Source organism: Acetobacter sp. DsW_059 (assembly GCF_002153695.1).
GTDB lineage: Bacteria > Pseudomonadota > Alphaproteobacteria > Acetobacterales > Acetobacteraceae > Acetobacter > Acetobacter thailandicus.
This window is the reverse complement of sequence record NZ_JOPI01000002.1, coordinates 56,555-114,225: the sequence shown is the minus strand read 5'-3', so window position 1 is coordinate 114,225 and position 57,671 is coordinate 56,555. Positions and strand designations below refer to the sequence as shown.

Annotated in this window: 44 protein-coding genes (2 of these 44 running past the window's edge); 27 read left to right on the top strand and 17 right to left on the bottom strand. The window is 49.9% G+C overall.

Annotated features, from left to right (window positions below):
• The 4 genes from HK25_RS00790 to arcC all read right to left on the bottom strand — a co-directional run.
• Nucleotides 1-3,364, bottom strand: the 5' portion of a protein-coding gene (locus HK25_RS00790; RefSeq protein WP_233127546.1) for a DUF3320 domain-containing protein. Its footprint begins 2,570 nt before the window's first position; 3,364 of the gene's 5,934 nt are visible here — the first part of the coding sequence; its start codon is at nt 3,362-3,364; its stop codon lies beyond the left edge, outside the window.
• A 133-nt stretch (nt 3,365-3,497) separates the two neighbouring features.
• The gene (locus HK25_RS00785; protein WP_086634979.1) at nt 3,498-3,899 is read right to left on the bottom strand and encodes a heme-binding protein; all 402 of its coding nucleotides are present in this window, start codon (nt 3,897-3,899) and stop codon (nt 3,498-3,500) included.
• Nucleotides 3,900-3,917: 18 nt separating this feature from the next.
• Nucleotides 3,918-4,769 carry a DUF2877 domain-containing protein gene (locus HK25_RS00780; RefSeq protein ID WP_086634978.1) on the bottom strand — a complete coding sequence of 284 codons (852 nt, stop codon included), beginning with the start codon at nt 4,767-4,769 and terminating at the stop codon, nt 3,918-3,920.
• A complete protein-coding gene (gene arcC, locus HK25_RS00775) occupies nt 4,766-5,695 on the bottom strand; it encodes a carbamate kinase (protein WP_086634977.1) in 930 nt (309 codons plus the stop codon). The genes HK25_RS00780 and arcC overlap by 4 nt, the downstream gene beginning before the upstream one ends.
• Nucleotides 5,696-5,978: 283 nt before the next feature.
• Here arcC and HK25_RS00770 point away from each other — a divergent pair, with 283 nt between their 5' ends.
• The 6 genes from HK25_RS00770 (at nt 5,979) to HK25_RS00750 (ending at nt 12,826) form a co-directional block, all read left to right on the top strand.
• On the top strand, nt 5,979-6,761 hold the full coding sequence (locus tag HK25_RS00770; protein ID WP_233127544.1) for an IclR family transcriptional regulator C-terminal domain-containing protein: 783 nt from the start codon (nt 5,979-5,981) through the stop codon (nt 6,759-6,761).
• Nucleotides 6,762-7,028: 267 nt separating this feature from the next.
• Entirely contained in the window at nt 7,029-8,552 is a 1,524-nt protein-coding gene (locus HK25_RS00765; protein WP_233127541.1) for an ABC transporter substrate-binding protein, read from the top strand.
• A gap of 3 nt (nt 8,553-8,555) precedes the next feature.
• Entirely contained in the window at nt 8,556-10,097 is a 1,542-nt protein-coding gene (gene fdrA / locus HK25_RS00760) for an acyl-CoA synthetase FdrA (RefSeq protein WP_086634976.1), read from the top strand.
• On the top strand, nt 10,090-10,266 hold the full coding sequence (locus HK25_RS13225; RefSeq protein ID WP_198943238.1) for a hypothetical protein: 177 nt from the start codon (nt 10,090-10,092) through the stop codon (nt 10,264-10,266). The genes fdrA and HK25_RS13225 overlap by 8 nt, the downstream gene beginning before the upstream one ends.
• Before the next feature lie 32 nt (nt 10,267-10,298).
• A complete protein-coding gene (locus HK25_RS00755) occupies nt 10,299-11,564 on the top strand; it encodes a DUF1116 domain-containing protein (protein ID WP_086634975.1) in 1,266 nt (421 codons plus the stop codon).
• A complete protein-coding gene (locus HK25_RS00750; RefSeq protein WP_086634974.1) occupies nt 11,561-12,826 on the top strand; it encodes a DUF1116 domain-containing protein in 1,266 nt (421 codons plus the stop codon). Before HK25_RS00755 ends, HK25_RS00750 begins: the two co-directional genes overlap by 4 nt.
• Before the next feature lie 44 nt (nt 12,827-12,870).
• Here the strand turns inward: HK25_RS00750 and HK25_RS00745 are convergent, their stop codons facing one another.
• From HK25_RS00745 to HK25_RS00690, 12 genes are all read right to left on the bottom strand, one after another.
• A complete protein-coding gene (locus tag HK25_RS00745; protein WP_086634992.1) occupies nt 12,871-13,980 on the bottom strand; it encodes a metallophosphoesterase in 1,110 nt (369 codons plus the stop codon).
• Nucleotides 13,981-14,113: 133 nt separating this feature from the next.
• The gene (locus HK25_RS00740; RefSeq protein ID WP_086634973.1) at nt 14,114-15,604 is read right to left on the bottom strand and encodes a gamma-glutamyltransferase; all 1,491 of its coding nucleotides are present in this window, start codon (nt 15,602-15,604) and stop codon (nt 14,114-14,116) included.
• Nucleotides 15,605-15,606: 2 nt separating this feature from the next.
• A complete protein-coding gene (locus HK25_RS00735; protein WP_086554702.1) occupies nt 15,607-16,347 on the bottom strand; it encodes an SDR family NAD(P)-dependent oxidoreductase in 741 nt (246 codons plus the stop codon).
• A gap of 13 nt (nt 16,348-16,360) precedes the next feature.
• The gene (locus HK25_RS00730; RefSeq protein ID WP_086634972.1) at nt 16,361-17,563 is read right to left on the bottom strand and encodes a cytochrome P450; all 1,203 of its coding nucleotides are present in this window, start codon (nt 17,561-17,563) and stop codon (nt 16,361-16,363) included.
• On the bottom strand, nt 17,560-19,296 hold the full coding sequence (locus HK25_RS00725) for a hydantoinase B/oxoprolinase family protein (protein ID WP_233127539.1): 1,737 nt from the start codon (nt 19,294-19,296) through the stop codon (nt 17,560-17,562). The genes HK25_RS00730 and HK25_RS00725 overlap by 4 nt, the downstream gene beginning before the upstream one ends.
• Complete coding sequence (locus HK25_RS00720) at nt 19,293-21,398, bottom strand: hydantoinase/oxoprolinase family protein (protein ID WP_086634970.1); 2,106 nt, start codon at nt 21,396-21,398, stop codon at nt 19,293-19,295. The genes HK25_RS00725 and HK25_RS00720 overlap by 4 nt, the downstream gene beginning before the upstream one ends.
• Entirely contained in the window at nt 21,398-22,555 is a 1,158-nt protein-coding gene (locus HK25_RS00715) for a mandelate racemase/muconate lactonizing enzyme family protein (RefSeq protein WP_086634969.1), read from the bottom strand. The genes HK25_RS00720 and HK25_RS00715 overlap by 1 nt, the downstream gene beginning before the upstream one ends.
• 67 nt (nt 22,556-22,622) lie before the next feature.
• The gene (locus tag HK25_RS00710; RefSeq protein ID WP_086634968.1) at nt 22,623-23,816 is read right to left on the bottom strand and encodes an MFS transporter; all 1,194 of its coding nucleotides are present in this window, start codon (nt 23,814-23,816) and stop codon (nt 22,623-22,625) included.
• A gap of 1 nt (nt 23,817) precedes the next feature.
• The gene (locus HK25_RS00705; RefSeq protein WP_086634967.1) at nt 23,818-25,413 is read right to left on the bottom strand and encodes a carboxylesterase/lipase family protein; all 1,596 of its coding nucleotides are present in this window, start codon (nt 25,411-25,413) and stop codon (nt 23,818-23,820) included.
• A gap of 24 nt (nt 25,414-25,437) precedes the next feature.
• Complete coding sequence (locus tag HK25_RS00700) at nt 25,438-27,849, bottom strand: TonB-dependent receptor (protein ID WP_158092906.1); 2,412 nt, start codon at nt 27,847-27,849, stop codon at nt 25,438-25,440.
• A 195-nt stretch (nt 27,850-28,044) separates the two neighbouring features.
• Nucleotides 28,045-29,274, bottom strand: a complete 1,230-nt coding sequence (locus HK25_RS00695; RefSeq protein ID WP_086634966.1) for an NAD(P)/FAD-dependent oxidoreductase — start codon at nt 29,272-29,274, stop codon at nt 28,045-28,047.
• A complete protein-coding gene (locus HK25_RS00690; protein WP_086634965.1) occupies nt 29,274-29,597 on the bottom strand; it encodes a 2Fe-2S iron-sulfur cluster-binding protein in 324 nt (107 codons plus the stop codon). Before HK25_RS00690 ends, HK25_RS00695 begins: the two co-directional genes overlap by 1 nt.
• Nucleotides 29,598-29,782: 185 nt before the next feature.
• On the opposite strand from HK25_RS00690, the gene HK25_RS00685 reads away from it, so the two are divergent.
• The 6 genes from HK25_RS00685 (at nt 29,783) to HK25_RS00660 (ending at nt 36,563) form a co-directional block, all read left to right on the top strand.
• Nucleotides 29,783-31,105 (top strand): aromatic ring-hydroxylating dioxygenase subunit alpha, encoded by a 1,323-nt coding sequence (locus HK25_RS00685; protein WP_086634964.1) that lies wholly within the window; start codon nt 29,783-29,785, stop codon nt 31,103-31,105.
• A gap of 12 nt (nt 31,106-31,117) precedes the next feature.
• On the top strand, nt 31,118-32,551 hold the full coding sequence (locus HK25_RS00680) for a glutamine synthetase family protein (protein WP_086634963.1): 1,434 nt from the start codon (nt 31,118-31,120) through the stop codon (nt 32,549-32,551).
• Between the two features lie 53 nt (nt 32,552-32,604).
• A complete protein-coding gene (locus HK25_RS00675; RefSeq protein ID WP_086634962.1) occupies nt 32,605-33,855 on the top strand; it encodes a lipase family protein in 1,251 nt (416 codons plus the stop codon).
• 24 nt (nt 33,856-33,879) lie between these two features.
• Nucleotides 33,880-35,391 (top strand): amidohydrolase family protein, encoded by a 1,512-nt coding sequence (locus tag HK25_RS00670; RefSeq protein WP_086634961.1) that lies wholly within the window; start codon nt 33,880-33,882, stop codon nt 35,389-35,391.
• The gene (locus HK25_RS00665; RefSeq protein ID WP_086554688.1) at nt 35,388-36,161 is read left to right on the top strand and encodes an N-acyl homoserine lactonase family protein; all 774 of its coding nucleotides are present in this window, start codon (nt 35,388-35,390) and stop codon (nt 36,159-36,161) included. Before HK25_RS00670 ends, HK25_RS00665 begins: the two co-directional genes overlap by 4 nt.
• Before the next feature lie 105 nt (nt 36,162-36,266).
• Complete coding sequence (locus HK25_RS00660; protein WP_086554687.1) at nt 36,267-36,563, top strand: hypothetical protein; 297 nt, start codon at nt 36,267-36,269, stop codon at nt 36,561-36,563.
• Nucleotides 36,564-36,618: 55 nt separating this feature from the next.
• Here the strand turns inward: HK25_RS00660 and HK25_RS00655 are convergent, their stop codons facing one another.
• Nucleotides 36,619-37,596, bottom strand: coding sequence for a glycosyltransferase family 2 protein (locus HK25_RS00655; RefSeq protein ID WP_086554686.1), 978 nt, complete (start codon nt 37,594-37,596; stop codon nt 36,619-36,621).
• A 283-nt stretch (nt 37,597-37,879) separates the two neighbouring features.
• Here HK25_RS00655 and tssH point away from each other — a divergent pair, with 283 nt between their 5' ends.
• The 15 genes from tssH to tssK all read left to right on the top strand — a co-directional run.
• Entirely contained in the window at nt 37,880-40,537 is a 2,658-nt protein-coding gene (tssH, locus tag HK25_RS00650) for a type VI secretion system ATPase TssH (RefSeq protein ID WP_086634959.1), read from the top strand.
• Nucleotides 40,538-40,562: 25 nt separating this feature from the next.
• The gene (locus tag HK25_RS00645) at nt 40,563-41,045 is read left to right on the top strand and encodes a type VI secretion system tube protein Hcp (protein WP_086554684.1); all 483 of its coding nucleotides are present in this window, start codon (nt 40,563-40,565) and stop codon (nt 41,043-41,045) included.
• 190 nt (nt 41,046-41,235) lie between these two features.
• Nucleotides 41,236-41,742 (top strand): type VI secretion system contractile sheath small subunit, encoded by a 507-nt coding sequence (gene tssB, locus HK25_RS00640; protein ID WP_086634958.1) that lies wholly within the window; start codon nt 41,236-41,238, stop codon nt 41,740-41,742.
• A 3-nt stretch (nt 41,743-41,745) separates the two neighbouring features.
• A complete protein-coding gene (tssC, locus tag HK25_RS00635) occupies nt 41,746-43,242 on the top strand; it encodes a type VI secretion system contractile sheath large subunit (protein ID WP_086634957.1) in 1,497 nt (498 codons plus the stop codon).
• A 9-nt stretch (nt 43,243-43,251) separates the two neighbouring features.
• A complete protein-coding gene (gene tssC / locus HK25_RS00630; RefSeq protein WP_086634956.1) occupies nt 43,252-44,769 on the top strand; it encodes a type VI secretion system contractile sheath large subunit in 1,518 nt (505 codons plus the stop codon).
• Between the two features lie 32 nt (nt 44,770-44,801).
• Nucleotides 44,802-45,623, top strand: coding sequence for a type VI secretion system accessory protein TagJ (locus tag HK25_RS00625; protein WP_086634955.1), 822 nt, complete (start codon nt 44,802-44,804; stop codon nt 45,621-45,623).
• Nucleotides 45,620-46,159 (top strand): type VI secretion system baseplate subunit TssE, encoded by a 540-nt coding sequence (tssE, locus tag HK25_RS00620; protein ID WP_086634954.1) that lies wholly within the window; start codon nt 45,620-45,622, stop codon nt 46,157-46,159. Before HK25_RS00625 ends, tssE begins: the two co-directional genes overlap by 4 nt.
• 4 nt (nt 46,160-46,163) lie before the next feature.
• The gene (tssF, locus tag HK25_RS00615; RefSeq protein WP_086634953.1) at nt 46,164-47,996 is read left to right on the top strand and encodes a type VI secretion system baseplate subunit TssF; all 1,833 of its coding nucleotides are present in this window, start codon (nt 46,164-46,166) and stop codon (nt 47,994-47,996) included.
• A complete protein-coding gene (gene tssG / locus HK25_RS00610) occupies nt 47,993-49,186 on the top strand; it encodes a type VI secretion system baseplate subunit TssG (RefSeq protein ID WP_158092905.1) in 1,194 nt (397 codons plus the stop codon). Before tssF ends, tssG begins: the two co-directional genes overlap by 4 nt.
• Nucleotides 49,187-49,685: 499 nt before the next feature.
• A complete protein-coding gene (locus HK25_RS00605) occupies nt 49,686-50,804 on the top strand; it encodes a peptidoglycan-binding protein (RefSeq protein ID WP_158092904.1) in 1,119 nt (372 codons plus the stop codon).
• Between the two features lies 1 nt (nt 50,805).
• Nucleotides 50,806-51,681: a DUF3365 domain-containing protein gene (locus HK25_RS00600; protein WP_086555158.1), complete on the top strand. Its 876-nt coding sequence runs from the start codon at nt 50,806-50,808 to the stop codon at nt 51,679-51,681.
• Nucleotides 51,681-53,303, top strand: coding sequence for a serine/threonine-protein kinase (locus tag HK25_RS00595; RefSeq protein WP_086634950.1), 1,623 nt, complete (start codon nt 51,681-51,683; stop codon nt 53,301-53,303). Before HK25_RS00600 ends, HK25_RS00595 begins: the two co-directional genes overlap by 1 nt.
• A 15-nt stretch (nt 53,304-53,318) precedes the next feature.
• A complete protein-coding gene (locus HK25_RS00590; RefSeq protein WP_086634949.1) occupies nt 53,319-55,226 on the top strand; it encodes a type VI secretion system Vgr family protein in 1,908 nt (635 codons plus the stop codon).
• Complete coding sequence (tagH, locus tag HK25_RS00585) at nt 55,219-56,856, top strand: type VI secretion system-associated FHA domain protein TagH (RefSeq protein ID WP_086634948.1); 1,638 nt, start codon at nt 55,219-55,221, stop codon at nt 56,854-56,856. The genes HK25_RS00590 and tagH overlap by 8 nt, the downstream gene beginning before the upstream one ends.
• On the top strand, nt 56,853-57,671 hold the 5' portion of the coding sequence (tssK, locus tag HK25_RS00580; protein WP_086555162.1) for a type VI secretion system baseplate subunit TssK. 510 nt of this gene lie beyond the right edge of the window; only the first 819 of its 1,329 coding nucleotides appear in the window; its start codon is at nt 56,853-56,855; its stop codon lies off the right edge, out of view. The genes tagH and tssK overlap by 4 nt, the downstream gene beginning before the upstream one ends.

Here is a 57,671-nt window from a genome sequence, read left to right as displayed (position 1 = left end):
CCGTCAGCAGATTTTTTAGTGACGTGCGCGCCGAAAGAAGAGTGGCTGTATCGTCTGTACATCCACCCAGACAGGCCCTGACCATCTGCCCCCACCGGAAAGCAGCAGTAATCTGTTCAAAATCAGTCTCTGTACCACGCCATAAAGCCCCGATCTCCGCTTTATAGGAAGCCGCATCAAGACGAGTGAAAATCTCCTCCCGTTCAACCAGCTTTTTAAGGTCACTTTCACAGTCTTCAGGCAGGTCGAGCGCATGCTGTGTAAGGCGCTTACGCAGTGCTTTGTGCCCCATAGAGCGAGACAGCAGCCACTTCTCATTAAGAGCACGCCACTCATTCAGCAGCTCAGCCAGAGGCAGCGTTTTTATACTCTCTTTCCAGCGGGTTTTCAGATCATCAGAAAGAGCGTGATAACGGGCAACATTCTCTTTTTCAGCCTGCACCGTATCATGAATATCCTGAGCATTTTCACTCAGCCCCCACCCAGCAATATCAGACTGCAACAAATGGGCACACAGCACTTCAATGCGGCTGAGCCGTTGCAGCGATAAATTACCTGGCTCAAGGGACAGCTTTTCAAACACTCTCTCAGCCGCTGTGCAGGCAACTGTAAGTGCCCCCAGTGTTTTACTCACTGCATCAAGCAGCCCTGCCTCCCACAGAGGAGACCAGTTCGTCTGCTCCATCCCGACCAGACGAGGTGACGTGGCAATGTCACCAATACGCTCGTATAAGACAGCCAGATCTTCAACAGTCTGCACCAGTCTGTCATAATCCTGCTCTGAATGAATATCAGCATTCGGCCATGAGAAAAGAATATTCTGTACTGACGCCTGATCAGCACGCAGACTGACACCAATCCCTCTGTAAGGCGTCCAGCCATTACGACGCGGTGTATGCAGATCGCGTACATAAGCATTCAGCTCATTACGAAGAGTATCAACTTTTTGCTTTACCTGGGCATAGTCACCGTCCTGAAAATCCTCAAGGACAGCCTGCGCCGCCTGAAACTGCTGTAATACCTCCATTTTACTGGTTTTGGGCGAAAAGAGATCAAGGCAGAACTCCCCTATACCCAACTTCACCAATCGTGCTCTCACAACCTCCAAAGCGGTACGCTTTTCAGCCACAAACAGCACAGTACGCCCCTGTGCCAGGGTATTCGCAATGATATTACCTATCGTCTGACTTTTACCCGTACCTGGCGGGCCAATAAGCACAAAATTCTCACCCGCCGCAGCACGGGCAACGGCTTTAAGCTGCGACGAATCAGCCTCCATCGGGCAGACAAGATCAGCCTCCGCCAAAGCTGTATCCAAGTCATCATGACCATCAAACCCGACAGCCGGCCCGCTCTCACCTGTCTTACTCTCTTCCTTCACACCATTAAGCAGGCGGCTGGCCACATCATTAGCTGCCAGCTGGTCACGTCGCTCGAGCAGATCTTTCCACATCAGAAATTTCGAAAAACTCAGCGTTGTCAGACTTACATGATCGCGAATTTCCCACCCGGGAATATGCAGCAGATGCAGGCGAAAAATCTCGAGAATTTTCGTAACATTAAGCCCGGCATCATCTTCGGGCAGCATGTCAGGTTCAAGTTGCGGTATACGAATATCGTAGTCTGAACGGAGCATCTCAAGCAGCGTTGCGTTAATACGCGGCTCATCACTATGCGCACGTAATGTCAGCGGAGATTTAAGGCTGACACGCTCGAGACTGACAGGAACCAGAATAAGTGGCGCCAGATAAGGCTTTGTTTTATCCTGCGGCACCCAGGCTACGGCACCGATGGTAAGAAACAGCACATTAGAGCCGCCTTCCTGCTCGGCGGCTCTCGCCTGACGATACAGCTCAACAAGAGCATTCTGCAGGGCATCATTCTCACGCTGCACTATCAGCTCGTGTCTGTTCAGTGCTTCCAGAGCATAAGCGCGCAGGGTTTCTTCATGATGTCGCTGCTGATGGATATCCTGATTGCGCGGATCCTGAGCATCCATAAAGCCGGCAGAAGAAACAAAACGCAGAGGCTTTGTCGTGCCACCTACCCGCATATCAGCCAGAATATCTTCAAGTTTTTCAGGAGCGGGACAGTCAATTTTAATCAGCTGACGGTCAGACTCCGGCAGCCTGAGCAGGCGGTTACGTCCGGTCATGTCAAGCAGACGGTTACACCAGCGCTGCACCCGATCTGCCGGGCGGTCAGGCAGCCTTTCCAGCTCTTTCTCTTCGCGCAGCACAGGAGCGGCTTCGAAAACGGGCTGCTCTGCCATATCGGGAGTAACAGCATCCTCCCCGTCAGCCGCCTGAGAAGAAACCAGTGTTGAAAGCGGCCTGATACGACGCAAACGCGCACGATAGATATCAATAACAGCGCGAAATGCCTCATCATCATCGCTGATATTACGCAGTGTACTTTCACCACGCTCACAAGCCACAGAGAAGCCAGGTTTCTGCGCCGCTGTGACCAGAGTGGTTTCAAACACACGCAAATCATCAAGTTTCAGACGATTGCGTATACCAGGCAGGTCCTGCACGACAGAGGTCATAGCATCCTGCCCTGCCAGCCACAGACCAGCAAAAGCGTGCCCCTGGGTCAGAACAATCACTGGCCTCAGGCCAGCAGCTTCAAGGCAGGCCGCAAAAAGCACTGTGGTATCGAGGCAGGTGGCAAGTCGCTCGTCATATATCTGTGCAGGCAGGCGAATACGCTGACCACTTTCAACAAATGATGCCGGCGGGTTAACATATGTCAGATTAAGCCCGCATACTGCACACCATATAGCCTGCGCCTGAGCCCAGACCCGGGCTTTATCGCCCTGATATCCTTCAAGTGACGGTGACTGACCTGCTTCACGTAAAATATCAGAAGCACTGCGCAGAACACGGGCGACAGCAGGGTCATTAGGTAGCACAAAAGCTGCCAGAATATCAGGAAGCCCTGCCAGCCCCCCCCACTCATTACGTGCAAGAATACGAATATCATGCGTGGTTTCTGTCAGAATCTGACCATCAGCCCGGGCTGTCAGCGTAATTGTTGCCCGCGAGGCCTCAGTCTGTGCAGCGAGCAGCGCACCGTTCAGCGCCACGTCACGGTCAGGCAGCATATACAACTGCTGCGCCCTTACCTGCTGAAGATGCCAGGTGCGCGGCATAAGAAAAGCCGGATCGCAGCTAAGGGTTATGTCAACCTGCTGATAGTCATGGTACGTGGTATTATCAAAAATCAGCTCTTCGAGAACAGGCACGCTGTTCTCCCACAGGCTTGCATTCATTGCATCCTGCACTCTGACTGTAAGAGCCGGAGCCGGGACAGGTGGAGCTATATCAGCATTTTCAGAAATCTGCTTATGCTCAGTGTCCACCGCCAAGTCTCCTCTGCACGATATATGTTTATGGTGCTGTAACAAGGCATGTCGACAGCACCATAAAGAAAATAGTCAGCGCACATTATAGAGAATTGTCTCAGACTGACCATAGCCAGCGGCAGATAACACCTCAGAGACTATCACACCCCAGAGCCAGCGCCCCGGCCATAGCACATTCTTCATCAAGGTCAGCGCTGGCACCCCCAACCCCGACAGCCCCCAGCAGCTTGCCATGACGCAGCAAAGGCACCGCCCCTTTTGCGTAAATCATATTATCCCCTTCGAGCGATGAAATACGGTTCATCACAACTGAAGCGGGCGGAATGTCACCACTTTTGCACCGTGTTGCTGCTGCTGTCAGAGCTTTGCCCTGGCAGCCATATATGCTGGCCCAGTTTGACTGATCCATCCGGGCAAATGAAACCAGTCTGCCGCCTGCATCACACACCGCTACACACACATCTATCTTCAGCTCTTTTGCACGTAACAAAGTCGCTGTCAGGGCTGTTTGTGCCTCATCAAATGTTATCATCTTATTTTCCTTAACAGGTTATGAAAGCTGTACATTTAAACCCCACAGAAACCCGGCCAGAGTATCCTCACCCGAACTGTAACCATGCTGTGTTATAGGCCGCACCAGACGCAGTCTCTGCTCAGGAACAGAGTGAATGAGAGGGTAAAATTGCAGGAACTTTTGCCAGTCTTCTGATGCATGCCGATAACTGGCTGATTTCAGAAAAAAATATGACACTGTTGTTGTTTTTTCTTGAGCGTCATAAAAAATATCTGAAAAAAAATCAGAAGGAAATTCTGTGCTGACATAAGTAGCCAGCATCATACCACATAAAAAATCATCACCGGCTGGTGTCAGACCCCGACCAAGCCCAAGCCCCTGTGCAACACCTGCGGCAATAAGATTTTTATCGCCCAGCCTTAACCCCTGCCGTAAATCTGTGAGGGACCACCCTGCGACTTCCAGGCAAAAGGGATCATTCAGAACAGCAGCCAGATACTCTGAATGTCTCTGAACACAGGCACCGTCATATAAAGCGGCCTCATAGCAAACCCGCTGCTGCCAGTATTGTTCTGTTACAGGGCAATCGGATGCTATTTCAATAGCATCAGAAAGGTTTATGATAAGTTCGTCATTACATATTTTCTGACTGTTACAAAAAATTTCACAGTTATCATCAAAATATACAGGCCATGTTTCAAGGCGCACAGTATAAGGTGTCATACGCTCTGAAACAGGAGAAAAGATAAGCATAGACCGGGCGTCTCCCTCACCCGCAAGCGCATAGACATGCCTGTCAAACCGCGCCAGAACTCTGAGCCGCTGCTTATCATGCCTCAGAGCAGTCATAGCGAAAGACGCAACCGATGAGGCCTGAATAACGCTCATACAGTTTTCAGAGCTTTTTCATCCGGATAAATCCAGGTACCAGCCTCTCCTGCAGCAATCTCTTTAATCTGAGAGAGAGAACCTATTGCGGCACATTTACCCGTTTTGCGCACAAAGTTCACAGCAGCCTCTATTTTAGGTCCCATTGACCCGCGGGAAAAAGCTCCGGTCATAAGCTGTTCGGCAGTTACTTTGTGCAGTAATTTCTGTTGTGGTGTATCATAGTTTTCATAAACACCAGGGACATCGGTTGCGATAACAAACAGGTCAGCGGGAATATGTGCTGCCAGCAGGCTCGAAGCCCGGTCTTTATCAATAACAGCCTCTACCCCCTCCATCCGGTTTTCGCCTGTATCAACAACAGGTATGCCACCACCACCGGCACAAATAACGAGTGTGCCGTTATCAAGCAGCCACCTTATAGGACGATGCCACAAAATGCGTTTTGGCTGTGGGGACGGCATAACACGGCGCCATTTGCGGCCATCCTGACGAAAAACCCAGCCATGGGCTGCGGCCATCTGCTCTGCCTGCGCCTCATCAAACACCGGTCCAACAAATTTGCTGGGGTCAGAAAATTCGGGGTCATCTCTGTCAACCTCCACACGGGTGAGCAATGTGGCAACCGGCACATCATACCCCAGAATATTGCCCAGAGCCTGCTCAAGCATGTAGCCAATCATACCCTCAGTAGCAGCGCCCATCACATCAAAAGGGTAAGGTTCTGCTCCTTTAAAAGCATCGGCCTGCATTGCCAGAAGCCCAACCTGCGGACCATTGCCGTGCGTCAGAATAACCTGATGGGTCCGCGCGACCGGGGCAAGAGACTGCGCAGCCACCCGGGCATTGTTCCATTGTGTTGCCATGCTTAGCGGTTCACCGCGTTGCATCAGGGCGTTACCGCCCAGTGCTATCACCAGTTTCATGATGACCCTTACGTTAAGGAGGTTCTGTCAGAACCGGGAAAGTTCACATAATGCACAATAGTTCGTATATAACAACTCATTTCGATACGTTATCGTTAAGAGTGTAAAAAAAATCATAGCCGGCTATCACAGCTGAGGCCGGGAAACTGCACATTATGCAAACATTTGTTTTTTTCTGAGTGAAACGCGCTATAACGCCTTAGAAATCACCATACCTGAGCTCAGACGTCAGGCCCATCAACCTGCGCCGCCTTTTAGTCGCGCTAAAAAACGGAATGTGTTTGTGAGTAATTCCAGTGCAGCACCAGCTGACAAACCAAAAGGTGTTGTTGGCTCTCTGGCCCACGGCCTGAACATCATTATGGCGTTTAGCAAAGCGCATCCGCGCATGACGCTCTCTCAGGTGTCAGAGAAAACAGGCATGGACCGTGCCGGAGCACGTCGTTATTTGCTGACACTGGTGCATCTGGGCTTCGTTGTGCAGGACGGCAGATTATTTCAGCTCACACCAAAAGTACTTGAACTGGGATACTCTTATCTCTCATCCGTCCCTCTGACGGATAAAGCTCAGTATTACCTCGATCGAATCCGCGATCAGACCGGCTTTCCCGTCGCTCTGGGTGTGAGGGATGAACTCTATGTTGTGCATCTTGCCTCAGCCAACAGTGACGAATTTAACTCCCCCGGGCTCACTATTGGCCGACGCTTTCCCATTGCCTATGCATCAGCCGGTCGCTGTATTCTTGCAATGATGGAAAAAGCTGAGCGTGAAGCTTTACTCAAAGACATTAAGCTGGTGCCTATGTCAGACATGAGTGTTGCGACAATCAGTGCTCTGAACAAGCAGCTCCAGATCATTCGCAAGCAGGGCTATGCATTAGTCGATCAGGAAATGCAGACTGGCATACGCTCACTTGCTGTGCCTGTTTTTAATGCCAGAGGGCAGATTGCCGCAAGTTTTAACACTTTTACCTTCAGCAACCTTGTGCCTGCTGCGCAGCTCATTTCTGACGCTTTACCCGTTATGCAGGCTGCTGCTGAAGAACTTCAGGCGACTCTCATTTAATATCTTCCTTACCCTTGCTCCCCATGTGACGGCAAGGGACTCCTTTTTCCTCTGAAAATGCTAATATTTTCTCACCCGGCGGGGCAAACTTCTGCCGGGATATATGCGCTTACGGTAGTCATATTTTCTCTGTTGTTCAGCGCACCATTCAGAGATTCAATAAAAAAGTTTCGTATTCGACACATTTTCTCTCTTGCAATAAATGCGTAAAATGTTTCAAATTCGCACATATGTTCACATTAAGAACTTTAGCGGAGAGTATAACCTTTGAAACAGCTTCGCGTCGGGGTTCATTACGAACCATCTAATATCGACCCCCATCTGGGCGCTGCAGAGCTGGCCCTGCAAATGACCAATGGTGTTTTTGATACGCTGGTAAATAAAACCACTGATGGTGAGTATCTGCCTGGTCTGGCTGAAAGCTTTCAGATTTCAGAAGACCAGTGCAGCTATATTTTTACCCTGCGTCGCGATGTTCTGTTTCATGATGGCACCGCTTTTACTGCTCATGCCGTTCAGGCCTCGTTTGAGAGGGCTCGTGACCCTGCCAGCAAATCACAGCTGGCAGGCAGTCTGCTGGGCAGCTACAGGTCCTGTCATATTATCAATGATTACTGCCTCGAAATTCTGCTCGACAAACCTTATGCCCTCTTTCTTGATGCTTTAAGTCAGGCATGGCTTGCCCCTATGTCAGTCAAAGCCATGCAGGAAAATGGTCCTGGTTTCATGCGGCACCCCGTTGGGACAGGTCCTTTCATCTTTGACCGCTGGGAGGCCGGAAACTGCCTGGTCATCAGGCGCAACCCGGCTTACGCCTGGGCACCACCAGTGGTAAAAAACCAGGAAACGGCTCATCTTGATGAAATCGTCTTCAAATTTATCGCTGATGATAAAAAACGAAGTGAAGCTTTTGAGAAAAATGAAGTTGATCTGATTTTTGCTGCAAACCCAGGAGATGCAGCTCCTCTGCGCGCGCGCCAGGATACAGATGTAACAGTCTGGCCCATCCGTGGTGTGCCTGTCTGTCTTATGCTCAACATAAAGCGCACCCCCACAGACAGTCTGGCGGTCAGACAGGCTCTCAGCCACGCCATTAACAGAGACGCCCTGGTTACAGAAGTATTTAAAGGAGAATTTACCCGCGCATATGGCCCGGTCTCGCAGTTTACGCTGGGTTATGAACCAGGTGTGGAAACATTTTATCCTTATGATCCAGACAAAGCTGTCACCTTACTTGAACAGGATGGCTGGATTATGCAGGCAGATGGCAGACGTTATAAAAATTCTGTTCCGCTGGAAGTTATTTTTTACGCTTTACCGGTTAATTTCTACCCTGAATTTGGCGATATTATCACGCGCGAACTCGCCCCTCTGGGCATAACAGTCAAAGTAGAACTTTGCTCACCCCCTGCATGGATTCAGGCCGGCATGCAAGGGCTGCACAATATGATCCCACAGGGAAAATATGCCAGCTCATCGCAGCTTCTGGGGTTTGTCTATCATTCCCGCAACAGTGGTGCGGGCGGTTACGGCTGGAGCAAACGCGGCCCTGAAGATTATCCCGAAATTGATACTCTCATTGAGCAGTCTGACACCTGTATCGATAAAGCAGGATATGTCCCTTTATTTAACAAGGTACAGCTTGCGGTTATGCAGGCGGCTCTGGCTGTTCCCCTGCATTGCAATGCTAATATTGTTGCTGCCCGCACAACAGTCAGCGGCCTGACTTTTGATGCCATCGGGGCCTACCCCCTGTTTCATGACACAACCATTCAGAAAAGTGAGGGCTGACTGATGACCTCCCGTATTCTCATTCGCCCGCGTGAATATCATGACTCTGTACGCCTGATGCGTGCTTCAGAAGCTATTCGTCAGGAGAACGGCGTCACTGAAGCCATGACTATGATGGCGACAGTTAATAATAAAAAAATTCTTGATACATCAGGCCTGTTAACTGATGCCGTTAAAGCTGCAAACCCCGATGATCTGATTATCGCTGTTGTCGCAGATACGGAAGAGGCTGCTGAACGCGCCGTTGCCGCAGCTCAGTCTTTCCTGTCACAAAAAGTGCAGAGTGGACAGCAAACACTCCAGCCGCGTTCGGTTGACGCTGCCTGCGCTCTAAACCCGGCCATTAATATGGCCTGCATTTCTTTACCTGGTGTTTATGCGTATCGCGAAGCAAAACGCGCTCTTGAGCTGGGGCTGAACGTCTTTTTATTCAGTGACAATGTCAGTCGCGAAGATGAGCGTAAACTCAAAGAGCTGGCCCAGGAAAAAAACCGCCTGCTTATGGGCCCCGACTGCGGCACAGCCCTGATCAACGGTGTGGGTCTTGGCTTTGCCAATGCTGTGCGCAAGGGAAAAGTTGGTCTTGTTGCGGCATCCGGCACCGGCACCCAGGAGATTTCTTCTCTGCTTGACTGGCTGCACTGTGGTGTAAGCCAGGCCATTGGCACGGGCGGACGCGACCTGCAACACGACATTGGCGGCCTGACAATGTTGCAGGGGCTGGCCATGCTTGCCGCAGATCATGGTACAGATGTTATTGTCGTCACATCAAAGCCACCCAGCCCGGAAATTGCTGAGAAAATTATTGCATTTTGCTCACGTCAGACCAAACCTGTTGTAATTAACTTTATCGGGCAGAGTATAACCGGGCAGAAAGGCAATATTACTTTCACCTCAACCCTGGCCGAAACAGCCCTGACAGCTGCACGCCTGCTTAACCCCTCCTGCGAGCTGCCGCATCTGAGCAGTGCTGACACAAACAAGTTTATGCAAACCGCACGTGCTGCACGCAAACCATCGCAACGTTACCTGCGTGGCTTATATGCTGGTGGTACCCTTTGTTATGAAGCGCTGTTTCTGCTTCGTGAACAACTGGGCGGTATCTACTCCAACCTGGAGCACGGCGCATATGAACTGAAAGACCTCTTTAACAGCAAAGAGCATACCATTATCGATATGGGTGAGGATGCCTATACCGAAGGGCGCGCTCACCCGATGATCGATCCCTCGCTCAGAAATCAGCGTATCCTCAGAGAAGCTCAGGACCCGGATGTGGCACTCCTCCTCCTCGATCTTGTTATCGGCTACGGTGCGCATGAAAACCCGGCTGCACAACTGGCAGAAACCATTACACAAGCCCGCGCCATCACACAGGCAGACGGGCGCGATCTGCCAGTGATTGTTACAATCTGCGGTACAGAAAACGACATACAAAATTATGAAAAACAAGCCGAGCAGCTATGGGCTGCCGGTATTCTTGTCGCAGGCAACAATGCTGAGGCCGTCACACTGGCTGGCCATTATCTGGAGACACTCAATGACTGAGCAGCAACCCTCTCCTTTATTCGGACAAACTCTGAGTGTGGTGAATATCGGCATTGACCTCTTTGCCGAAACACTCAGGCAGCAATCGGTCGATGTTGTACAGGTGCAGTGGAGCCCTCCTGCCACTCAAAATGAAGACCTGATGAACCTGCTCGACTCTCTGCTCTGATTCACTCTCCTCTGTTTGCGGAAAAAAATACCATGTCTGCCCTGAAAACTCTGATTGAAGATGCCAATGCCAAAACGCTTGATATTATTCTGCGAGGCAAACCACGGCTGATTGACGTTGCCCCTGCACTAAACGTAGTGCCTGGTATGACGCCCAACCTGATTATGCACGCAGGGCCTGCTATTGAGTGGGATCGTATGTGCGGCCCCCACAAAAATGGTGTCACCGGGGCTGCCCTGTGGGAAGGACTGGCCAGCACCCCCGAAGAAGCCGACCAGAAAATTCGTAGTGGTGAAATTCTGATCGCCCCATGCCACCATCATGTTTCTGTTGGTGCAGGTGCAGGCATTATCTCAGCCTCCACTCCCATGCTGGTTGTCGAAAATGCAACATTTGGCAATCGCGCCTATAGCTGCATCTCTGAGGGAGGTGGTCTGCGCCTGCTGAAATGGGGAGCGTATGACGAAACTGTCTTTAAAAATCTGACATGGCAGGCGAAAGTTTTTGCTCCTGTGCTGAGTAAAGCACTTCAGGCCTCGGGTCCGATAGATATTCGTAATATTATCTCTCGTGCTGTGGAAATGGGCGATGAATGCCATAACCGCTCTGTCGCGGCGACGGCACAGTTTCTTAAAGAAATGTATGCCTATCTCGTCGCTCTTGATATGCCCGGAGAAGATGTCAAAGCATCAATAAAATTTCTTGTAGAATCAGAGCATTTTCTTCTTCATGCCATTATGGCTGCAGCAAAGGCGATGCTGGTTCCGGCCGAAGGCATTGACTACAGCACGATCGTCACAGCTATGTCGCGCAATGGTGTCGATTTTGGCATTAAGGTCAGTGGTCTGGGCGACCAGTGGTTTACCGCACCAGCCAACCCTGTCACGGGGCTTTTCTTCAGAGCAGAATGGAACGATTCAAACGCAGCTCCTGACCTGGGTGACAGCGCCATCACAGAAGTCATCGGTCTTGGTGGCTTTATTCAGCCAGCGGCTCCGACTGTTACGCAATATGTACAGGGAACGGTGCAGCAGGCCATTGCCAACACGCTCGAGATGCAGGAGATTTGTGCAGCCTCTAACCCTGACGTTCGTATTCCTGCCATGGATTTTGCACCAGGCCCCATTGGCATTGATATTCGTAAAGTGGTGCAGACAGGCATTCTCCCTCTGCTTGATACCGCCATTACTCACAAAGAAGGCGGGTTAATTGGTGCCGGTGAAGTACGTGCACCCATGGGCTGTTTTGAAGCTGCCCTTAAAGCATTTGGTCAAAAAATAGCAGGGGCACAGGCATGACCTCACTCATTGACAAAATTAACGCTGCAAACGAAGAAGCTTTTTCTCGCCTGGTTTCTGCTAAACCGGTGTGGGTCGATGTGCAGCCTGCCCTCAGTGTACTGCCTGGCATGACCCGTCATACAGTACTGCATGCAGGTCCACCCATTGCCTGGCAGAATATGTGCGGCCCGCAAAAAATGGGTGTCGTGCAGGCTGTTCTGCATGAAGGTCTGGCCGCAGATGAGGCTGATGCTGAAGCAATGATCTTGTCAGGGCAGGTTACTGTTGCCCCCTGTCACGAATATGGTGCTGTTGGTGGCATGGCTGGCATTACCTCTGCCTCCAGCCCTATGGCTGTTGTGTATGATAGTGTGCATGATCGCTATGGTTATTCACAGCTCTTTCAGGGGCCGGCCTCAGGCCTGCAAAACCGCGACGACTATAACCGCGAAGCCCGCAAACGCTGGACCTGGCTTGAAACCGTGCTTGGCCCGGTGGTGGGCAAAGCTGTTCGCAGCACACAGGGCATTCCGGTTAAACCTATGATTGCCCGCGCCCTTGAAATGGGCGATGAGTGCCACAACCGCAACAGCGGCGGCAGCCTGGTTATTCTTAACGCTCTCATTCTGCCACTTTATGAAACCTGCACAGACCCCGCTCTGCTGCATGAGGTGCTCGACTACCTGAAAGTAAACGAGCAGTTCTCACTCTGCCTTTCAATGGCGGCAGGTAAAGCCATGACAGATGCCACAAAAAATATCCCCTACAGCACAATGGTCTCTGCCATGTGTCGTAACGGTGTTGAGTTTGGCATTAAAGTCAGTGGTCTGGGTGAACAGTGGTTCACCGCCCCTGCCAGCCGGATTGAAGGATTATTCTTCTCCTCTGAATGGAGCGATGCCGATGCTGTGCCCGACATTGGCGACAGCAGCATTATGGAAACGATTGGTCTTGGCGGGCATGTTCAGGCTGCAGCACCGGTGCTGCAGCAATTTGTTAATGGCTCATTTGCCCGTGCAACATCGGTAGTGGAGAGCATGCAGCTGATTACACTGGGTCAGGTTACTGAGTTTAAAATTCCGAATATGAATTTTACCGGTGCACCTACAGGCATTGATATTCGCAAAGTAGTGCAGGCAAACCTGACACCTGTCATTGATACTGCCATTGCTCATAAAAAAGGTGGTGTCATCGGTGCCGGGCAAACCCGCGCACCCTTTGACTGTTTTGCTCATGCGCTGCGGGCTTTCAGCGCACGCTATATGCAACAAAGTCAGTAAAAAAGAATGTCCCGCTTCTTTCCTGCAAAGAAGCGGGCAGGAGATCAGGCGCAGCGCAGACGAAAACGCGTCATTTCTGATGGCACACCAAGACGCAGTGCAAAACCTGGCCATAACCCTGTACCGTTACTGACATAAAGCGTCATCCCGCCAATCTGATAACGACGGGAGACAAACCCGTTATTACCTCGCGCAACAAGCCAGGACAATAAAGGTAACATACCGCCATGAGTGTGCCCTGAAAGCTGAAGAGCCACACCCCGCTCTGCAGCATTGTGCGCTTCACCAGGCTGATGATCGAGCAAAATAACAGGGGCATCAGCAGGTTTTCCGGCCAGAGCTGCCTCAGGGTCGGGGCCAGCTAAATGATGCCCGGATGCAGAGCGGTCTGTCACACCGGCAATCACAAGCCGGGCGTCACCACGCTTTACGGTATCATGGCTGTTTAAAAGCATCTTAAACCCAAGGGATGATAAATGCTTCATCCACGCATCATAATCAAAAAAATACTCATGGTTGCCAGGTACAGCGAGCACACCATCAGGCGCACTGAGATTTGAAAGTGGTGCAATATCATCACGGCGCATGGCAACAGAGCCATCAATAAAATCACCTGTAATGACTATCATATCTGCCTGAGCTGCATTTGCACGCTCTGTAACTGCCTCTGTCCATGTGCGAGGAAAAAGCCGGCTGATATGCAGATCACTCAGCTGAAGGAGCGTATAACCGTCAAATGCCTTATCCAGCCCAGGGATAACAACTGTTACATCTTCAACCGGTGGCACACGCAAAGCATTTACCAGAGCAAACGCCGCCAGAAAACCAGCAAATCCTCCGGCAGCTATACGTACCACCGGAGGAATATGTAGCCACGGCCCTTTAACTACAGCAGCGACCACTACACCACCATCAAGCAACAGCTGAAACAGAAAGAGAAATACAAGTGTGCCAAAGCCCCAGTTAAACAATATAACAACCGGGCGCGGAAACTCAGGGGCAAACACGGAGCCTGAAGAACAGCGACACCAGAAATGATACAGCGCTGCCACGATAATCAGCACTGCGCACCCCGGTTTCACCAGCAAAGGCAATGGTAGCGGAAGCAGCCAGTCAGCAATGACAAACAACGGTAAAAACATAAAAATAAGCATGCGCACAGCTTCTGTTCCTTCGCTGAGATCACGCACGACACTCAGCGTCACACGTCGAAGATACTTCTCTGTTACACAATTTTGCTCATAAACCGAATGACATCTGCTGAGTGACCTTTACCCGGGATAAAACTCAGACAACACCTGCCCAGCTATTGCGCCGCCAGTCACTCACCGCAAAAGGTTCCCCTCCGGCCTCCACACCGGCACAGGCAACGGCTCCGAAACACAAAGCTCCCGATGGCCGCAGAGCAATATCATGCCCCAGAGCCCGCAACGCTGCTTCTGACGGATGTCCGTCCTCAACCAGAAGCTGTCCGCCTTCACTACGCCAGCGCGGGGCCGCCACAGCCGAAGCAATATCTTCTCCGCGCCGCATCATCCGGTCAATCACCTGCAGTAATGTCTGCACCTGCCCGTCAGCCCCTGGTGTTGCCAGTGCCATCACCCCATTTTGTGAACGCACCATAGCCGGGGCCAGTGTATGCACAGGCCTGCGTCCTGCTGCCCAGCTATTTGCGCCTGAGGTAAACCCGCCGGCTCTGTTGTTGAGCATAATCCCCAGCTCAGGCACCAGCAGACAGGAGCCAAAATCATCAAACACGCTCACAAGGGATGATACCACCATGCCATGACAATCCGCGACAGAAACACCGGCTGTATGCAGGTAAGCACGAGGGCCACCCCGCCGTGATGCACGGTCAGGATCTGCCTGCAACGCTACATCAAGAAGGGCTGCCCCCTCAGCTGCACGGTCACGATAAGCGAAGGAGGCCTCTGTCAGTTCAATCGCAATATGATCAGCCTGCATGTCTGTCTCAGGTGACCAGCGACTAAAATTCTTCAAAGCCATGCCGAGCAACACACCCTGTGCAGGGGGCGGCTGCACCAGCACCGTTGCTTCCCCCAGGCGGATAGCGAGTGGCTGCATGATGTCTGTCTGATGGGCAGAAAGGTCGTGCTCATCCAGGGCGCCACCATATGCAGCAACACGACGCGCCACGTCTGCTGCATAATCTGTGGCATAAAAACACTCAGGCCCCCGCTCAGCAAAACGCCGCAGTACAGATGCAAGTTCGGGCTGCACCCAAAGCTGCCCGGCTTTCAGGCTCATCAGTGGCCAGATGCTGCTCCCGTTACGTTCCAGCCTGGGCGTATGCGCCTTAACGACCTGAGCAAGAGACTCTGAGAGCACAATCCCATCTTCAGCCAGGCGAATAGCCTTCTCAAAAATAATAGCAAATGGCAGCCGGCCCCAGCGGGCATGCATGCGCGCCCAGGCACCAGCAATACCAGGCACGGTGATGCTGTTAGCCCCTTCATCAGTGCAGCGTGTCGCTTTAGCCGGAAAAGCCCCGGCCCCGCTAACGGCAAATGTCTGCTCGCCCTCTGCAACGAGTGCAAATAAATCACCGCCAATGCCGCAGGCATCAGGTGCGACAACGCACAAAACAGCCTGTGCCGCAATGGCGGCATCTGCCGCACTGCCGCCACGTGACAGGACATCCTGCGCAGCGGATACGGCAAGCGGATGCGCCGCAGACACAGCCCCTGCCGGACCGGAAATAACCGGTCTGACAGGCGATGAAAAACCATCAGCAATATGCCAGTGCCTGTATGTCATGTCTAAACCGCCGTATACCCGCCATCAACCACAAAGGAGGTGCCCGCCATATAGCGACCGCCCGCAGCAGCCAGAAGCAGAATAAGTGCTGCAACCTCATCTGGTGTGCCATGTCGCCCGAGCGGAATTTGCTTATCAATCACCTTACGTTTTTCATCAGGGTCATGCTGATAAGACCAGAATGGATCATTAAAAGGGGTCTCGATCCAGCCAGGCAGCACGCAGTTAATACGAATACCCTGAGGCGCAAGCTCTGCGGTCAGACTACGGGCAAGACCAGGTAAAGCCGCTTTGGTCGCCTGATAGGCAGACATACCGGCATGCCCTCTGATCGCCCCGGTTGAAGACGTAAACACCACGCTCGCATTGTCAGACATGGCCAGATAAGGCGCTGCCGCCTGAGTAAAGAAAAACGGCATTTTGAGATTAAGGGCCACGGTGCGGTCCCACATCTCCTCTGTCCAGTCTGCCAGAGAAGCAGAGACCATAAGCGCTGCGGTAATAATTACCGTATCAACTCCGCCAAACTGCTTGACAGCCAGAGCTACAGCCTCCTGCGGGACAGCAGGGTCAGACAGATCACGCTGAAGAAACAGACATTCCCCGTTGCTCTCTTCATCAACCACGCTCCGGGCCTCAGCCCGGTGGTCAATCAGGACAACATTATCGCCCTGTTCGCGAAATTTTCTGACACAGGCGCGACCTATACCTGTAGCACCACCTGCTACAATCACTGTTGCCATGGTGTGTGTCTCCTTATTGTTTGCCGCCAAGAACAAGAGGCAAAGATGTCAGCCCACGCAGACCAGGGTGCAGCCTCAGCTCTGAAGGGCCATCTGTTTCAAGGCGGTCAACTTTTTCTGCCAGAGTACGGAAGAAAACCTCGCCCTCAAGGCGGGCCATCATCTGCGCCACGCAGGCATGTGGGCCGGCGCCATAACCAATCTGGCGGGTTATTCTGCGGCGAATATCAAAACGATCAGGCTCTTCCCACGCAAGCGGATCTCGCCCGGCTGAACCTATCAGAACCAGTACTTTTTCATGCTTACCCAGTCGCTGCCCTTCGAACTCGAAATCTTCAGTCGTAGTGCGGAACAGACTTTGTGATGAACTGTCGTAACGCGTAGCTTCTTCAAAAGCAGCACGGGCAAGGGATGGATCTTCACGCAGCAATGCCCACTGCCCGGGGTGCTCAGCCAGCGCACGCAGGCACAAGCCTATTGAGTCAATCGTGGTATCAACCCCGGCAGAAAGAAAAGACCTCACAAGCAGCTTTGCCTCAGCGTGCGTGATCTCACCCCTGTCAGCAGCGGCATACATCGCAGCGCCCAGGCCATCATCCGTCAGAGCCGAGCGCTCACAATGAGCATCAACCCAGGCACTCACTTCTTCAGCCCGTGACAAAAGCTGATCATACCATGGTGTACGCGGCCCGAATGCACCAAACACCATACCGCCATAGACGAGCATCATGTCACGGTCGAGAGGAGGCATACCCACAGCGTCAGGAAACACCTTCATGGGAAAAGGCAGAACGAGCTCTGACACAGCTTCAATACGGCCACGCTCTGTTGCTCTGCTTATCAGGTCATCTGCCACACCGGTAAACTCGGTACGCATTTTTTGCAGAGCACCCGGGGTAAACAAACGCATCAGTACCTTGCGGGTGCGGTCATGGTCGGGCGGGTCAACCTCAAGAATAATGCTGGGCTGACGCCAGTTTTTATCTTTAAAATAATTCGTCAGCCCACCCCCACCGGCGTTGCTGAAACGCTGCCAGTCGGTCAGTACTGTGCGCACCTGGTCATAGTGGTGCACCACCCAGATATTATGCTTTTCAAGCCAGACAACAGGCCCAAGAGCACGCAGCTGTGCATAATAACGATAAGGATCAGCCCTGAACTCTGCTGAAAACGGATCGAGGTCTGAAACAACGCGTTTATCCGTAATAATAGTCATGAGTGTTGTCCTCTCATTCTGGCTCTGTAGGCACGGGTTTCGCTCTCATCCACATCCAGATCAGCTGTCAGAACCACTCCGTAGGCAGACAAAGCTCCGTCACGTGTCACACGACCGTCCCGCACATCCTCCAGCACATGCACGGGGTCACGCTCTAAGGGGTCGCCATAGCCACCACCACCCGCCATGACATGACGGTAAACATCACCCTTACCAAGTATAATCGGATCAAGCGGCATAGCCGGCAGAATGCTCTCCTGCCCCTGCGAGATCAGAATATTTGAAGCTGCCGCACCAGGCTTGCCACCAAACAGACCATGTGGCGGATATTTCACTTTATCAGAACGCACACCAAAATAGACGTTATCCTGCAGAATGCGATATTCGCGCAGAATACCGAGGCCACCACGCTGTTTACCCGCTCCGGCCGTATCAGGCACAACACCATAACGCTCAATACGAATGGGATAGTCTGTCTCTATAATTTCGACAGGAACATTTGCCTGGTTAGAGGCCATATGAGGTACACCCTCCTGGCCATCATGCTGTGCTGTTCCGCCCCACACACCCATTACGCACTCAGAAAACACAAAGGTACGGCCACGATACACGCCACTGAAACTGGGCAAAGTAGACCCGCCTGCACCGTCAGCTGCCACACTCTCGGGCAGACACGGCGCCAGTGCCCCAAATACACAATCAACAATACGATACCCTGTAATACCCCGGCCACCGCAGGCCGCGGGGTAAGTACAGTTTAACACAGTACCTTCTGGCGCAACGACTTTAATAGGACGGGTATAACCGTGACAGTTGGGAACGTCAGCCCCCATAACTGAACGCAGTGCCGCGTAAACATTCGACTTACAAAAAGAGATAGGCGCGTTGATACCACCAGCAACCTGCTCTGAAGTTCCTGTCCAGTCAGCGGTTACTTCATCACCCTGCACATGCAGGGCCAGGCGAAAAACAACCGGGGCTCCCTGCTCTCCCAAACCGTCAATATGGTCTTCAAAAGTATAGATACCATCAGCAATTGAACGAATAGACTCACGAGCCAGACGTTCAGCATAGTCATGTAGCGCCGCGGTATAAAAATGCAGCTCCTCACGACCATAACGCCGCAGCATATCAGCGAATGCACGATCACCGGCCTGAACTGCCGCACATTGCGCTGCAATATCCCCCAAAACCAGGTCGGGTGTACGCACATTTGCCGCAATAATAGCGTGAATGGCGGTGTCAGGCACATTTTTACGAAACAGCTTTAAAAAAGGAAGACGCAGCCCTTCCTGATGAATGCTGACAGAACTGAGAGAGTTACTGCCAGGCACCAGCCCGCCCACATCAACATGATGCGCAATGGTAGCTGCCCATCCACACAAAATGCTGTCATGAAAAAGAGGTTTTACAACATAAATATCTGGCAGATGCTGCCCTGATGCCAGGTAAGGGTCATTGCCAACAAAAACATCACCCTCATCAATATTTCCGGCATACTCTGTGATCAGATGCTGCATGGCATCATAAAAACTACCAAGATGCATGGGAGTTGTAAGGCCCTGGGCAATGTTCTGCCCCTGCGGGTCGCACAAAGCAGTGGAAAAATCCATCGCATCGCGTACAATTGGCGAATGAGCTGTGCGCATGAGAATAATCGCCATCTCATCAGCAATAGCTTCAAATCCGTTTTTTATAATCTCAAGAAGAGCCAGGTCACACTCAGCCATCATGCGCCTCCCTGTTCTGGCAGATCAATCACCACGTTATTATAAGCATCACGCCAGACCATGCAGTCAGGCGGCACAATGGTGGTGCCTTCATATTCCTCAATAATCATCGGCCCCTGACGCGGTTTATCGTTCAGCAGGTAACGGTGGAGCACAGGTGTGGACAGCAGGCCATGCTGCGCGCCAAAATAGGCCATACGTGTGCTTTCCTCAGCCAGATGGCCACCAGCTATCACCTTATTAATTTCAGGCGGACGTGCAGGCGGGCGTGAGGCCACCACACGAATACTGACAAGCTCCATGTGGCCATTATCATGCACATAGCCGTAGCTGCGTTTGTGCTCAGCCATAAAATCCTGCGCTGCCTGCTTAATCACATCAGCGGTAACCGTGGCTGATGAAAGTGGTACACTCAGCTCATACCCCTGCCCCTGATAACGCAGCTGCGCAAAACGGGTAATAGTCAGCCCGGCATTATCGTCTTCACCCATTTCAGAGCAAAGTGCAGACTGCAAGGCATGATAAGCGGCTTCAAGAGCACGTCGTGCCTCTTCCCCGGCAGGCAAAGGCGCGGCATAGGCAATTGTACGGCCCATTTCATAATCAGCAAAAAGCAGACCAACAGCACTGAACACACCTGCTCCAGGTGGCACAATCACTCGTCCGATATTCAGCTCACGGGCAAGTAACGCCGCATGCATGCCACCATTGCCGCCAAAAGCCAGCATTGTGAAGTCACGTGGATTACGACCACGATAGGTCGAAACAGCCTTAACCGCACGCATCATCGTCGCATTAGCAACACAATGCACACCATAAGCTGCCTCGAGCAAACTCATATCCGTTTTATCGCAGACAGCAGCCTGCAAAGCATCTCTGGCACACTGTGCATTAACAGGCACTGTGCCAGAAGCGAGAGCGTGAGGATTGAGGTAACCAAGCACAAGGTTGGCATCCGTTACGGTAGCCTGTGTGCCACCATGACCATAACAGGCAGGCCCTGGCATAGCCCCCATACTTTCGGGGCCAATTTTCAGCCCGCCGCCCGCATCTATGCGCACAACACTGCCGCCACCTGCGCCAACTTCTGACACATCAATAATAGGCAGCTTCAAAGCATAGCCACCACCCTTTGCCAGAGCACTGGACATAGAGATACCGCCACCGACCTCATAATCATCAGTGGCAGTCAGGCGACTATCCTGAATAAGGGAAGCTTTTGCTGTGGTGCCTCCCATATCAAACGTAATAATATCGGAATAACCGGCGACATGCCCAAGCCGTGCAGCCCCCACCACGCCCGCAGCCGGGCCACTTTCAACCACTGTAGCAGGGCGGGCAATCACCTGAGAAACATCAAGCAGTCCACCGCTGGACTGCATCATCAGCAGGCGGCCATCGAACCCTGCATTCTGAAGAGTCTGCACCAGCCCTTTAAGATAACGACTGACAACCGGCCCGACGTAAGCATTAACAACTGTTGTACTGGTGCGCTCATATTCACGTACCTCTGGCAACACATCATAGCTTACAGAGATAAAACAATCTTCCGGCAGCTCTTCCCGTAAAATACGCTCTGCCTGCTTTTCGTGTTCAGGATTAACGTAGCTATGCAAAAAACAAACAGCCACAGCTTCAACTCCAGCTTTAGCCAGCGTCTTAGCAACGGTACGTACGTTCTCTTCATCCAGCGCCTGTATCACATCGCCACGGGCATCAAGGCGTTCACGCACTTCAAGGCGCAAGCGCCGCGGCACTAAGGGCTCCGGCTTTTGATAAAGAGGCTCATATAAACGTGGCACACGAATACGACGCAGCTCCAGAACATCTCTGAAACCTTCAGTTGTTACCAGACCTGTCCGCGCACCTTTTGCTTCAAGAATAGCATTTGTCGCAATTGTCGAGGCATGCAGCAGCTGCCCAAAAGCTGAGGCCGGCGCCTGTAACTGTGCAGCGATCTGACGCACACCGGTCAGAATACCCAGAGCATAGTCATGAGGGGTAGACGGCACTTTGGCCGTAACCAGAACACCATCAGCGGAAAGGCAGGCGATATCTGTAAAAGTCCCGCCTATATCAGCAGCTATACGATAATGTGGTTCCATCACTTATCACACCTGAAAGCAGCCAGTTTCTCTTCATCAACCGTAATGCCGAGACCCGGAGCATCAAGCGGCAGAATAGAACCATTACTAACCTGCATAGGTTCTGTCAGAATATCATCATCATAATAATGCCCGGCTACACGATATGGATGCCGCCCTGCCGGTGCGCTGATTGCAATAACAGCCCCGAGTGACACCGCAGGCCGTGCCAGCGCAAAATGAACGTTAGCTGCTGTACCAATAGCTGATTCAATCGAGCCATTAACATCGCATGGTATCAGAGAAGCTTCGGCCACATCAGCAACTTTACAGGCACCACTTATACCACCTGCTTTAGCCAGATAAACTGAGATGCAGTCTGCTGCTCGTGTTGACACCACATCAAGCGCATCATTCACATCCCAGCAGCTCTCATCAGCGATAACCGGCACAGAAGAAGAGGCTGTCACCTCTGCCATATAACGCAGACCTTCTGAAGGCTGCTCAACCATGCTGACGCCAGCCTCAACCAGACGACGCACAGTCTCCATCGCAGATTTTGCGTGACCATATCCCTGGTTTGCATCAAGTCTGAGAGTTATATCGTCGCCCAGGCGCTTGCGCAGAACACCAATGAGGCGAATATCACGCGCTGCATCTGTTCCGCCTTTGATCTGCAAACAAGAGACACCATCATCTATTGCGGCAATAGCTTCTTCAAGCGCATCCTCTTCAGGCATCAGGCCGACCATATGTGCGACAGGCACGCTGTCACGCACCTGACCACCCAGCAATTTATAAACCGGCAGACCCGCACACTTACCCCAGGCATCATACAGCGCAATGCTGACAGCACATTTGGCATAAACATTGCCTACTGCAACACGGTCCATAATCTGTGCCGCACGGGTTACAGCCGTTACGTCCTGCCCGATCAGAGCCGGTCCGATAACTGTGGTAACCATATTGATAACCGTGCCTATGGTTTCCCCCCCATGACGGGCAAAATCCCCTCCCCAGTCCGGCAAAGGAGTAGCTTCACCATAACCTGTCACACCATTTTCTGTCGTGATACGCACAGCAACAAAGTTACCAAGCTGACCAAGCATACCAGCCCAGCGAAAGTCGCGCCGTGACGGCAGAGAAAACGGAAAAGCCTCAACAGAAATAATCTTCACAGTATCATCTCCATAATCACAGACTGATTAAAAAATATACAGTTCTGCAATCATAATTTTATACAGATCATGCACTGACAGAAGTTTTGCGGTAAGGCACCAGACAGGCGGCTACCAGCAATACACAACAGGAAAGCCCCCAGAAAGAAGACCACTGTGTCAGCGCGAGATAAACGGGAGGAGCAGCCAGGCAGATAAGTGACGTCAGCTGCCCGACAAGGCCTGAGACAACACCAATATCTTCCTGTCTGCTAACGAATGTCGGCAACTGCGCCATTGTGCCCCCTGCCATGCCACCAAAAGCCAGCAACCAGCAGATGAGCGCAACGAGCGCCCAGCCAAAACCACCGCCTGGAAAAAACAAAACAAACAAAGCGGCCAGGCCCAGGCAAACAAGCGAACGATACATTATTCTGTAATGCACCTGCTTGGTCAGAATATAACCGGTAACAAAGCCACCGAGCATCATGGCAAAAATTTTTGCTGCTGCTATGCCACTGTTAGACATACCCACCTCAACCCCGTAAGCACGAGCGAGGTAAGAGGGGGTAACAACACTAACGCCATAAGCAACCGCATTAGGTAAAGCGAGCGAAAAACCAAGACGTATAATAGCTTTGTCTTTAAACAATAAAGCCAGGCCACCATTACCAGTATTGACATTTACCTGTTCTTTGCGGCGCGGTAGCTGCATAACAAAACAGGTGAGTGCTGCAAAAATAGCCGCATGCCACAAAAAAACATGCTGCCAGACACCACCGATGGTAAATGGCACGGCCAGCAACAAGCCGAAAGCATAACCAACAGGCCCATATGTAGACCAGAAAGACAGGGCGCGTGTACGGGCGTCGCCTTCAAGCCAGGACACAAGAGCCGATGGGCATGTCACGGTCAGGGCACCAAAAGACGCCCCTGACAAACACATACCAAAATAAACAAGTAACCAGCTATGAGCCTGACTTAAACAGACATCGCCTGCGATCGCGAGCAAGCCTGCCAGCACCATACCTGAACGAATACCAATACGATCAACCAGGCGCCCTATAGGTACGCATGCCAGAGCAGAGGGCAAAGAAAAAAGCGAAATTGCAAAACCAGCCTGTGGCGCTGCAATTGAAAGATCGTGGATAACATGAGGCAGAAATGAAACAAAAACACCAATGCTGGACATTGAAGCCACGATCATCGCGTAGCAAAAAAGCAAAAGCCAGAGCGCTGAAGTGTTGCCAAGAAACGGGCTGACATTAACAGGTTCTTTCATATCACCCCTCCTCCTCCAGTACGCGGTTGTTCATTGCCTGCCCCAGCAAAACAAGACGATCATAATGATCGATGTTGCTTAACCCCTGCGCGTGAGCATCCAGGCTAAAAAGCTGACGCTTTGCAGGCTGATAAACAGGCCAGTGTGTTAAACCACTACCGTTAGGCGAGCCTGTTTTTGCAAAATTCAGCCAGTAGCCAGAGACAACCTGCATCAGATGTTCCTGTTCTGAGCGACGGGCGGGCTCTTCATACTGATGTGTTTTAAGTACAAACCCTATTTCAGCACCATGAAAAGCACCTGCATCTGCCAGCTGACCTGGTGCCGGGTGTGGGTTAACTGGTTTTGTATGCGCATAATCAAAGCGATAGGCATAGCTGGGCACATGCCGCGACATCACCTGTGACAATACGATGGTGTTCCAGTTAAACACGACATCACCAAATATCTGATGCCCCATAGCCGCAGGCGTATTATACCCTTCCTGCCGCAAAACCTGCAGCAGTGGATCACGCTGCTGACCATAAAAATCTGATACAGCAGACTGGATCCCGGTTTGTGTGCCGCCACCCATTGGTGGAAAAAGGCTGCCTTCATCATGGTTATGCCCCGCCATAACCGGCACCCGGGCACAGTCACCTTCTGCCATCATGCTGTAAGGCGAGCGTGGAACAAGCCAGCCATCAACAGCAGGATAAAACAGCCAGTTAAAACCATACGACTTGATAAGATCTTTTGCCGGAATGCGGCGTAATGCCTCGAGCGATGGCGCTTTAAGGCTCTGAGCATAAGCCGCCCCCACCTGCTCCATCTGCTTTGTGTTACCAAGCAGAATATAAGAACTGGGTTTACCAAGTGGTGCGCCACTTTGCGCAACGGCCCGATGAAACAGACCACGTGAAGCCGGCATAACAAGATGATAGGCAACACTAAAGGCACCAGCTGACTGGCCAAAAATCGTGACATTATCAGGGTCACCGCCAAACCGGGCAATATTGTCACGAACCCACTGAAGGGCAGCAACCTGGTCCATCAGCCCATAGTTACCTGACACACCATGAGGAGATTCCTGCGCCAGCTCCGGATGAGCAAAGCTACCTAAGATCCCTACACGGTAGTTAACAGAGACAAAAACAACACCATCAGCAGCCAGGCGCGCACCATCATATTTGGGGTCCTGCGACGCCCCCATGATAAAGGCACCGCCATAAATCCAGACCATAACCGGGCGTAAACGCCCGTCTGATGGAGGGGCCCATACATTAAGATTCAGGCAATCCTCATCCATATGCGACGGGGTGAAGCTTTCCATTGGCCCGGACGGTGCCCAGGGACTGCCTCCAAACTGTGTGCACGACCTGACACCTGCCCAGGGCGTAACAGGTTGCGGTGGTTTCCAGCGTAAATTGCCTACAGGAGGCGCTGCATACGGAATACCAAGCCAGGCGGTTACTCCCGGTTGCATCGTGGCACAACCAGAAACCTGCCCGGCCGTCGTCTGACGTACCGGAGCCGGACCTGCAGCACCCAGGCCACCGGCGAGACAGGCACCTCCCGCCAGCAGAAACGTTCTGCGACCGAAACCATATTCCGTCATGTGCACTCTCCTGCGTATCAGATATCAGAAACCTGCTGATACCGTTGCCATGGCCATAAACGGTGTAGAAACGTAATAAGACGGTGTGCCACTTTTCGCGACAGTGCCACCATTGACGCCTTTTGTTGCCACAGCATTAGACTGGACGCTATAGACCCCGGAAAGATAGTGGTTATTAGCAAGATTAACGATATTTAAGCGAATTTCAGGATGCTTAAGAAATCCGATATTATGCATACGATACCCTGCTGTCAGATCAGCCTGCACATAGGATGGTATGGATTCATCATTCATAAATGTTGAATACTGCTTACCAACCCATTTAATACCAGCATTGCCGAACCATGTACCATCATCATAATCAAGGCCAAAGCCAAGCTGATATTTTGGTGCCATAACAGCATTTTTACCTTTTGTCGGCAGTGCATTATTCCCGACATAAAGGTTGTTATCAATTTTAGCATCGAGATATTCAGCTGACATATAAGGGCGGAAATGATGAATAGGTGCTGTGCCAAGCTCAAAATCTACACCACGCGCATGCTGTCCACCACCATTCAGCTGAGACGGGATTTGCTGGTTACCACGGTAAATCATTGTACTGACAAGGCGATTGGTCATATTATAATTAAAGAATGCAATACGGGCCATTACCTTATCTGAGGTATAACGATACCCTATTTCTTCAGAAATCGTATATTCAGGCTTAAGGTTGAGGTTAGCTGCGCCGGTTACAGCACCATTATAGGTACTTTCATACATTGCATTGGTCGTAGGAAGACGAAAAGCCGTGCTACCATTAATGTAAAACTGATGATGTGAATTAATAGTATAAGTCATACCAACATTTGGAAGAGGCTCAGCCGTATTAACACCCATATGATAAGGAGTACCAGGAAGTGAGTTTGTCCCCTGGCGGTTAACCATTGCCTCACGAAAGCCTGCTGTAATTTTCAGCTTATCATGAAATAATGAGAGTGTATCAGCAATATATAATACATTAGTCGTAATATATGAATGAGACGCCATCAGATAATACGGGCTGCCATCAGCCTGCCTGTAATAATGGCTGTCACCCCATGGATTCATTGGCGAACCATTTGCTTTTACACGACCATACTGTGAAAAAAGATTATCATTTTCATATTGAAACCAGTAACCAAACGTCAGAGTGTTATGCCGTGTGGCATAAGCCATGTTTGTATTAAACCCGGAGCGTGATGTTTGCTCGATATAAGGTTCATACACCATTGATGAACCACCAATTTTTCCATCGCCGTTCAGGTCAACCTGGTATTTATTCAAACCACTGTAAACAGCATCTTCTGATACAACACCCCCAAAGCCGGTTGTGCCATAGTTATAATATGTATAAGGCGTAAAATTGAACGTCAGCTGATCTGTGAGCTTCAGTTTTGTCGGCGCAGAAACAAGGAGTGCTTCATAGGGGTTCTGGTGAAGCTTGTAATATTTTGAATTTGTACCATTGTCATAGTCTTTAGTATAATTATATCCAGGCCCTGCTTTAAACTGTGCCGCCGTAGGATAATTATAGTTAGAAATATTAAAGTTACCGTAAGTGATTGTCAGCTTTGTATTGCTTTGCTTTCCCCAGTCTTTAACAACACCAACGTCAACATGTGTTTTTGAATCATGACCGGCACCACGCGTATGATCTGCCTCTGTCTGCGACACAGAAACAAACATACGGATTCCCGAACGCCCAAGGTCACCGCTATCTACACGCATAAACCCACGCGCCATGTTATATGACCCGCCGGTTGCATCGGCCATCACATGAAAATTATGTGAAGGGTTACGTGTAAACAATGTCATCACACCGCCGGATGCGTTGACTGTTGGGGTTGTCACATCGGGAGAACCCTGCTCCAGACTTATTTTTTCAAGATTTTCAGTATCAGCCCACTCAGAGGGGTTAACAATACTGTTATATGACCCCGTAACCGGAATACCTTCATAAACAAAGCCCATCTGTGAAGCATCAAGCCCACGGACTGAGAAACCACCACCACCAAATTGCATACCAAATGGATCAGATGAAGCCGCATTAGCACCAGGTGTCAGCTTCATCAGCTGAAAAGCAGACTGAGTAGGCGACTGTTTAGCAATAAAATCCCGCGTCACAGTACTAACAGACTTATCGCCTGTTTCTTTGGTCATCAGACCACCGCCAAACTGCTGACCAGTTACCCCACTTGCCGAGATAACCCCTGAACCATGTACTTCAAGATACTCGTTATTGCGACTTCCTATTTCTTTTCGAGGAACTTTTTTATTCTGATCAACCGGCACCTGTATTTTTTTACGCGGGCTAACCGTTTTATGCGTAACCGCTGCATGCGCCCTTTCGGCTGCAACGTGCGTTACCAGAGAAACACAACTAACCAACAAAACGAACTTTCTACTGTAACGCATCACTGACCCTTCCCCCATGACAGAGTGAAAAACTCATCTCCTGACAAACACAAAAACCGCAATTTATTTTGAAAACGAAACAATCAACGTTATCAAAAACAAATAAATAAAAAAACAAATATTCTATTTATTAAATTAAAAACAAAAAATAACGTAATATTAACTGAGAAAATTCAAGTATTAATTACTTATACTTTATTTCCCAATAAGCCCCTTCAGATCGAACTGAACGTCACCTGCCTGCTGCATATCCGGGCTTATCTCAGCAGCCAGTAATCTTCGGGCAAGCATATGCAACGCAGGCTGATTTATGGTTTCAACCGCTCCAAGTCGACCATTACTATAAAAATGAAAAAGTGCATATTTTCCTGAAGATTTTTCTCCTCTCATGACGCAGGTCATACCATCCTCTATGATACCTGCCGTCTGAAATTTTACTCCAAACTGATCAGACCAGAACCAAGGCACTGCAGCATATTCTTTCGCCTCGCCGACAATAACTGAAGCTGCAACCCGCGCCTGATCCATCGCATTTTGCACACATTCTAATCTTAATGTCTGAGCATGGTGTGCGACAGGAAACCTGCTGCAATCACCAATTGCGAATATAAATTCATCGGAAGTTTTACAGAATTTATCAACAACAATACCATCCTGGCACGCTAAGCCCGCTTCACCCGCCAGTGTCTGTTCTGGCACAATACCTGTGCCCAGAATAACCATTTCTGCATTAATGACAGCATCATCATGCAACACGACATCTATTATTGTTTTATGTCCTGCATTAATGGCTTTTACCGGACATGACAAATGGAGAAAATTGCCTGCTTTTTTATGTAGCTCTGCAACATATTCAGACAACTCTGCTGAAGCGGCACGGCGCAAAAGACGTGGCGCCATTTCAACAACATGCACCTCTTTTTTAAAGTGCGTTCGTAATGTTGCGGCAAGCTCAAGCCCGACATAACCGCCGCCAATAACAACCACTGCACCAGAAAGAGAAGCTGCTCTTCTGGCTATACTCGCGGCATCCTGCACGGTACGCAACGTATAAACATGCTCTGGTAAATCAGCCCCATGCCATGGCCTGGGTTTGCTCCCTGTCGCCAGAACAAGATAATCGTAAGAAACTATCTTACCATTACTCAGCACAACATTTTTCTGCCCGGGATTTACTGCGGTGGCTTTAACCCCTGTCAGAAGATCAATATTATCCTCCTGATAAAAAGACGCGCTTTTTAAAGGAAGGGAATCTGCACTGACAGCGCCGGTCATATACCCTTTTGACAAAGGCGGACGATGACAGGGTATACCTTCTTCTTCACTGACAAGAAGAATACGATCAGTATAACCTGCTTCTCTCAGGGCAGCTGCACAGGTTACCCCTGCATGCGATGCACCAATAATGACCGTCCCCGCCGACATCAGAACTGCCTGTCGGGCACTTCTATGCCCATACCATCCATACTGTCATCCACCATGACCTGACAGGCCAGACGGCTGTTGGGGCGGCGTTCAGCTGCAACACCTTCAAGCATTTCAGATTCTTCGTCTGTCAGGTCCGGCAAACGATCAGAGTAACCCTCATCAATATAAACATGGCAGGTCGCACAGGCGCAGGCTCCGCCACATTCAGCGTCTATTCCACGAATATTTGCCTGAATGGCAAGCTGCATGACACTGACACCACTTTTGGCATCCACTTTACGAACGCTTCCATCACGCTGGTGAAAAATCAGTTCTGGCATACTCAGGTGTTCCATAACGTGAAAACAACAGTAACGCGATAACCCCGATGAGACTCAGTTTGTCGCGATATCAAAACAAACTTGCATCCTTTCCGTATTTCTTGCAAGCATAATGTTCGTATAAAAAAAATATGTTCACATAGAAAACATTTCATTTTACTCATCAGCCACAGGAGAACGTCCACATGATGAGCGCAGAACAAAATGCAAGGATCACGCGTATCACGGCAGATCAGCCGGCAGGCAAGCTGTTACGCCAGTACTGGCAGCCTGTAGCCCTTTCAGTCGAGCTTGAAGGTCCGCGTCCTATCCGCCCCGTCGAACTGCTGGGGCAGCATTTTGTCATTTTTCGTGACGAGAGCGGCACACTGGGCATGCTTGACCGCGACTGCCCGCACCGCAATGCTGACCTGGCGTTTGGTCGCCTTGAGGATGGCGGGCTACGCTGCCCTTTTCATGGCTGGCTTTTCGATGTTAACGGGAACTGCCTCCAGACTCCGGCGGAGCCAAAAGGCAGCACCCTCTGCAAACGCATTAAACAAAAATCCTATCCGGTTATTGAAAAAAGCGGGATTATTTTTGCTTTTCCTGGTGAAGGTGAGCCTCCGGCTTTTCCTGATCTTGACTGTTTTATTGCCCCTGACAACTATGTTTTTGCATTTAAGGGGCTAATGGAATGCAACTGGCTTCAGGCACTTGAAGTCGGTATTGACCCGGCTCATGCCAGCTTTCTGCATCGTTTTTTTGAAGATGATGAAGCCGAATCCTCTTACGGGCGTCAGTTTCGTGCAACATCTGCCAACAGCACAATGCCCATGACCCGCGTTCTGCGTGAGTTTGACTGTCCCGATATTACAGTCGACACAACCGACTATGGCCTGCAGCTTATTGCCACACGCGCTATGAGCGAAGAGAACACACATGTGCGCGTCACAAATGTTCTGTTCCCACAGGCTTTCGTTATTCCGCTCTCAGGCGAAATGACCATAACTCAGTGGCATGTACCTGTTAATGATACCAGCTGTTACTGGTATGCTATTTTCACCAGCTTCTCAGAGCCGGTCGATAAAGACCATATGCGTGAGCAGCGCCTGAAGCTTTATACGCTGCCGGACTACCGCCCGCGTGTAGGGCGCGCCAACGACTATGGCTTTGACCCAGGCGAACAGGCCAGCAAAACCTACACCGGTATGGGAGATGATATTAACGTACACGATCAGTGGGCCGTAGAATCACAGGGGCCGATACAGGACCGTACCCGTGAACATCTGGGCCAGACGGATAAAGGAATTATCGCCTACCGTCGCATGCTTAATCAGGCCATTGATCAGGTCGAGCGCGGTGAAAAACCACTGATGGTACTAAATGCCACTCAGGCAGCAGCCATACAGGGCCCTGCAACGATGGATGGCGTAGGCCCCGCCAGCAACACAGAGGATTACTGGAAAGACGTTGATGCCCGCCGCCGGTCTGCGGCTCCATGGCGCCAGGCCGCCGTTCAGATATAAGGGGGTTCGACGATGAGCTTTATTCAGCAGCATGGACTATGGACTGAAAAACAGCAACGCACGGCCAAAGAGGTAGCAAACAAGGTGCGTGCAGAAAACATTCAGGTTATTCGTTTTTGCTTTCCTGATCAGCATGGTATTTTACGCGGCAAAACACTTGTTGCTGACGCCCTGGGCAGCGCTTTTAGCAGTGGAATCTCTCTTGCCTCCTCTCTGTTGCTGAAAGACACAGCTCATCGTACTGTTATCTCTGTTTTTTCAGCACAGAATACCATTAAGGATTCTGCGGTTCAGGGCTCTGCTGACATGTGCATGATACCTGACCCGACCAGCTTTAAGGTACTACCCTGGGCACCACATACCGGCTGGATGCTGTGTGATCTGTATTATAAAAATGGTGAAAAAGTACCTTATGCAACACGACATATTTATCGTGATGCGCTGCAACGCCTGGCTGAGACGGGCTATGAATTTATGGCCGGGCTGGAGGTCGAGTTTCACCTCACCCGCATTGAAAATCAACGCCTGCACCCTGACGATGCAGGTCAGCCAGCGGCCCCACCTGACGTTTCCCTGTCTCACCGGGGCTATAACTACCTGACAGAACTGAATTACGATCAGATCGACCCGATGATGGAGGTCATGCGTAAAACTGTTCAGGGACTTGGACTCGGCTTGCTTTCGCTAGAGGTCGAATTTGGACCAGGGCAGGTCGAAATGGTTTTTAAAGCCGATAAAGGCCTGCAACCAGCCGATGACATGATTCTGTTTCGCTCTGCTGTAAAACAGGTTTGCCGCAGACACGGCTACCATGCCAGCTTTATGTGCCGGCCTCGTCTGCCTTCTGTCATGTCAAGCGGGTGGCACCTTCATCAGTCTCTGTGCACGCCTGACGGGAAAAATATTTTTATGCCCGAAAAAGCTGAAGATCAGCTTTCTTCAACCGGCATGGCATGGCTTGGAGGACTTTTAAAACATGCTGAATCAAGCAGTGTTTTTTCCACACCAACAATTAACGGATATAAACGCTACCGTCCGTTCTCTCTGGCCCCTGACCGGGCCATATGGGGTATTGACAACCGTGGTGTTATGCTGCGCGTTCTTTCTGCACCTCACGATAAAGCCTCACGCATTGAAAATCGTGTAGGAGAGCCAGCGGCAAACCCCTACCTCTATATGGCATCACAAATTATTGCCGGGATGGACGGTCTGAAAACCAGCGCTGACCCTGGACTACCCGCCGATGCACCATATGAAACACAGGCTCCGCTACTACCCACCACACTGGCACAGGCTACGGATGCGCTCGATAAAAGCACTCTCTTTCGTGAGGCTATGGGTGATAATTTTATTAATTACCTGGTTGCAATTAAACGCTCTGAAATAAGGCGGTATGAACTTGAAGTTTCTGAATGGGAACAACGGGAATATTTTGATATATTCTGATATCGTAACTTTCACCCTCTCTCCGGCCTCTCTGTCACCTCACAGGATCTGACATGAAATTTCCATCGCTGTTCTCTTCTCTTCTGATGCTTTCCACAATCTGCCTGCCGGTGCAGAGCATGGCTGCACCTCCTGCACCGTTTTATGACTGGTCTGGCCCGGTCACAGATGCCCCGGGTACAATGCTGCGCTCAGAACCTCTCAAAGCAACCTGGCTGCCAGCTGATACAGGCAAAGCTTTTAAAATTCTTTACAGCTCAACCGATGGAATGAAACCCGAAAACAAAGTGCCGGTCTCAGGGTATATCCTCATCCCTTCCGGCCCGGCTCCCAAAGGCGGGTGGCCACTGGTTATCTGGGCACATGGCACAACAGGAGTGGCTGATGTCTGTGCACCATCATGGATGGGCCCTGCAGCCAGAGACCAGGCCTATCTGAATGTATGGCTGAAACGAGGCTTTGCAGTTGTCGCATCCGACTATCAGGGACTGGGTACACCAGGCACACACCCTTATCTGTTATACCGCCCCGAAGCCTATAGCCTGCTTGATGCCGCACGAGCTGTGCTGAAGCAGCATCATTTCGATATACAAAATAAAGCAATGATTGTTGGCCAGTCACAGGGAGGGGGCGCAGCACTTGCTGCAACATGGGCTTTTCCACACTATGCACCTGACCTCAATGTCAAAGGAGCTGTGCTGACAGGCTTAGTTACTGCAATACATCAGGACACACCAGAGCTAAACGAAAAACGCTATACAACTGTTGATGCGATGGACCCTGCTTTCGCTACACTGCGCCTTGCTGGCACAGACCAGGCTATTCACCCGGAGACTGACCCTTCATCTCTCTTTTCTGAAAAAGGAAAGAAAATGCTTGAAGTTGCCCATAACGGGTGCCTGCATGATCTCTTCCGCGAAGCTAAAAAGCTGAATATCAAAACCGGTAAAGAACTCGTATCACGCGACATCACAGCCTATGACCGCGACATGACCCGTTATTTTGAACTGCCTGACGGGCATCTCACTGTGCCGGTTTTCTTAGGCACCGGGCTTGCTGACAACATGGCCGGTACAACTGGTCAGTACGGTGCAGCTCTCGCACTTTGTAAAGCCGGCAGTGTTGTACAGTGGCATAAATACCCCGGCATTACGCATAGCGGTGCAGTCAACTACTCACTGCCTGATTCAGAGCAGTTTACGCATGACATTATGAACGGCAGCCCGGTTGCCTCATCATGCAGCGACATGACCCCTCCGGGGCCCATTCAGAAACCAACCCCCAATATTCCTTTTAACCAGTAAACCATTAAGAAAAGACAGCGGAACATGAACCACTCATCAGCACCATCTTCTGCAACACAAACTGAAGAATGGTCAGCAGAATTTGTGCTGACACGGCCCGGTCATGATGCTCCGCTGTTTAACCAGCGTATTACAACCCGCGATGGTCGCCTGTGTGCGCTGCAACCCGAGATATTACCTCAGCAGGGGGCTGGCCGTGTTGCCATGCCCGCCTTTGCCAATGCACATGATCATGGTCGGGGCGTGCCTACCCTGTCAGCTGGTATTCCTGACGGGCCACTGGAACTCTGGCTGTCGCGCCTGGGGGTTGAGCCACGTATGCAGGCTTACCTTAATGCGGCCTGTGCCTTTGCAAACATGGCTGAAGCAGGCATTGGCGCTGTTGTGCACTGCCACAATACGCAAAATGGCCGGGCCCTGCTGGAAGAAGCAGAAGGAGTCGCTGCTGCTGCCCGTGATGTCGGCATCAGAGTCGCTTTTGCTGTTCCGTTTGCTGGTGAAAACCCTTTTGTCTACGGCGATAATGCAGCTCTGGGCGGGTATCTGCCTGATCTCTCCCGCTATCCCCAGCTTTCTGCACCGCGACACAAACGTTCGCTGGGAGAAGGTCTCGCCATCACTGATGCTCTGACCCGCCTGGAAAGCCCGACTTTTACCGTACAGTATGGCCCTGTCGGCCCGCAATGGACTAACCGGGAGACACTCGAAACACTAAGTGCTCTTTCAGCCTCGACCGGACGCCGGGTACATATGCATTTTTTTGAAACACGCTTACAGCGTGAATGGGCCGACGCACAATTTCCTGAAGGTCTTATCCCCTGGCTTGACAAAATCGGCCTGCTTTCACCCCGCCTCACTCTGGCGCATTGCTGCTGGCTGCGCGAGCACGAGCTTGAGCTGCTGGCACAGCGCGGGGTGCTGATTGCGTGTAATACCTCTTCAAATTTTCGCCTCTCTTCAGGTCTCCCTCCCATCGCTGGCGTACTGCGCCACGCTATTACGTTCGGAGTCGGGCTGGATGGCATGTCACTGGAAGATGATCATGATATTTTACGAGAAACCCGTTTACTGCGAGGCGTTGCACAGGCACTTGATGCTGGCATAGATGGTGCTGCCGACAAAGGCATGTGGTTAACACACTGTTATGACGCCCTTCTGCGCGGTGGTCGTGAAGCCGTTCTGGGCCCTGATAGCGGTGGAACTCTCCTTGAAGGCGCACCCGCCGACTTTGTTATTGCACGCACAGATCGCATTATGAGGCATACCGTGCCTGATGCTGCCTTACCTGACCTGCTGCTGACACGACTGACACGCCAGGACATCGACACGCTGGTCGTTAACGGCAAAACCATTGTAAAAAATGGCCAGTGCATCACCGTCTCAAAATCCGACCTGGAGCGGACCCTCAACGACCTGATCAAAGCTGCTCTGGATAAAAACCATGGCACCCCGCCGGTCGACCCTGAATGGGAGAACGGGCTACGCCGGTATTACCGTGCCGGAGAGCACCGCAAAGCAGGGATTACGCACGTATGACAGCGATAAAGCGCCTCTATGTGCTGCTATGCGGCTACGAAACCATACCCAAATATATTTCTGTCAGCGGTGCCGACAACCGCTTTATGATCAGCGAACCTATATGTGCTTACCTGCTCGACACGACACAGGGATGGATTTTGCTCGACGCAGGCATGGACCCTCAGCACGTCACAGACCCACAGAGGCTGCACACATATTTTACATCACAGGGTATGATCCCTCCGATCGTACGCACTCAGCATGACCTGAAAAATCAGCTGGCTGAAATTGGTATTACACTGGCTGATATCAGCTGGATTATTCTCTCTCACCTGCATTTTGATCACACCGGTTACATCAAACACTGCCCACAGGCGCGGGTTTCAGTACAAAAGCGAGATTATGATGCTGCTATGGGCGCTGACTATTTTGCCAGTATTGCCGAAGATTTTAACAGCCCCACGATCAGATGGGATTTCAGAGAGGGAGACTGGGACGCCTTTCCTGGCCTGACTCTGCTCGACACCCGAGGGCACACGCCAGGGCATCAGTCTGCTCTGGTGCAGCTGAAGCATAGTGGTGCATTGCTCCTGACCTTTGATGCTGGCGACCTGATGGAAAATTTCAATCAGTCTCTGCCTCCGGGCTCATGCGCTGACCAGAATGAAGCTCTGTCCTCTCTTCTGCGGATCAAAACACTTGCTGAAACGCTGCCAGCTCAGCTTATTTTATTTCATGACCCTCAACAGATACAGCAGCTCCGTTTATCTCCCGAATACTACGAATAAAATATAATCTGACCTGCAAAATGATGTTAATCTTGCCGATTTTCTGTAAAAATGCATAAAGCAGATAATAACTGTTTTTATTTTATCAGAATTCCGGTGCCCGCGATGAAAAAGAAATTTATAGCAATGAGTATCGCCTGCCTTATTTCAGGCGGAGCATCTTATGCAAAACCACCACAAAAAGATAAAATCAACACGCCTCAGACTTCTCCTGATGCCTCAATTGATATACCGCCACCTGCACCAGTTTTTGAACAAAACCCGGCACATACGCTCGAATGGTATACACAGCACAAACAGCAGCGCTCTGAAACAATTCAGGCCTGTGCAAGCAACAGCTCCATACAGGTCAGCACAAACGACTGCACTAACGCCATTAACTCTGCGGTCGCCAACCCCTGACTTCAGAGCAGCGACACAGGGTTACCTGCTGTTACTCAGACGGAGTAAGAACAAGCTATTTTTCTGCTCCGTTCTCCATGACGCTTTCTATATGGAAACGAGGTCTGTGTTTCGTTTCAAGATAAATTTTACCAATATACTCACCGATAATACCCAGTGAAAGCATCTGCACCCCTCCCATAAAGAAAATTGAGAGAACGACTGAGGACCAGCCTGCGATGGTATGTCCGGTTATTTTTATCAGTAAAATGTATAAAATAGCGAGCAAAGACAAAATACAGATCAGAAAACCCAGTGAAGCAATAAGACGCAGCGGCGCAACAGTCATGGAGGTTATACCCTCCAGCGCCAGCGCCAGCATTTTACGTAACGGGTATTTCGACTCACCGGCTATACGCACACCACGGTCATAGCGCACTTCAAGAGAAGGAAAACCGATAAGGGGAATCAAACCGCGAATGTAGATATTGCGCTCATTATAATCGAGCAAAGCTTTGAGCGCACGACTGCTGAGCAGACGGTAATCAGCATGATTAAATTTCTGCTTAACGCCCATCAGCGCCATCAGATGATAAAACCCTTCAGCCGTTGTCCTTTTAAACCATGTATCTGTCTGACGACTGTCACGCACACCATAAACCACATCATAACCGGCACAATAAGCCTTCACCATCCTCCTGATAGCCTGAACATCATCCTGCAGATCTGCATCTATACTGACGACAGCATCTGAGTGCTGACCTGCCACATGCAACCCGGCCAGCAGAGCAGCCTGATGCCCTTCATTACGCGACAGCTTAACACCCTGAATGCACTCTCCCTCAGCACAGGCCTCACGGATACATCTCCATGTCTGATCACAGCTGCCATCATCGACAAATAATAAAAAACTATCTTTTTTTATGAGGTTATCCTGCACCATTTCTTTAATGCTGTTTCTCAGCTCTGTCAGACAGGAAGAGAAAACCTCTTCCTCATTATAACAGGGCACGACAATAACCAGCCGTGGCGCCGGGCGGGACATAACTGACATTCAATACAACTTTTAAAGGCTAATAAAATTTATCCGGTTATAATATTAACATTTATTCATAAATTTGGCGATAAATTTTATTATCAGATTCATATTCAAAAAATCAAAAAGACCGGAAACAAAGCACGCCAGCAGACTCCGGCCAGATAAATCCTCTGACCTGAATATTATCTCATTGTAAATAATATGTCTTTATTTTAATGACATTTTGTTCATAAGATTAACCACCCCCCAGGCGGTGTTTGCTTCACTATGCACTGCAACACATTAAAGAGAAAAAAGCATGAGGCCTGTTGAACTGTCTAAACTTGTACAACGTTTAGACGATACATGTCGTCGTCAGCTTGAAAACGCCGCTGGCATGGCAGTATCACGCACGCACTACGATGTAGAGGCCGAACACTGGTTCAGTTTCCTCCTCCAGGCTGAAAACAATGATATCCTCAACATTACCAGAACACTTGGCCTGGACCCGGCACCTCTGCTTACCCACCTTGAGAAAATTCTCGCGGGTCTGAAAACCGGCAATGGCAGAGCACCTAGCCTTTCACCCGATATTGTTCGCCTGATAAAATCAGCCTGGCTGGGCGCATCGGTTAACAGAAGTACCACCGCAATACGCTCAGCCGATCTGCTTCTTGCTCTGGCAGCAGATACTGATAACTGCCTGAGTCTGCGCAACGCACTTAAACCACTACTTGGTGCTGTGTCTCGCTGCACCGAAGCTGAAGTCTGGTCTTTTTGCCAGGCAAGTGCCGAAGTGCCCCCTGCCCCGGCATCCCGGGAAATATCAGGAGATACGCAAGACGCGGTGCATGACGATAAACGCTTTGGAGCCGCCTTATCACGCTACGCACAGGATCTTGTCACTCAGGCTGAAAAAGGAAAAATTGACCCTGTCCTGGGCCGCGACAGTGAAATACGACAAATGGCGGATATTCTTCTGCGCCGTCGTCAGAATAATCCCATTCTGGTCGGTGAAGCCGGTGTTGGTAAGACAGCTCTGATCGAAGGACTCGCCCAGCGTCTGGCAGACGGTGATGTACCACCAGCTTTAAAAAACGTCCGTATTTTCACCCTTGACCTGGGCCTGCTACAGGCCGGAGCCGGTGTGAAAGGTGAATTCGAAAACCGCCTGAAAGACGTTATTGCCGACGTTGATGCCGCTCCTGTCCCTGTCATTTTATTTATTGATGAAGCTCACACTCTGATAGGTGCAGGTGCCGGAGGTACAACAGGCTCAGGTGATGCTGCTAATCTTCTCAAGCCGGCTCTCGCCCGGGGCAACCTGCGCGTTATCGCAGCCACCACCTGGGCGGAATATAAAAAATACTTCGAAAAAGATGCTGCTCTGACACGCAGGTTTCAGCCCGTAGCAGTAAACGAACCGAGCATCCCGGTAGCCACCGCAATGTTACGTGGCCTGACCAAAACACTCAGCGGGCATCATAACGTATTGATCCTTGAAGATGCCATCCACGCCGCTGTCTCTCTCTCAGCACGCTATATCACCGGACGACAACTGCCGGATAAAGCCGTGAGCCTGCTCGACACAGCCTGCGCGCGCGTCGCCATGAGTCAGAATACCACTCCGGCTCAGCTTGAAGACAGCGAGCGCAGACTAAGTATGCTGAACACAGAAATCAGCGCTCTTGAATCAGAAAGTATTTTCGACAAAGCCAGTCAGAAAGAACATCTCGCTACATTACAGGAACAACGTATAACCGAAGAAAATCGTCGCGCTGCTCTGGCTGACAAAGCTGCACAGGAATATGCCCTTGTTACAGAACTTGAGGCTCTTCAGACCCAGCTGAGCAGAGATTCAGAAGAAGATAAATCCGCTCTGAGCACAGCCTATCGTGATGCAATGGCCCGCCTTGAAATCGTTCAGGGTGACAATCCAATGATCTTCCCCATGGTAGACCATAATGCAGTTGCCGCCGTCGTTTCAGAATGGACCGGTATTCCGCTCGGACGCATGCAAAATAACCAGCTTCAGGCTGTGCTCTCTCTCGAAGAGACAATGAAACAGCGCATCATCGGGCAGGACCATGCTCTTCACGCTATTGCTCTTGCCGTACAGACCTCACGCGCCGGTCTGAATGACCCACGTAAACCCGTAGGTGTTTTCCTGATGGCCGGCACATCCGGTGTGGGCAAAACAGAAACCGCGCTGGCTCTGGCAGACCTGCTCTATGGTGGAGAGCAAAGCCTCACCATTATCAATATGTCTGAGTTTAAAGAGGAGCATAAAGTCAGCCTGCTGATGGGCAGCCCCCCCGGCTATATTGGTTACGGTGAAGGCGGCATTCTGACTGAAGCTGTGCGCCGCAAGCCATATTCTGTGCTGCTTCTCGACGAAATGGAGAAAGCACATCCCGGCGTGCAGGAAGTCTTCTTCCAGGTGTTTGACAAAGGACACATGAAGGACGGCGAAGGACGTGATATTGATTTTCGCAATACCCTGATCGTTATGACCTCTAATGCCGGCACAGAGTTAATTTCGAGCCTGTATGCTGACCCTGAAACAGCTCCGCCACAGGAAACAGTTGATAAGCTGGTTTATGAAGAACTGCAAAAATCCTTTAAACCTGCTTTCCTCGGGCGGACAAAGGTTATCCCCTACATCCCTCTGAGCCGCGAGACATTACTGCGTATTGTTGACCTGCAACTGACCCGCGTGCGCGACCGGGTTAAGACACGCTTTGGCGTCACCGTTGAAATTGCAGAATCGGTCAGAGAAATGCTGATTAATCGCTGCGAAGAAGGAAGTGCCGGCGCACGTGCACTGGAAAGAGTTATTGCTGACACGCTCCTGCCAGCTCTTTCACGATATATTCTTGAAAGACTTACCGCCCGTGAAGATGAAAAAAACTTCATAATAGGGCAACTTTTTATTGACTTAAATTTAGAAATGCGGCCTTTTATAACAGAACTTTAATTTTTAATCAGGGTGAGAGACGGCCGTGGCTATCTATATGCAGTACGAAGGCGTTGAAGGCAACGTTACCGAAGCCGGACACGAAGGATGGACCGAACTGACCGGGTTTCAATGGGGTGTCGGTCGAGGCATTTCCAGCAGCGTTGGTTCGACAGCCGACCGTGAGTCAAGCGCACCAAGCGTTGGTGAAGTGATCGTTACAAAGAACAATGATATGTCGACCGGTGACCTGATGAGCGAGGCTCTGTCAGGTCATGGTGATAAAGTTATCAAAATCGACTTTACACGTACCTACAAAGATCAGCAGCAGGTTTACCTGTCGCTGGAACTTCAGCAGGCCATTATCAGCTCTTACTCTCACTCTTCAAGCGGCGACCGTCCTCACGAATCGCTGGCCTTTAATTTCAACCACGTCACGGTCAAAACCTATCAGATGAATGCTGATGGCAGCCAGGGCGGTCAGAAAGTAATCACCTACGATCTGGCGACAGCAAAAGCAAACACCTGATTATAAAATTCTGCACCTTCTGGTTCAGATATTTAAAAACCGGAAGAAATATTTTTTATTTCTCTCCAGTTTTATTTTAAGACAGTCATCATGTTCTGGAAAAATAAACAAAAGCGAACATAATGCACACCAGAATACATATAACTGATTCTGTCGAAACTTAAATAATACTCCAGAATGAGGTAATCATATGAGCGGCAGTGTGCATGATAAATTAAAGAACGTTCGTAAACCGCGTGTCCACATTACCTATGATGTGGAAACAGAAGGTGCCGAAATTATAAGAGAACTTCCTTTCGTCGTTGGCGTTATGGGAGATTTTTCAGGCGACCCGCGCAAACCATTACGCCCGCTGGCTGAACGTAAATTTGTTCAGATTGACCGGGATAATTTTGATGAGGTTATGGCCCGACTGGCCCCGGGCCTTCATATGTCAGTACGCAATACCCTGACAAATGACGGTTCTGACCTTGTTACTGATCTGAAGTTTAACTCCACAGCTGATTTTGAACCTGCACAGGTTATCGACCAGGTGCCAGCACTTAAGGCCCTTCTCGAAACACGCAACAAGTTACGTGACCTGATGAGTAAAGCTGATCGCTCTGAAGAACTTGAGCAGCTGCTCGAGCAGATTCTGCAACAGGATAATAAATTAAATAGTGTGACTGAAGAACTTGCCGGTAAAGAGAAGGGCTAACTGATGTCTGAAACCACATCACACTCAAAGTCAGCGACTTCAGGCAAAACTGAGGAGACCTCAGCATCCTTTCTGAGTCAGGTTGTTGCTGCAACAAAGCAGACAGAACCAGATCGTGCTGAAGAGCTGGTTCGCACACTGGTAGAGCAGGCCGCGGCAGGCACGATCAGATTTGACCGTAATATGAACCGCACGATTGAACGGGCTATTAAGCAGATTGATCAGAAACTCTCAGAACAACTTAATGAAATCATACATGATGAGCGCTTTCTGAAACTTGAGGGCTCATGGCGTGGCCTGCATTACCTGGTCAACAATTCCGAAACCAGCTCCAATCTTAAGATCCGACTGCTCAACGTCTCCAAACGTGAGCTGAACCGTGATCTGACCCGCGCGACTGAATTTGACCAGTCCTCTTTGTTCCGCAAAATCTACGAAAGCGAATTCGGAACACCAGGAGGTGAACCTTATGGTGCACTAATTGGTGATTATGAATGGAATAACCACCCGGATGATGTCGAGACACTGCGTCAGATATCCAACGTTAGTGCAGCAGCTTTTGCTCCTTTCATCTCGGGAGTGAGCCCGGCGATGTTCGGTTTTGATGACTGGTCTCAGCTGGCAAAACCGCGCGATCTGAGCAAAATCTTTGATAGTGCCGAGTATATCAAATGGCGTAGTTTCCGCGACAGCGAAGATAGCCGCTTTGTTAACCTTGTCATGCCCCGCGTCATGGCACGTCTGCCCTATGGCAACACAACCCGCCCGGTTGACGAGTTCGACTATGAAGAAGCCCCGCAGGATGCAAACGGTCGCTCCGAGTCCATAGCACACAACAACTATTGCTGGATGAACGCCGCCTTCGTCATGGGGGCTCGTATGACAGATTCATTCGCGCGCACAGGCTTCTGCACCACGATACGAGGTGCAGAAGGCGGTGGCAAAGTGGAAAACCTGCCTTCACACACCTTCATGTCTGACGACGGAGACCTCGACACTAAATGCCCGACTGAAATTGGCATTACTGACCGCCGTGAACACGAGCTGTCTCAGCTGGGCTTCCTGCCACTTTGTCATTATAAAAATCATGACTACGCAGTATTTTTTGGCGCGCAGAGCACACAAAAAGCAAAAGAATACGAACGCCCTGAAGCCACAGCCAACGCCCGTATTTCAACCCGCCTGCCCTGCGTTATGGCAACCAGCCGCTTTGCTCATTATCTTAAAGTGATGGCACGCGACAAGCTCGGGTCTTTTACAGAAGCTGAGGATTGCGAAATCTGGCTAAACCGCTGGATTATGAACTACGTCAATACCAACGAAAATGCCGGAGCCGAGAATAAAGCAAAATACCCTTTGCGTGAGGCTCGTGTTCAGGTGCGTGAAGTTCCTGGCAGCCCAGGATCCTACAACGCGGTTGCCTACCTGCGTCCGTGGCTGCAACTGGAAGAACTGACCACCAGTCTGCGTATGGTGGCACGGGTTCCTCAGAAAAACTGAGAACATCCCGTGACTGAACCTGCTTCCGACTCACCTCCTGCATTGCGTGATACGATCCTTTCAGGACGTTTTATGCTTCAGGAAACAGGGACGGAATCTTTTATCGCCTTTCTTTCAGCTCCTGGTTACCAGGGGCTGAAAAAGTGGTTCAGCATTGATACGCTACGTCAGGCACGTCATGATCCACAGCTGATCTGCGACATGATTGATTACGACATTACGCGTATCGACCGTATGCTGAGCACACAACTTGACATCATACTTCACGACGAATCTTTTCAAAAACTTGAAAGCGCATGGCGCGGTCTTTTATGGCTGACAGGAGGGCTATCTCCCGAGTCACGGGTTTTTGTAAGAATGCTGTCTGTCAGCTGGCCGGAAATCTGCCGTGATCTGCAAAATGCCGTTGATTTTGATAAAAGTGCACTATTCAGACTGATTTATGAAAAAGAATTTGGTCAGGCCGGGGGCGAACCTTTTGGCCTGATGGTTATCGACCATGAGTTTCGTCATACACCAGCCCCACGCAGGCCGGGTGCCCCCCCTTCAACCGACGATATTGCCGCACTTAACAGCCTGGCGGGCATTGCTGCGGCCGCATTTTGCCCTATGGTTCTGGGTGTTTCACCTGTGTTATTTGGTGTTGAACGCTTTTGCGATCTCGCGACTGTTGTTGATCTTGTCGCCTCTCTTAAAGAAACAGATAAACGCCGGTGGGAAATGCTGCGTCGTCAGGCTGATGCGCGTTTTTTATGTGCCTGCCTGCCGCGTGTACTGGCGCGGCTGCCCTGGGGTCATGACCCGGCACGACGTGATGGTTTTTTCTACAGAGAGCGGGTTGTTCAGAATAAAGAACGCCTCTGGTCCTCTGCTGCTTATGCCTTTGCGTCAGTCGTTATTCGTGCACAGATGACCTATAACTGGCCGGCAGACATTCGTGGTGTTCCCATCGGCCGCACAGGTGGTGGTCTGGTGCCAGACCTTATAAGTGAAGCGTCTGCTACTGACAGACACCAGGTGTGGCACTACCCGCCGCTTGACCTGCAACTCTCCCCCGGGCAGGAGCGCGCACTGAGCGACGAAGGCTTTATGCCTCTTGTTTCTCTGCCTTTCGGTCCGGAAGCCTGCTTTAGCTCGGTCAGTAGTATCGCCAGAGCACAAGGCGGAGAAAGTGCTGCATCAGTCAATCACCACTTATCTCTGCAAATGAATATGCTTCTCTGTGTCTCACGTTTTGCCCATTACATTAAAATTCTCGGCCGGTCAGCAATCGGCAGCATAACCAGTCAGGATGCCCTGCAACGCCGTCTGCAAAACTGGCTGATGAGCTACACCAACAATAGTCAGCATGCTTCAGAGCAAACCCGAGCCAGATATCCTCTGATCGACAGTAAAGTAAAAGTTTCTGAAAAACCCGATAACCCGGGACACTTCTTTTGCGTGGTTCACCTTAAGCCACGCTACCAGCTTGACCAGATGAACATTGCTTTTAGCCTGACCACCGAACTCACCGGTCCAGCAGCCTGATATATTTTAGTGATTTATTACCGGAGTTTCTCATGACGTCTGACAGTATAAGCACAACTGCTACTGAAGCTTTTCGCAGCGGCAATCCGGAACATGCTGTTGAGCTGGCCACTGCCGCCGTACGTGCAGCCCCGACACAAAGCCAGGCGCGCTTCAGACTGTTTGAAATGCTTCTGTTCAGCAACCAGTTTGAGAGAGCTGACAACGTTCTTGACGCTTTACAAAAACTCGACACTAAAGCAGCATTATATATTGCTGAATGCCGGCAGTTACTCAGGGCTGAGGTTTCGCGCCAGAGTTACTGGAGCAGTGGCCAGCAACCAGAATTTTTGCAGGGTTGCGAGCCCGCTCAGGCACTCTGCCTGCGTGCTCTGACCGAACTTCACGCACAGGACAACGTAGCGGCAGCAACCACACTGGAAGAAGCCGAAAACATACGTCCGCACGCTCCGGGAGAAACTAACAAAGCTGAATTCTCTGACTTTCGGGATACTGATGACCTGTGTGCCGGCGCCCTTGAAGTGCTGACAACAACGGGACGCTATTTTCAGGTACCATTCTCACGCGTTGAAAGCGCCTCTTTCCTTCCGGTAAAATGTCACCGTGATTTGTACTGGCGAGGGTGCGACCTGAACATCACAAACGGGCCTGATGGTATTGTTTACATCCCCGCTATTTACGGAGCGACTGGGGCTCTGGCCGAGCACTTGCCAGAACGCGGCAAACTATTAACCGGACAGATGACAGAATGGACTGATGGAGATGTTGCTCGCGGTATCGGGCAGCGCCTCTTCCTCGCTGGTGATGAGGGGCTGGCCCTGTATGATATCGGGGAGCTGACGTTTAAAGTATGAATAAGCGCAAAGACCGCATAAGACAGCCGGCAAGCGAGAGCTCACGTCAGTCTGACACAAAAAACACGCCTGTCAGACTCTCCGTTTTTGACCGCCTTATTGCACCCGAAGCCGCACAGGCCAGTATTACAAACTCACGTACAGGCATTAAAACACTACAAAATGCTGTGTTACGCGATGTTTCTCTCCTGCTCAACTCACGACGTTGCTGGTATCAGCCATCACGAGAGCAAAAAGACCTGCGCCGCTCTTTACTAACCTATGGTGTACCTGACTTCACCTCTGGCGAGCTGGGGGAGCAGGATAACCGTGAAATGCTGCGTGCTGCTATCGAACAAACGATCACACGCTTTGAAACGCGGCTGAATAATGTGCGGGTCGCACTCAGAGAAGAACGTGACCGTAGTCACGGAGTTCTTAAATTGCGAATTGATGCTTTACTTCACGTGGAGCCTTTGCAGACACCGATCTGTTTCGACACGGTTGTTGACCTGGCCTCAGCACATGCTGATGTTTTACTAAACGAAGTGGTCTGACACTATGGATGATCTTCTTTTTCGTTATTATAATCGTGAACTTTCAGCACTGCGTACACTTGCCGCTGATTTTGCACAGGCTAACCCCAAAGCTGCCGCCCACCTGCGCATTAGTGCTGATACTGTTGATGACCCCCATGTTGCCCGGCTCCTCGAGGGCCTGGCTTTTCTTTCTGGCAGAGTGCATCAGCGACTTGATGATGAATTCCCCGAGCTGACAGAAGGATTGCTGGGGATATTATACCCGCATTATTTTGCGCCCGTTCCGGCGGCCTCCATTATCTCTCTGACTGCACGCGAGGGCACTAATACGCACGGACAAATTGTACCACGTGGCACCCTTGTCGCAACAGACCCGATTGGTGGCAAACCCTGCTTTTTCTCCACCACATCTGACACTTCTCTGTGGCCTGTAAGGGTATCACGCCTGACCCTGTCCGGACTGCCACTGGCAGCCCCGGCCAGCCCACTCACCCGTGGCGCCAGGTCTGTTTTACGTATTGTTCTGGAAACAACTGAAAAAGACATCTCTTTTTCAGATCTTTCCCTTGATAAGTTAAAATTTTTTCTGCGTGGATCATCGCCAGGACAGAGCTTCGCTCTTCTTGAACTGTTATGCCGACATACAATATGTTTTGCCTGTGCAGCCTCCCCCAACGATCCGTCAGCAACTTTTTTACCTAAAACAGCTTTACAGCCATGTGGTTTTGAGCAGAACGATGCTCTTTTACCATGGGAGGCAAGATCCTTCTCAGGCTTTCGCCTTCTGACAGAATATTTCGCATTTCCCGATAAATTTTTATTTGTGGAATTTGACAGACTGGATGCCCGCACACTCGTCCATGACAGTCGGCAAATGGAAATTTTTGTCTATTTTGATATTTCATTACCTGAACTTGAGCGGACTCTGCCACAGGAAGCTCTGATACCAGGATGCGTACCCATCATTAACCTGTTCCCGCACCATTGTGAGCCTGTTTCGCTCACGCATGAAAATACTAACTATCACGTATCAGGCAGCCTGCACGATCCACAGCATTACGAAATCTGGAGCGTGCAACGCGTCAGAGAAATACAGGGGAATGGCACTGCACAGACCTGGAGCTCGCTCTATCAGCGTAATCCCCACGAAGCAGAGCTGACAAATCAACACTCAATCTCTTATACCCTCAGCCGCAGGCCCGCCCCGGCTGACATAACCGGCAGTGAGGTTTATCTTGCTCCTGTTTTACCAGACCTTGACCCCAATTCACCGGCAAATTCAATTCTGATGATTGATGCCCTGTGTACTAACCGTAACCTGCCCGAACGTCTGCCTTTTGGTGGTGGAGAACCTGCGTTACGTATGCCAGCCATGACTGATATTATCAGACAGGTTACCTGCCTGATGCCTTTTTCAGCGACACTTCGCCCCTCCCTTGAGGGTGATAATACCTGGCGGCTGATTTCACACCTGGCTCTGGGACATATCTCTCTGACAGAGCATGATGCCGGACCACGTATTCTGCACGACCTGCTCACACTTTATGACTGCCGTGATACGCTGGAAACACGCCGTATTATCAGCGGCCTTGTTGACGTCAGTACCCGCCCTGGTCATGCCCGCCTGCCAGGCACACGTGCCGGTGGCTTTGTACGCGGCGTTGATGTTACACTGACCTTTGATCCGGTCGCCTGGAAAGATAGCAGCTCTTATCTTCTTGCCAGTATTCTGGAGCGCTTTCTGGCCCTGCATGTCAGCATCAACTCATTTGTGCGCACATGCGTCATGCTTCAGGGCAAGCCTGGCATTGTTACGCAATTTCCACCACGCTGTGGCACACGGTCGCTATTATGAACAGCTCTGGCATTCCGTCAGGAACCACCACACAGGTCATCTGCCTGACAGAAGAAGATAATGTAAACACGCAGGAAGATCTGAAACCACAGACACCCCTGACAACTTCACCTGTTGTCCGGGCAAATACACCACCAGCTGTGATCACAGAGCCCCCCGAAGCACCTGATAACGGGCTCATGGCTCAGTTCATAAAACAGCCCGGACAGTTCAGTTTTGATGCCGCGGTATTACTGATGCTGCGCGACAGAAAAAATGCTCCCATACAAAGTACTATCCGGTTTCACTCTCCCCAGGGCACCGCGTACCCGACAACTGACATCACCGCGATACAAAAAAACGATACAACGTTTCATACAACAGTTACCCCAATTAGCTTAACTGGCCCTACCGGGGTATTACCGCTACACTACACTATGGAGCTGACAGCCGAGCATCGCCGGCGCGCTTCAGCTCTGAGCGATTTTTTTGAACTCCTCATACAACGCCCGCTCATACACTACGCAGAAAGTGGCATTAAATACCGCCTTGCCAGTGGGCATACCCTTCCCGAAAATTCAGGCAGCGCACCTTATGCCGCTCAGATATCTAAAGTTCTTTTAGCGATAGCTGGTTTTCAGTCATCAGCGACTGCGCGGTCACTCGGAGTAAATGCCGATACTGTTAAATTTTACTCGGGGTATTTTTCTTCTATGCCCCGTTCAACAGAGTGTCTTCGCTCCCTTTTAAGTGACTGGTTAAAGCTGCCTGTACGCATTGAAGAATTCACCCCACTCCGCATTAAAATAGAACGAGATCAGCAAAGCCGTTTACCTGTCACAGGATATAGCAGGGAAGATCTGAACAATTTCAGTCAGCTGGGCGTTAATGCGACTATCGGGGAACGTTATCTCAATTATCAGTCGCAGTTTACAATGTGGATTGGACCGCTTGATCTGACAACATTTCAAAGTCTGATACCAACAGGTCAGTTATTTAAAAAAATAATAAATATGTCAAAGGCTTATACCGGACCTGAATTGCAGATTATTATAAGGCCAATCCTTAAAAAAACTGGTGTCCCTGCTCTGCGTCTTCCTGCGAAGATCAATACAGACAACGAATTTCAACCTCGACTAGGCTGGAACAGCTGGTTAACACCTGCGAAGCCTCGCACAAAAGATGTATCAGATGCTATTTTCACTGAATAATACCCTGAAATATTTTGATTGTTTGTTCTTTTATAATTTCTCTAAAATAGACCGGATATAATTCGTATACTGCCAACGCCCCTGGAACCATCACCACATATTGTGGATATTAATTCATAATTATTTACAAATATTACAAAAATAATTATTTAAAAAAAATCCATATTATATAGTTTTAAATCTCAAAAAATAAAAATAAAATATTTTAAAAAATTATTTTATTTTTAATAATAAAATAATTACCTATAAAATAAATCATAAATTATTTTTAATTCTTATTTCTTGATTAATTATACATATAAAAACATATAATTAATATTTTTTATTTTTATATAACAATTTATTTTTTTGTTAAATTATCATTGCTGACATAACAGCAACAAAGTATAAACTATAATTCATAATATGAAATTGCATTTATAATAGTCCGTTTTTAAAAGGCATGCAGGCATATCACTGCACAGGTCAGCGTGTCCGGACTGAATGGAGAGAACCAGCCTTGCCGACGTACCTCAGTATTTGCCGGAGAAGCATCGCAGCTATTATGCTGGCATCGGTAGCATCAGGTCAACCCGGTGCGCAGGCTCAGTCCATAATCCCACCACCAACTTTCCTGATCATTGGAAACGGACACACAGAAGGCAGTAGCACAATGCTGCCTTCATGTTCAGAAACAGCCCATCGCCTCTCGGGTCAGCTAAAATCTCAGAATTACAATGTATTTGAGGTCCTGAACCCATCAAGTGTTGAACTGCGCGTTAGTTTATCCGGGTTTGCAAGACACGTTGATAATAAACGACCTGTCATTGCCTATTGCGGCATGGCATGGGTACAAAACGACCGTATTTTCCTTTCCCGTGACGAACAAAAAAGTGATCTTCTGCGCAATGCTGTTGTCGCTGACTCACTCATTCGCGCAGCGGATAAGCAAAACGGTTTCGTTTTTCTCGAACTACACCCTGTCCCCGGACAAAGTCAGGAACTTTCACGCGCTGTCGCCCTGCTTAAAAGCCGCACTGATACCTCACCATCTCTTACAGCAACGATTGTGCAATCCCCGGCAGCAGACCCGGTCATAGATGAGCTGACTTCCGCCATGCAACCAGGCTGGCAGTGGAATGATCTGGCTAATCTGACGCATGATAACGGATTAAATCAGAAATCAAATCCTGCACCAGATACTACAATCCCTTCTCCCCCTGCAGCATCGCCGGTACCCCCCTTACAGGCACCCCTCCCGTCAGTACCAGATAGCCAGGACCCAGCCCCCACCCATTCTTCTGTAACTGGTACCGATACCTCCACAGTTAAAGAAGTTTCTCCCTCTCCTTCTGCCGCAGTAAATAATAATACGTCTCAGCAACCCGCAGCCGTAACACCTCCCTCGCCTCCTCCGGTTAAAAAAGAAAATACACAGGTTGTAAAAGCGCGGGAAAAGGCTGTCAGGCAACTACAGGTAAACCTGCTGGCAAGAGGGTACTACAGTGGTGTTATCAATGGGATAAAAACACCAGAAACTATTAATGCGATCAAAAAATTTCAAAAATCCATGCATGCGCCTCAGACAGGAAACCTGACAGATTATCAGGCTGCAGCTCTTTTCAGTGCGGTACATTAAGATGACACTCAGATTAAAACTCAACCTGACTCTCGTAACAGGCTTTCTGATAACACTGGCCGTTCTCGTACCTCTGCTGCGTAGCACCCTGAGTCAGACAGCCTATGATGCTGCGATAAGTCAGGCACAGCTCCTCAATCAGGTAAGTCAGATTACCGAACAGTATAACGAAAAAGAAATTACACCTCAGCTCCTTCAGAGCACCAGCATTGACTTCCCCCCTCAGAGTGTACCTTTTTATGCTGTATCACATCTTGGTGCACTTCTCAGACAGGATCACGCTGGCCTGAACATCAGGGCCACTGCACTCAACCCGACAAACCCGGCTGATGCCCCAACCCCGGTTGAAAGAAACCTTATCGAGCGGCTGCGTAGCCCTTCTGCACCAGCTATGCTGCTTTCGAACTCTACTGACTCAACTGGAAAACCGACTCTTTTACTCGCAACTCCCATTCGTGTGACAAACTCAGGATGTCTCACCTGCCATTCTGATCCGGCCGTTGCTCCTGGAACAATGATTGATACCTACGGCAGCCAGAACGGCTTTGGCTGGAAACCAGGGGAGACTGTCGGCGCCAGCATTATCAGTATTCCTGTTGGCGCACTTCAGGCTGAAGCTACGGGCAAAATCTGGAAAATCATTCTATGCCTGAGCGCCTTATTCCTGATCATTCTTGCCGTAATCAATATCATTATTGAAATCGCCTTTCTGCGGCCGCTACATGAAATGTCAGCCATTACCGGTCGGGTAAGCCGCGGTGATATGACCGCACCAGAGCTGGCCATTAATGATCATAATGAACTTGCACCTCTCGCCAGCGCCTTTACGCGCCTGCGGCGCAGCCTTGAGAGTGCCTTCAGCATGCTGGACGAATAATGATGACACCTGATCTTCCAACAAATGCCGGACGATATTGCATTGAAGCTTTGCTTGGGCAGGGTGCAATGGGTGTGGTCTATAAAGCATGGGACCCTCTTGTACACCGTCATGTCGCAATTAAAATGGTCCGCGATAACCTGCTGGAAGGTCAGGAACGTGCTGACTATCTTGCTCGCTTTCTCAATGAAGCACGTCTTGGCGGTTTGTGTGACCACCCCAATATTGTCTCCCTTTATGATATGGGTGGATCTGACGAAGAACCTTATCTCGTATTACAATATGTTGACGGACTGGGGCTCAATAAAGCTCTGCCAAAAGGAACAAAGCTCCCCCTGGACGAAGTAATCCCTATTGCATTGCAGGTACTGGCTGCACTTGAATACGCACATATGCAGGGCATCGTTCACCGCGATGTCAAACCTGCTAACATTATCCTGACCTATCAGGGGCGCCTGAAAATTACTGACTTTGGTGTATCTCACAGTGCTCTGCTCTCTGAGGCTGAGACCACACCGCTACTCATCGGCACACCTAACTATATGTCTCCCGAGCAATGTGCAGGCCGCCCTGTCGATTCACGAAGTGATCTGTTCTCTTTCGGCAGTGTCCTTTATGAAATGCTCAGTGGCAAAAAAGCCTTTGAAGGCCGTGAATATAGCGACACCTCACTCCTGATCCTTAACACTGAGCCAGAACCATTATGTGATCTGAGATCTGACCTCCCGGCAGGAATCGCAACAGCACTTAGTCGCATTCTGGCAAAAGATCCCAATGACAGGTTTTCATCTGCCCGTGAGTTTTCTGATGTTCTCAGGCGCGCGACACCACAGTTTGACCTAAGCTCTCCACTGCCTCTGCCTCAACAGCAGTTTCACTCTGCACCAGAGCAAAATGTTTCTGATGATACAGCTGAAAATACATCTTACCATAAAGAAATATCTGAAAATGATGCATCTCTCGTTCCGGATGATAACGATGATGATTATGACGGAGATGCAACTGTTATAATAGCCGCGGAAGATAACCTGCCTCCGTTATCACATCCTGTAGCAGAAACTGAATGGCTGAACGCCCTGGAGGGGCATTTGCTGAACCTTTATGGCCCGGCAAGTCGTCAGTCATTAAGGAAGGCCTGTGAACAGGCAGAAACAAAAGAAGAAATCCTGGCATTAGTACTCAAAAACAAACGCCGCAAAAAAGATCTTCTCGCTCTGTTTTTGCCGGCACAACCTATAAATGAACAGGCTATTCACTCAGAAGAAAACGAAACGCCCACTGAAAATATAGTTGAATTACAAAATACCGCTGAAGAGACACCTCTTCCTCAGACTGAGATCATACCTGAACACCAGAATGATCAGCATCCTGAAGAATTATCTTATGAGGAACCTCCTTACATTCAGCAGGAAGAAGATCCGCCCCTTACAGATGAAGATATTATCCAGGTCAGTGCCGCACTGTCTGATGTGCTTGGACCTGTTGCTACACCGGTCCTGCGCAGAGCCTCTCTCCGGGCTAAAAATTATCCGTCATTTGTCGCGCTGTGTGAGACTTATATCAAACATCAGGGAGATCAGGAGCGTTTCCGTAATCTTCTTGCTGCGACTACACGTACCTGAAAGGGATAATGCTCTATGTCTTCAACAACCCCTACATCGATATCAGGCACTGCAAACAAAGCCTCGCAGGCACGTGATGCTGTTCAGGGGGTGCGAAGTGTACTGGACAGCATATCGGGAGCTGATCCGCTCTCACCCCTTATGGAAACCAGCTCACCTCTGGGTGAAGATTTTTTGCCTAATCAGTCAGGCTCATTACATGCTATTGCCCTCAATGCACATGAAAGCATAAGCCAGCCTTTTCATGTTTCTCTGACCATTGTCACAACAGCAGGGCAGCTGTCTCCTGATCTGCTGCTTTACAATCCTTTTTGTGTGACCATTAAACGCTCTCCCTCTGCAGATCGTCATTTTAACGGCGTTGTGCAGCGTATGACACCGGTCGGAAAAACTGAGCGCGGACGCTGGACATACCAGCTGGAGATTGTACCAAGATTATGGTTTCTCTCGCAGTCTGAGGATTGTCGTATTTTTCAAAACCAGTCTGTTGACCAGATTTTGACCACTTTGCTGTCTGAGCATGGGGTTCAGCCTTTTGAATTCAAAATTTATGGCGATAAACCTGTACGTGATTACACCACACAGTTTAATGAAACTACACTCGGCTTTATGCACCGTTTATTGCAGGAAGAAGGCTGGTTTTACTTTTTTGAGCATAGTAAAAGCGAACATAAGCTTATTATTACCGACCGTAACGAATCATTTCTTCCTGTTTCCAGACCGCTGCACCGGGTTGTACCCAAAGGTAATAATGTCGATATCATCGACCAGTGGGGCGGGGGTTCAGCCACAGCGCACGGTCAGGTCACTCTGACCGACTACGACCCCTCCCGCCCCGCGGTACCTATTCATGCGCAGGAGGTCACACTTTCAACAACAGCAGGCGCTGCAACCCGCAAAGTAGCACGCTGGCCAGCCCTGACAAAAGATCAGAAAACCGCAGATCGCCGGGCCAGAAGCCATATAGAGCATGCTGAGGCTTCCTCATCCCTTTGCCGCGGGCACGGGTACGATCCTGAGTTTATGCCCGGCCGACGTTTTCAGATCGAAAGCGACCCTCTGACTGGTAATGAAATGACAGAATATGCTTTGCAGTCTGTCTCACATCTGGCCAGTGATAATACCTGGGCGGGTCAGTCTTCAGGGGCACATTACGCTTGCAGTTTTTCCTGTTTTCTTCAGGCCACCCCCTGGCGCGAGCCTGCAAACAACGCACGTCCTGCCATGACAGGTATTTTCTCAGGCGTCGTCATTGGCCCTAAGGGGCAGCAAATTCACGCAGACTCTCTGGGACGTATCAAAGTACGGATTATATTTGATCACCGCAAAGAAACATCATCAGGCTTTGCAACCTGGGTGCGTGTCATTCAACCCTGGGCTGGCGATAGCTGGGGCTGGCAGCATTTACCCCGCGTTGGCACTGAAGTCGCCGTTGCTTTTATGAACGGTGATCCGGATGAACCCGTTGTTATCGGTGGTTTATATAACCAGTCAATGCAGCCGGTTTTTGCTGTACCCAGCGAGCAGACAAAAAGTGGTTTCCGAAGTCGCTCTGTGCATGGAAGTTCATCAGAATTTTCCGAACTCTCTATCGATGATAATAAAGGTCAGGAAAAAATATACCTGCGATCCCAGCGTGATTTGCAAACCTACGTTCTGAATGATCGCAAAACTGATATCGATGGCTATAGCACGACAAATATTGAAAAAGATGTCAGCCTGACAACAAAAAAAGGATCGATGACAGTTACCTCTGAAACCGGAGCGGTAACCATCCAGGCCGAAACTGAAATTACACTTAAGGTTGGTGCGTCAACACTTCGGCTGACGCAGGATGGTATTACCCTTAACAGCGACAAAATAACGGGCACAGCCGGCAACACAATTACCTTCCTCGGCTCGACTATTCATCTAAATGGCTAATCTGAAAAACAGAGCATTCTCCATGACCGCACTAACACTCAAAGTTATTTCTGCACCAGAAGGAATATCTTCAAAAGACCAGATTATAAAAGATGAAAAATTTATAATCGGCCGGGATCCTGGCTGTAACTGGTGCCTTGCAGATACAAACCGTGTTTTATCAAAAAAACACTGCGTTATTGAACGCCATGGTGAAGGATGGTGCCTGATTGACACCAGCACAAACGGAACGTTTGTTAACCAGGATACTATGCCATTAAAAAAGAAAAAACATGACCTGCAGGATGGAGATCTTATTGAATTTGCATCATATAAAATTAAAGCCATAATAAGTGGGCCAGACAATATCACTATAAAGAATGAAAATTATCCTTCATTATCAGAAAATACTCATAATAGCTCTTTTACAGGAAACGAGTTCAGTAGCTCACTAGCAAATCTTACCGATGTTTTCTCTGCTTTTCCACCAAATGAAAATCTCCTGATATCAAAGGATAGTATCTCTATTAACGAAATTCCATATATTGATACAACACCATCTGAGCGAGAAAACAGCCCGATACACGAAGCATATAAACCACCCAATGTTGTAAATGAAATTATCAGTGACAACTGGGATGAAGATCCTGTAGATGATAAAGTTATTAGTAAAAAAGATGATTTTTCTGATAGCGATGTCATAAAAAACCATCTCTCTGATGAACATGATCTGACACCCTCTGAGGCTGAACAAACATCCCCTTCTGATCAGGATATTTTTTATTATCCAGATACACAAACCTCCGATTCTGCCAGTTCTGTAACAGAATATGAACAGGCCCCTGCCTATGAAGATATCCAGGCAGAATACAGGGCATCATCTGTGTCAGATACATTTATCCACGAAGAAGTTTCACCTCATGCTGAGGAAAACATACAAGCGGGTATATTTACTAACTCTGCCACTCCTGATTCAGAGCAATGTGATGACCGTATATCTGATTACAATGTATTTTCTCTGAAGGCTTTTTTACAGGGAGCCGGGATGGAAAAGATTATTGATCTCTCTGATCTGACCCCTGAGATCATGAACGAACTTGGCAAAAGTTTTCGGGCTATGATTCATGGTCTGCGTCAGATCATGATTGCAAGAGCAACAATCAAAGGAGAGTTTCGTATTGAGCAAACCATGATTCAGGCAGCTGGCAATAATCCTCTGAAATTCTCATCAGATGATGACGATGCGCTCATGGCCATGATTGGTATAGGTCGCAGAAGCGGTATGCCACCGTCGCAGGCCATTACCGAATCTCTTAATGATATGAGCTTACATGAATTTGCGGTGATTAATGCAATGCAAAGCGCCGTATTACATATGCTGACCCGTATGGAACCTGCACGTTTTACGGAAGATGCCGGAGACCGCTTTTTCGACTTCCTTCCGGCCAATAAAGCCGGACGCGCTTTTGCATTCTATGCAGATACACATAAAAATCTTACTTCTGCCCTGAAAGACGATTTTGACAGTAGTTTTGGCAAAGATTTTGCACGCTCTTATGAAAAAGCACTGACCAGTGCAGAAAAATCACTAAAAAATACCACCCATAAAGCTGAAAAAAATATTCCTTCTGCCGATGGAGACGCACAGTGAGCTGGAACAACCGTGTCGCCTGGGAGGAGGGCATGTTCCTCCGTGCACAACATTTCCAGCAACAGGACCGCTGGACAGAAGAACAGATACGCCAGACATTACGTTTTGTCAGACCCGATGGATGGGGTTTTGTACACCTGCAAATCAGCCAGGACCTCCTGACATCCGGACGCTTCGCCCTGACATATGCCTCCGGAGTATTTGATGATGGCACCCCTTTCAGCATGCCCGGAGAGGCTGATCTGCCTCCGCCGCTTGAGATACCAGATACAACACGCGATGCGCTGATTTATCTCGCTCTGCCTGTTCGTCAGGCAGGCGCAATGGAGATGATTGCCGACGGCCGAAAAGACGGGCGTTATGCTGTATCAACCTTCGAAGCATTTGACACACAATCAGGCTCCTCCCAGCCCAGTGAAATTGATATCGGGCGTCTGAGCACAATACTTCTGACAGAAAACAGTGATCACGAAGGGTATCTGTGCCTGCCTGTCGCACGCGTACGCGAAGTTCTGCCCAGCCAGCAGGTCGTGCTTGACCAGGGATGGATCCCTCCGTCTCTGACCTGTTATGCAACGACACAGCTCTCTGCCCTGGCTATCGAGCTGACCGGCATGCTCAACCAGCGCGGCAATGCTATTGCGGCCCGTCTGACATCACCTGGCGGCAAAGGGAGTGCTGAAGTTGCAGATTTCCTCCTGCTTCAGTCAATCAATGGCTGGCAAAATCTGATGTCACATTTTGCTGAAACAGGCACTGTTCATCCCGAAGATTTTTATCGTTTTCTGATCTGTGTTGCCGGAGAGCTCTCAACA

What these genes read in the sequence shown, in the direction of transcription:
- HK25_RS00785 (WP_086634979.1), bottom strand. Translation starts at nt 3,899, where the DNA reads ATGATAACATTTGATGAGGCACAAACAGCCCTGACAGCGACTTTGTTA.
- HK25_RS00780 (WP_086634978.1), bottom strand. Translation starts at nt 4,769, where the DNA reads ATGAGCGTTATTCAGGCCTCATCGGTTGCGTCTTTCGCTATGACTGCT.
- arcC (WP_086634977.1), bottom strand. Translation starts at nt 5,695, where the DNA reads ATGAAACTGGTGATAGCACTGGGCGGTAACGCCCTGATGCAACGCGGT.
- fdrA (WP_086634976.1), top strand. Translation starts at nt 8,556, where the DNA reads ATGACCTCCCGTATTCTCATTCGCCCGCGTGAATATCATGACTCTGTA.
- HK25_RS13225 (WP_198943238.1), top strand. Translation starts at nt 10,090, where the DNA reads ATGACTGAGCAGCAACCCTCTCCTTTATTCGGACAAACTCTGAGTGTG.
- HK25_RS00755 (WP_086634975.1), top strand. Translation starts at nt 10,299, where the DNA reads ATGTCTGCCCTGAAAACTCTGATTGAAGATGCCAATGCCAAAACGCTT.
- HK25_RS00750 (WP_086634974.1), top strand. Translation starts at nt 11,561, where the DNA reads ATGACCTCACTCATTGACAAAATTAACGCTGCAAACGAAGAAGCTTTT.
- HK25_RS00745 (WP_086634992.1), bottom strand. Translation starts at nt 13,980, where the DNA reads ATGCTTATTTTTATGTTTTTACCGTTGTTTGTCATTGCTGACTGGCTG.
- HK25_RS00740 (WP_086634973.1), bottom strand. Translation starts at nt 15,604, where the DNA reads ATGACATACAGGCACTGGCATATTGCTGATGGTTTTTCATCGCCTGTC.
- HK25_RS00735 (WP_086554702.1), bottom strand. Translation starts at nt 16,347, where the DNA reads ATGGCAACAGTGATTGTAGCAGGTGGTGCTACAGGTATAGGTCGCGCC.
- HK25_RS00730 (WP_086634972.1), bottom strand. Translation starts at nt 17,563, where the DNA reads ATGACTATTATTACGGATAAACGCGTTGTTTCAGACCTCGATCCGTTT.
- HK25_RS00725 (WP_233127539.1), bottom strand. Translation starts at nt 19,296, where the DNA reads ATGATGGCTGAGTGTGACCTGGCTCTTCTTGAGATTATAAAAAACGGA.
- HK25_RS00720 (WP_086634970.1), bottom strand. Translation starts at nt 21,398, where the DNA reads ATGGAACCACATTATCGTATAGCTGCTGATATAGGCGGGACTTTTACA.
- HK25_RS00710 (WP_086634968.1), bottom strand. Translation starts at nt 23,816, where the DNA reads ATGAAAGAACCTGTTAATGTCAGCCCGTTTCTTGGCAACACTTCAGCG.
- HK25_RS00705 (WP_086634967.1), bottom strand. Translation starts at nt 25,413, where the DNA reads ATGACGGAATATGGTTTCGGTCGCAGAACGTTTCTGCTGGCGGGAGGT.
- HK25_RS00700 (WP_158092906.1), bottom strand. Translation starts at nt 27,849, where the DNA reads ATGCGTTACAGTAGAAAGTTCGTTTTGTTGGTTAGTTGTGTTTCTCTG.
- HK25_RS00695 (WP_086634966.1), bottom strand. Translation starts at nt 29,274, where the DNA reads ATGTCGGCGGGGACGGTCATTATTGGTGCATCGCATGCAGGGGTAACC.
- HK25_RS00690 (WP_086634965.1), bottom strand. Translation starts at nt 29,597, where the DNA reads ATGCCAGAACTGATTTTTCACCAGCGTGATGGAAGCGTTCGTAAAGTG.
- HK25_RS00685 (WP_086634964.1), top strand. Translation starts at nt 29,783, where the DNA reads ATGATGAGCGCAGAACAAAATGCAAGGATCACGCGTATCACGGCAGAT.
- HK25_RS00680 (WP_086634963.1), top strand. Translation starts at nt 31,118, where the DNA reads ATGAGCTTTATTCAGCAGCATGGACTATGGACTGAAAAACAGCAACGC.
- HK25_RS00675 (WP_086634962.1), top strand. Translation starts at nt 32,605, where the DNA reads ATGAAATTTCCATCGCTGTTCTCTTCTCTTCTGATGCTTTCCACAATC.
- HK25_RS00670 (WP_086634961.1), top strand. Translation starts at nt 33,880, where the DNA reads ATGAACCACTCATCAGCACCATCTTCTGCAACACAAACTGAAGAATGG.
- HK25_RS00665 (WP_086554688.1), top strand. Translation starts at nt 35,388, where the DNA reads ATGACAGCGATAAAGCGCCTCTATGTGCTGCTATGCGGCTACGAAACC.
- HK25_RS00660 (WP_086554687.1), top strand. Translation starts at nt 36,267, where the DNA reads ATGAAAAAGAAATTTATAGCAATGAGTATCGCCTGCCTTATTTCAGGC.
- HK25_RS00655 (WP_086554686.1), bottom strand. Translation starts at nt 37,596, where the DNA reads ATGTCAGTTATGTCCCGCCCGGCGCCACGGCTGGTTATTGTCGTGCCC.
- tssH (WP_086634959.1), top strand. Translation starts at nt 37,880, where the DNA reads ATGAGGCCTGTTGAACTGTCTAAACTTGTACAACGTTTAGACGATACA.
- tssB (WP_086634958.1), top strand. Translation starts at nt 41,236, where the DNA reads ATGAGCGGCAGTGTGCATGATAAATTAAAGAACGTTCGTAAACCGCGT.
- tssC (WP_086634957.1), top strand. Translation starts at nt 41,746, where the DNA reads ATGTCTGAAACCACATCACACTCAAAGTCAGCGACTTCAGGCAAAACT.
- HK25_RS00625 (WP_086634955.1), top strand. Translation starts at nt 44,802, where the DNA reads ATGACGTCTGACAGTATAAGCACAACTGCTACTGAAGCTTTTCGCAGC.
- tssE (WP_086634954.1), top strand. Translation starts at nt 45,620, where the DNA reads ATGAATAAGCGCAAAGACCGCATAAGACAGCCGGCAAGCGAGAGCTCA.
- tssF (WP_086634953.1), top strand. Translation starts at nt 46,164, where the DNA reads ATGGATGATCTTCTTTTTCGTTATTATAATCGTGAACTTTCAGCACTG.
- tssG (WP_158092905.1), top strand. Translation starts at nt 47,993, where the DNA reads ATGAACAGCTCTGGCATTCCGTCAGGAACCACCACACAGGTCATCTGC.
- HK25_RS00600 (WP_086555158.1), top strand. Translation starts at nt 50,806, where the DNA reads ATGACACTCAGATTAAAACTCAACCTGACTCTCGTAACAGGCTTTCTG.
- HK25_RS00595 (WP_086634950.1), top strand. Translation starts at nt 51,681, where the DNA reads ATGATGACACCTGATCTTCCAACAAATGCCGGACGATATTGCATTGAA.
- HK25_RS00590 (WP_086634949.1), top strand. Translation starts at nt 53,319, where the DNA reads ATGTCTTCAACAACCCCTACATCGATATCAGGCACTGCAAACAAAGCC.
- tagH (WP_086634948.1), top strand. Translation starts at nt 55,219, where the DNA reads ATGGCTAATCTGAAAAACAGAGCATTCTCCATGACCGCACTAACACTC.